At 58.7% G+C, this 56,470-nt stretch carries 54 protein-coding genes and 2 pseudogenes (2 of these 56 running past the window's edge); 20 read left to right on the top strand and 36 right to left on the bottom strand.

The annotated features are described in order from the left end of the window. Positions 1-458, bottom strand: the 5' portion of a protein-coding gene (locus BSF40_RS21175) for a GMC family oxidoreductase (protein WP_095966589.1). Its footprint begins 1,129 nt before the window's first position; the window shows 458 of its 1,587 coding nt (coding positions 1-458); it begins with the start codon at positions 456-458; its stop codon lies off the left edge, out of view. Between the two features lie 132 nt (positions 459-590). Between BSF40_RS21175 and BSF40_RS21170 the strand changes: the two genes are divergently transcribed. Further along, positions 591-1,595: an AraC family transcriptional regulator gene (locus BSF40_RS21170; RefSeq protein ID WP_095966604.1), complete on the top strand. Its 1,005-nt coding sequence runs from the start codon at positions 591-593 to the stop codon at positions 1,593-1,595. 4 nt (positions 1,596-1,599) lie between these two features. Here the strand turns inward: BSF40_RS21170 and BSF40_RS21165 are convergent, their stop codons facing one another. Further along, positions 1,600-2,565, bottom strand: a complete 966-nt coding sequence (locus BSF40_RS21165; RefSeq protein ID WP_095966588.1) for a LysR substrate-binding domain-containing protein — start codon at positions 2,563-2,565, stop codon at positions 1,600-1,602. A 138-nt stretch (positions 2,566-2,703) separates the two neighbouring features. Between BSF40_RS21165 and BSF40_RS21160 the strand changes: the two genes are divergently transcribed. The 4 genes from BSF40_RS21160 to BSF40_RS21145 all read left to right on the top strand — a co-directional run bounded on the left by BSF40_RS21160 (position 2,704) and on the right by BSF40_RS21145 (position 7,980). After that, entirely contained in the window at positions 2,704-5,079 is a 2,376-nt protein-coding gene (locus BSF40_RS21160; RefSeq protein ID WP_095966587.1) for a crotonase/enoyl-CoA hydratase family protein, read from the top strand. 108 nt (positions 5,080-5,187) lie between these two features. After that, positions 5,188-6,645: a coniferyl aldehyde dehydrogenase gene (locus tag BSF40_RS21155; RefSeq protein ID WP_095966586.1), complete on the top strand. Its 1,458-nt coding sequence runs from the start codon at positions 5,188-5,190 to the stop codon at positions 6,643-6,645. A gap of 47 nt (positions 6,646-6,692) precedes the next feature. Beyond that, positions 6,693-7,079, top strand: a complete 387-nt coding sequence (locus BSF40_RS21150; protein WP_095966585.1) for a tautomerase family protein — start codon at positions 6,693-6,695, stop codon at positions 7,077-7,079. Positions 7,080-7,176: 97 nt separating this feature from the next. Next, a complete protein-coding gene (locus tag BSF40_RS21145; protein ID WP_095966584.1) occupies positions 7,177-7,980 on the top strand; it encodes an enoyl-CoA hydratase/isomerase family protein in 804 nt (267 codons plus the stop codon). 329 nt (positions 7,981-8,309) lie between these two features. Here BSF40_RS21145 and BSF40_RS21140 read toward each other — a convergent pair whose 3' ends face one another. The 16 genes from BSF40_RS21140 to BSF40_RS21065 form a co-directional block, all read right to left on the bottom strand. Beyond that, on the bottom strand, positions 8,310-9,125 hold the full coding sequence (locus tag BSF40_RS21140; protein WP_095966583.1) for a CoA ester lyase: 816 nt from the start codon (positions 9,123-9,125) through the stop codon (positions 8,310-8,312). Then, entirely contained in the window at positions 9,122-9,964 is an 843-nt protein-coding gene (locus tag BSF40_RS21135; RefSeq protein ID WP_095966582.1) for a MaoC family dehydratase N-terminal domain-containing protein, read from the bottom strand. Before BSF40_RS21135 ends, BSF40_RS21140 begins: the two co-directional genes overlap by 4 nt. Positions 9,965-9,978: 14 nt before the next feature. Beyond that, positions 9,979-10,935 (bottom strand): electron transfer flavoprotein subunit alpha/FixB family protein, encoded by a 957-nt coding sequence (locus BSF40_RS21130; protein WP_095966581.1) that lies wholly within the window; start codon positions 10,933-10,935, stop codon positions 9,979-9,981. Next, on the bottom strand, positions 10,936-11,685 hold the full coding sequence (locus BSF40_RS21125) for an electron transfer flavoprotein subunit beta/FixA family protein (RefSeq protein WP_095966580.1): 750 nt from the start codon (positions 11,683-11,685) through the stop codon (positions 10,936-10,938). Between the two features lie 37 nt (positions 11,686-11,722). Further along, the gene (locus BSF40_RS21120) at positions 11,723-12,925 is read right to left on the bottom strand and encodes a CaiB/BaiF CoA-transferase family protein (protein WP_095966579.1); all 1,203 of its coding nucleotides are present in this window, start codon (positions 12,923-12,925) and stop codon (positions 11,723-11,725) included. 19 nt (positions 12,926-12,944) lie between these two features. Beyond that, a complete protein-coding gene (locus BSF40_RS21115) occupies positions 12,945-14,108 on the bottom strand; it encodes an acyl-CoA dehydrogenase family protein (RefSeq protein WP_095966578.1) in 1,164 nt (387 codons plus the stop codon). Between the two features lie 65 nt (positions 14,109-14,173). Beyond that, entirely contained in the window at positions 14,174-14,770 is a 597-nt protein-coding gene (locus BSF40_RS21110; RefSeq protein ID WP_095966577.1) for a thiamine pyrophosphate-dependent enzyme, read from the bottom strand. Further along, positions 14,758-15,297 (bottom strand): thiamine pyrophosphate-binding protein, encoded by a 540-nt coding sequence (locus BSF40_RS21105; RefSeq protein WP_007896342.1) that lies wholly within the window; start codon positions 15,295-15,297, stop codon positions 14,758-14,760. The genes BSF40_RS21110 and BSF40_RS21105 overlap by 13 nt, the downstream gene beginning before the upstream one ends. Before the next feature lie 299 nt (positions 15,298-15,596). After that, positions 15,597-16,331: an amino acid ABC transporter ATP-binding protein gene (locus BSF40_RS21100; protein ID WP_095966576.1), complete on the bottom strand. Its 735-nt coding sequence runs from the start codon at positions 16,329-16,331 to the stop codon at positions 15,597-15,599. Further along, complete coding sequence (locus BSF40_RS21095; protein WP_095966575.1) at positions 16,328-16,999, bottom strand: amino acid ABC transporter permease; 672 nt, start codon at positions 16,997-16,999, stop codon at positions 16,328-16,330. The genes BSF40_RS21100 and BSF40_RS21095 overlap by 4 nt, the downstream gene beginning before the upstream one ends. Then, complete coding sequence (locus tag BSF40_RS21090) at positions 16,999-17,745, bottom strand: amino acid ABC transporter permease (RefSeq protein WP_095966574.1); 747 nt, start codon at positions 17,743-17,745, stop codon at positions 16,999-17,001. The genes BSF40_RS21095 and BSF40_RS21090 overlap by 1 nt, the downstream gene beginning before the upstream one ends. Positions 17,746-17,831: 86 nt before the next feature. Beyond that, on the bottom strand, positions 17,832-18,746 hold the full coding sequence (locus BSF40_RS21085) for a glutamate/aspartate ABC transporter substrate-binding protein (RefSeq protein ID WP_095966573.1): 915 nt from the start codon (positions 18,744-18,746) through the stop codon (positions 17,832-17,834). A gap of 476 nt (positions 18,747-19,222) precedes the next feature. Beyond that, positions 19,223-19,885: an RraA family protein gene (locus BSF40_RS21080; protein WP_095966572.1), complete on the bottom strand. Its 663-nt coding sequence runs from the start codon at positions 19,883-19,885 to the stop codon at positions 19,223-19,225. Between the two features lie 53 nt (positions 19,886-19,938). Further along, positions 19,939-20,826: a transporter substrate-binding domain-containing protein gene (locus BSF40_RS21075; protein ID WP_256589569.1), complete on the bottom strand. Its 888-nt coding sequence runs from the start codon at positions 20,824-20,826 to the stop codon at positions 19,939-19,941. Between the two features lie 190 nt (positions 20,827-21,016). Beyond that, positions 21,017-21,481 carry a RidA family protein gene (locus tag BSF40_RS21070; protein WP_095966570.1) on the bottom strand — a complete coding sequence of 155 codons (465 nt, stop codon included), beginning with the start codon at positions 21,479-21,481 and terminating at the stop codon, positions 21,017-21,019. A 65-nt stretch (positions 21,482-21,546) separates the two neighbouring features. Further along, positions 21,547-22,521, bottom strand: coding sequence for a threonine/serine dehydratase (locus tag BSF40_RS21065; RefSeq protein WP_095966569.1), 975 nt, complete (start codon positions 22,519-22,521; stop codon positions 21,547-21,549). Positions 22,522-22,788: 267 nt separating this feature from the next. On the opposite strand from BSF40_RS21065, the gene BSF40_RS21060 reads away from it, so the two are divergent. Continuing rightward, a complete protein-coding gene (locus BSF40_RS21060) occupies positions 22,789-23,712 on the top strand; it encodes a LysR family transcriptional regulator (RefSeq protein WP_095966568.1) in 924 nt (307 codons plus the stop codon). A 22-nt stretch (positions 23,713-23,734) separates the two neighbouring features. Here the strand turns inward: BSF40_RS21060 and BSF40_RS21055 are convergent. From BSF40_RS21055 to BSF40_RS21020, 8 genes and pseudogenes are all read right to left on the bottom strand, one after another. Next, positions 23,735-23,809: pseudogene (locus tag BSF40_RS21055) on the bottom strand (RraA family protein); the annotation flags it as partial. Between the two features lie 101 nt (positions 23,810-23,910). Beyond that, complete coding sequence (locus tag BSF40_RS21050) at positions 23,911-25,257, bottom strand: MFS transporter (protein ID WP_256589568.1); 1,347 nt, start codon at positions 25,255-25,257, stop codon at positions 23,911-23,913. Between the two features lie 230 nt (positions 25,258-25,487). Next, positions 25,488-26,153 carry an RraA family protein gene (locus BSF40_RS21045; RefSeq protein ID WP_095966566.1) on the bottom strand — a complete coding sequence of 222 codons (666 nt, stop codon included), beginning with the start codon at positions 26,151-26,153 and terminating at the stop codon, positions 25,488-25,490. 126 nt (positions 26,154-26,279) lie between these two features. Next, a complete protein-coding gene (locus BSF40_RS21040) occupies positions 26,280-27,176 on the bottom strand; it encodes a LysR family transcriptional regulator (protein ID WP_095966565.1) in 897 nt (298 codons plus the stop codon). A 111-nt stretch (positions 27,177-27,287) separates the two neighbouring features. After that, positions 27,288-28,502: a pyridoxal phosphate-dependent aminotransferase gene (locus tag BSF40_RS21035; protein WP_095966564.1), complete on the bottom strand. Its 1,215-nt coding sequence runs from the start codon at positions 28,500-28,502 to the stop codon at positions 27,288-27,290. After that, positions 28,499-29,137: an RraA family protein gene (locus tag BSF40_RS21030; protein WP_095966563.1), complete on the bottom strand. Its 639-nt coding sequence runs from the start codon at positions 29,135-29,137 to the stop codon at positions 28,499-28,501. Before BSF40_RS21030 ends, BSF40_RS21035 begins: the two co-directional genes overlap by 4 nt. Continuing rightward, complete coding sequence (locus tag BSF40_RS21025; protein WP_095966562.1) at positions 29,137-29,799, bottom strand: RraA family protein; 663 nt, start codon at positions 29,797-29,799, stop codon at positions 29,137-29,139. Before BSF40_RS21025 ends, BSF40_RS21030 begins: the two co-directional genes overlap by 1 nt. Further along, positions 29,799-30,464: an RraA family protein gene (locus tag BSF40_RS21020; protein WP_095966561.1), complete on the bottom strand. Its 666-nt coding sequence runs from the start codon at positions 30,462-30,464 to the stop codon at positions 29,799-29,801. Before BSF40_RS21020 ends, BSF40_RS21025 begins: the two co-directional genes overlap by 1 nt. A gap of 105 nt (positions 30,465-30,569) precedes the next feature. Between BSF40_RS21020 and BSF40_RS21015 the strand changes: the two genes are divergently transcribed. Together BSF40_RS21015 and BSF40_RS21010 are read left to right on the top strand one after the other, a co-directional pair. Next, the gene (locus tag BSF40_RS21015) at positions 30,570-31,463 is read left to right on the top strand and encodes a LysR family transcriptional regulator (protein WP_095966560.1); all 894 of its coding nucleotides are present in this window, start codon (positions 30,570-30,572) and stop codon (positions 31,461-31,463) included. A gap of 158 nt (positions 31,464-31,621) precedes the next feature. Beyond that, positions 31,622-32,437 (top strand): alpha/beta fold hydrolase, encoded by an 816-nt coding sequence (locus tag BSF40_RS21010; protein WP_095966603.1) that lies wholly within the window; start codon positions 31,622-31,624, stop codon positions 32,435-32,437. A gap of 47 nt (positions 32,438-32,484) precedes the next feature. Here the strand turns inward: BSF40_RS21010 and BSF40_RS21005 are convergent, their stop codons facing one another. After that, positions 32,485-33,861 carry an MFS family transporter gene (locus BSF40_RS21005; RefSeq protein ID WP_095966602.1) on the bottom strand — a complete coding sequence of 459 codons (1,377 nt, stop codon included), beginning with the start codon at positions 33,859-33,861 and terminating at the stop codon, positions 32,485-32,487. Between the two features lie 488 nt (positions 33,862-34,349). On the opposite strand from BSF40_RS21005, the gene BSF40_RS21000 reads away from it, so the two are divergent. Further along, entirely contained in the window at positions 34,350-35,291 is a 942-nt protein-coding gene (locus BSF40_RS21000; RefSeq protein ID WP_172435732.1) for a LysR substrate-binding domain-containing protein, read from the top strand. A gap of 111 nt (positions 35,292-35,402) precedes the next feature. Next, positions 35,403-36,512: an MFS transporter gene (locus BSF40_RS20995; RefSeq protein ID WP_095966559.1), complete on the top strand. Its 1,110-nt coding sequence runs from the start codon at positions 35,403-35,405 to the stop codon at positions 36,510-36,512. 28 nt (positions 36,513-36,540) lie between these two features. Here the strand turns inward: BSF40_RS20995 and BSF40_RS20990 are convergent, their stop codons facing one another. Next, positions 36,541-37,443 (bottom strand): LysR family transcriptional regulator, encoded by a 903-nt coding sequence (locus BSF40_RS20990; RefSeq protein ID WP_095966558.1) that lies wholly within the window; start codon positions 37,441-37,443, stop codon positions 36,541-36,543. A 117-nt stretch (positions 37,444-37,560) separates the two neighbouring features. On the opposite strand from BSF40_RS20990, the gene BSF40_RS20985 reads away from it, so the two are divergent. From BSF40_RS20985 to BSF40_RS20960, 6 genes are all read left to right on the top strand, one after another. Beyond that, on the top strand, positions 37,561-38,751 hold the full coding sequence (locus BSF40_RS20985; RefSeq protein ID WP_095966557.1) for a CaiB/BaiF CoA-transferase family protein: 1,191 nt from the start codon (positions 37,561-37,563) through the stop codon (positions 38,749-38,751). 14 nt (positions 38,752-38,765) lie between these two features. Further along, the gene (locus BSF40_RS20980; RefSeq protein WP_095966556.1) at positions 38,766-39,734 is read left to right on the top strand and encodes a hydroxymethylglutaryl-CoA lyase; all 969 of its coding nucleotides are present in this window, start codon (positions 38,766-38,768) and stop codon (positions 39,732-39,734) included. Next, positions 39,731-40,126, top strand: coding sequence for a VOC family protein (locus tag BSF40_RS20975; RefSeq protein ID WP_007995886.1), 396 nt, complete (start codon positions 39,731-39,733; stop codon positions 40,124-40,126). Before BSF40_RS20980 ends, BSF40_RS20975 begins: the two co-directional genes overlap by 4 nt. Next, the gene (locus BSF40_RS20970; protein ID WP_095966555.1) at positions 40,123-41,064 is read left to right on the top strand and encodes a D-2-hydroxyacid dehydrogenase; all 942 of its coding nucleotides are present in this window, start codon (positions 40,123-40,125) and stop codon (positions 41,062-41,064) included. The genes BSF40_RS20975 and BSF40_RS20970 overlap by 4 nt, the downstream gene beginning before the upstream one ends. Before the next feature lie 166 nt (positions 41,065-41,230). Then, positions 41,231-41,614 carry a VOC family protein gene (locus BSF40_RS20965; RefSeq protein WP_095966600.1) on the top strand — a complete coding sequence of 128 codons (384 nt, stop codon included), beginning with the start codon at positions 41,231-41,233 and terminating at the stop codon, positions 41,612-41,614. A gap of 97 nt (positions 41,615-41,711) precedes the next feature. Further along, complete coding sequence (locus BSF40_RS20960; protein ID WP_095966554.1) at positions 41,712-43,043, top strand: dicarboxylate/amino acid:cation symporter; 1,332 nt, start codon at positions 41,712-41,714, stop codon at positions 43,041-43,043. Positions 43,044-43,478: 435 nt separating this feature from the next. Here the strand turns inward: BSF40_RS20960 and BSF40_RS20950 are convergent, their stop codons facing one another. The 3 genes and pseudogenes from BSF40_RS20950 to BSF40_RS20945 all read right to left on the bottom strand — a co-directional run. After that, a complete protein-coding gene (locus BSF40_RS20950) occupies positions 43,479-44,030 on the bottom strand; it encodes an aminotransferase class I/II-fold pyridoxal phosphate-dependent enzyme (protein ID WP_256589567.1) in 552 nt (183 codons plus the stop codon). A gap of 186 nt (positions 44,031-44,216) precedes the next feature. Further along, positions 44,217-44,411, bottom strand: a complete 195-nt coding sequence (locus tag BSF40_RS33590; RefSeq protein WP_371918111.1) for a hypothetical protein — start codon at positions 44,409-44,411, stop codon at positions 44,217-44,219. Positions 44,412-44,613: 202 nt separating this feature from the next. Continuing rightward, positions 44,614-45,264: pseudogene (locus tag BSF40_RS20945) on the bottom strand (DUF3422 family protein); the annotation flags it as partial. Positions 45,265-45,556: 292 nt separating this feature from the next. Between BSF40_RS20945 and BSF40_RS20940 the strand changes: the two are divergent. Continuing rightward, positions 45,557-47,596 (top strand): FAD-dependent oxidoreductase, encoded by a 2,040-nt coding sequence (locus tag BSF40_RS20940; RefSeq protein ID WP_095966551.1) that lies wholly within the window; start codon positions 45,557-45,559, stop codon positions 47,594-47,596. A gap of 186 nt (positions 47,597-47,782) precedes the next feature. Next, entirely contained in the window at positions 47,783-48,709 is a 927-nt protein-coding gene (locus BSF40_RS20935) for a 1-aminocyclopropane-1-carboxylate deaminase/D-cysteine desulfhydrase (protein ID WP_095966550.1), read from the top strand. A gap of 137 nt (positions 48,710-48,846) precedes the next feature. Here the strand turns inward: BSF40_RS20935 and BSF40_RS20930 are convergent, their stop codons facing one another. The 3 genes from BSF40_RS20930 to BSF40_RS20920 form a co-directional block, all read right to left on the bottom strand. After that, positions 48,847-49,407, bottom strand: coding sequence for a cytochrome b (locus BSF40_RS20930; RefSeq protein ID WP_095966549.1), 561 nt, complete (start codon positions 49,405-49,407; stop codon positions 48,847-48,849). 236 nt (positions 49,408-49,643) lie between these two features. Next, entirely contained in the window at positions 49,644-50,471 is an 828-nt protein-coding gene (gene phnX, locus BSF40_RS20925; RefSeq protein ID WP_095966548.1) for a phosphonoacetaldehyde hydrolase, read from the bottom strand. A 151-nt stretch (positions 50,472-50,622) separates the two neighbouring features. After that, complete coding sequence (locus BSF40_RS20920; protein ID WP_095966547.1) at positions 50,623-51,732, bottom strand: 2-aminoethylphosphonate--pyruvate transaminase; 1,110 nt, start codon at positions 51,730-51,732, stop codon at positions 50,623-50,625. A gap of 109 nt (positions 51,733-51,841) precedes the next feature. On the opposite strand from BSF40_RS20920, the gene BSF40_RS20915 reads away from it, so the two are divergent. Beyond that, on the top strand, positions 51,842-52,705 hold the full coding sequence (locus tag BSF40_RS20915; protein WP_095966546.1) for a LysR substrate-binding domain-containing protein: 864 nt from the start codon (positions 51,842-51,844) through the stop codon (positions 52,703-52,705). A 94-nt stretch (positions 52,706-52,799) separates the two neighbouring features. On the opposite strand, the gene BSF40_RS20910 is transcribed toward BSF40_RS20915, so the two are convergent. Continuing rightward, positions 52,800-53,672, bottom strand: a complete 873-nt coding sequence (locus BSF40_RS20910) for a LysR family transcriptional regulator (RefSeq protein WP_015094338.1) — start codon at positions 53,670-53,672, stop codon at positions 52,800-52,802. Positions 53,673-53,939: 267 nt separating this feature from the next. Here BSF40_RS20910 and BSF40_RS20905 point away from each other — a divergent pair, with 267 nt between their 5' ends. After that, positions 53,940-55,265: an MFS transporter gene (locus BSF40_RS20905; protein WP_095966545.1), complete on the top strand. Its 1,326-nt coding sequence runs from the start codon at positions 53,940-53,942 to the stop codon at positions 55,263-55,265. 70 nt (positions 55,266-55,335) lie between these two features. Here BSF40_RS20905 and BSF40_RS20900 read toward each other — a convergent pair whose 3' ends face one another. After that, a protein-coding gene (locus BSF40_RS20900; protein ID WP_095966544.1) for a type VI secretion system Vgr family protein crosses the window boundary here: on the bottom strand, positions 55,336-56,470 show its 3' portion. 278 nt of this gene lie beyond the right edge of the window; 1,135 of the gene's 1,413 nt are visible here — the last part of the coding sequence; its start codon lies beyond the right edge, outside the window; it ends in the stop codon at positions 55,336-55,338.

Here is a 56,470-nt window from a genome sequence, read left to right as displayed (position 1 = left end):
GTGACGGGATGCATCGGGTTCCTGCCGACATAAAGTTCGCCTTGCGCCCCGTGGTAGTCGCATGCGCCGCGGTGACTCATTTCACTCTTGCGAAAGTACGGCAGTACATCGGCGAACGACCAGCCGGGATTGCCCAGCGCCTGCCAATCGTCGAAGTCACCATGGTGGCCACGGATGTACACCATGCCGTTGATCGAACTGCTTCCGCCCAGCACCTTGCCGCGTGGCTGGTAGCCGCGACGGCCGTTCAAGCCGGGCTGCGGTACCGTGTGAAATGCCCAGTTGACGTGTCGGCTCGGCAGGATCGCCGCGACGCCCACCGGGGCATGGATCAATGGCGAGCGGTCTTCCGGACCGGCCTCCAGCAAACATACCGTGATCTCGGGATTTGCACTCAAGCGGTTGGCCAGGACACAGCCGGCTGAACCGGCACCAATGATTACGTAGTCGAATTCCATCACACAATGATCCCGAGCGAGCGAACAGGGGCTGCTTCACCAGGAAGCAACAAAGGTACCTGGGACCGATTGTTGGCTGAAGGCGTTAGAAAATTATTGACCTCTCATGCCAATTATTTGATCTTTGACGACATGACTACATTGATCAGAACAAGCTCGTTGACCGGATTCCGTGAGGTGGCAAGCCAGCTTGGCGGGCAAGCCGACCTCATGCTCGAGCGCTTCCGCATCCATCCGGACGTGCTGATGGACGAGGAAGCACGGGTACCGTTGCGTTCGCTGGTCGGGTTGCTGGAGTTTGCCGCACGAGAGCTCGATTGCCCTGATTTTGGCCTGCGCATGGCCGAGTACCAGGACTTGCACGTCTTGGGGCCGATTGCGGTCATCGCTCGAACGTGCGCAACGGCAGGGGAGGCGTTGGAGCAAATCATCCGTTTTATCGGCTACCACAGCCCGGGCATCCAGCTTGATCTGGACCTCAGCGAGAACCACGCGCCGCGCCTGTTGATCGACATTCGCCTGTCCGGACCGACCCCGCGACGGCAAATGGTGGAGTTGGCAATGGGGGTGGCGCATAACGGTATGAAGTTACTGTATGGCGACAACTTCGTTGCCCAGGCGGTTCTGTTTTCCGCCAATCACTCAGTGGCTCAAGCACGGTACCGGCGCTATTTCAAAACCGCGGTGTGCACCGGTCAATCCTGCAACGCCCTGGTACTTCGTGACGAACAACTCAATCAGCGGATTGAACAGCAGGCTCCCTACCTGCATCGCGCACTGGAGCAGTATTTCCAGCAGTTCGACTTGCAAGCGACGTCGGATGTTGTCAGTCAGGTCGAGCGCCTGGTGTTGCGCATGATGCCGATACAGCGTTGCCGTTTGCCATTGATTGCCGAGCAACTGGGCATGCACGTGCGTATGTTGCAGCGAAGGCTGGCCGAGCAGGGGCGAAGCTTCGATGAAATGGTCGAGAGCCTGCGGCGTGACCGTGCCGATCACTATCTGGCGGAGCGGCACATGCCGATGTCCCAGGTTGCCGGTCTGCTCGGCTATAGCGAACAGAGCGTGTTCAATCGCGCTTGCCAGCGCTGGTTTTCCATGTCGCCGGGAGCCAGGCGCCGTCAGTTGTTCGAATGAAAGGTTATCGATCTTCGCGCGGGACCTGATGGCTGGCGACATCGAGACCGTCGGCGAAATGGCCGCTGTTGCGAATCACAGCCTTCAGCCAGCGCCGCAGCCGCAAGACTTTGGGAGACATCTCATTGCCATTGAGACACAGCAAGCGGTAAGCCGACACTCGCTCCAGCTTCTCCTTGAAAGGCAGGACCAATTGGCCATTCTTCAGGTGCTTTTCGATAAGCCCCAGCGGAGCCATCATCAATCCGTGACCGTCAATGGCCGCCTGCAGGCCATCACTCAGGCTTTCAAAAAGCAGCTCACGCTGTGGCGGGATATCCATGCGTCCGGCGGCTTGATTCCAAAGCGTCCAGACGCCAGGTGCCTGGGCTAGCGTAATGCGAGGGATACTCTCGATACGCTCCCCGGCAACAAGTCTTGCCGCTATTTGCGGTGCACAGACAGGCGCACCGGATACATCCGCCAGCTTTTCCGAAAATACGTTGAATCGGGTTTGCGTGGTGTGGCGAATGGCGATGTCCAGCTCGCGGGCTTCCAGATCGGCCACTCTGGATGAAAACTCCATATGCACTGTGATATCCGGGTTCTCATGCTCGAACTGCGCCATGCCCGCACTCAGGTAGGTCGCCGCGAAACTGGGCGCCACACTGATGCGTAAAGGGCTGGTGTCACTGGCTTGTTTGACTGCTTGAAGCCCGATAGAGATCTCGGCCAGCCCCCGGCTGACGTGAAGCTGCAGCTTGCGGCCGCTTTCGGTCAATTCGATTTGCCGATTGCGTCGAACAAAAAGCGCCACACCCAATACGCCTTCCAGCCTTCGTACCTGGTGACTGATTGCCGAAGGCGTCAGGTGCAGGAACGTCGCGGCCTCTTGAAAGGAGCCCAGCCGCGCAGCGGCTTCAAAAGCATTGAGCGCGGGTAGTTGTCGCACGCTTTCCGCAGGGATGAGGATCTTCTTTTCGCGTGACATTTTGTCATCCAAGTAAAACCAATGTCGTTTGTCGAGCTCACGACCCCGCTCGTACTGTTGTTCACGAGATCGATGATCCGAGGCGCACTCATGCGTCTCGGAACACGCCATGACCAATACCACGAGCGGGGTAAAAACATGAATTCATTTCTGTTGCAAAGGCCATTGGAAGTGCCAGTCGGGTCCTTCGCCGGGCTATTCCTGGAGCGAATCCAACGCTACGCAGACAACCCGGCGCTGATCGACGGGCTGAGCGGTGAGCAACTGACCTATGCCGAACTGTCCCGGCATGTGCGTGTACTGGCCGGCAACCTGATCGAGCGCGGTCTGGAGCCTGGGGAGGTCACCGCCATCATCGCGCCGAACAGCGTCTGGTTCCCGGTGGCTCTGTACGGTATAGCCTTCGCCGGCGGCGTGTACTCCACACTCAATCCCATGTCCTCACCAGAGGACGTGCGAGAACTCCTCAAGCTGGTGGGGGCCACGCGTGTGATCGTCACCCCGCAAGTCTTCGAAAGGCTACGTGACACCCTGTCCACATTGCAGCTCAAAGAAATTTTCGTGCTGGGTGAGTCCGCGGGCCTCACGCCGTTTGCCTCGTTGCTGGTGGGCAAGCCTCTGGCCGAAGAGCGCTGCCGTGATCTGCAAAAGGACCTGTTGGCCCTGATGTTTTCCAGTGGCACCAGCGGCTTCCCCAAGGCGGTGATGCTCAGCAATCGCAACTACGTTGCGGCGACCGAGCAGGTGACCGCCGCCCAGGTTTTCCGCCGGTCCGACACCATCCTGGCGGCGCTGCCGTTCTTCCATATCTATGGACAGACCAGCTTCATAGGCTCGGCGCTTTCTCAGGGCGCGCGCTTGATCGTATTGCCAGCTCTCGACCTGGAAGTGACTTTGCGCGTGATTCAGGACTACAAAATCACTGTCGCTCCGGTCGTTGCTCCCGTTGTGTTGCAGTTTGCCAAGCATCCTTTGGTCGATCACTTCGACCTGTCGAGCCTGCGCCTGGCCATCTCCGGTGCCTCACCCATCAGTGCCGACCTGCTGAAGAGCGCCGCCGATCGATTGAAAGTACCGGTGCTCAACGGCTGGGGCCTTACCGAATCCACCACCACCGGCGCTGTTTCCGAGCCAGGCATGCCGAAAGAGGCCGAAGGTTCGGTCGGCCGGGTAATGCATGGCATTGAGGTGCGGGTCGTGGAAATCGGCGGCAGCCAGGACGTGGCGCCAGGTGCCGATGGCGAGCTGCTGATACGCGGTCCCAACGTGATGCTCGGCTACTTCAACAATCCGGCGGCAACCGCCGAAACGATCGATGCGCAGGGCTGGCTCCGAACCGGAGATGTCGGCCGGTTCGATGAGCACGGCAATCTGCGAATCATCGACCGCGCCAAAGAGTTCATCAAGTTCAAGGGCTTCCAGATCAGCCCGGTCGAACTCGAAAGTGTGTTGTTGATGCACCCTGCGGTGGCCGATGCCGGCGTCGTGCCCAGCCCTGACACCGAATCCGGTGAGGTGCCCAAAGCCTTCGTTGTGCTGCGCTCACCTGTGACCGAAGCCGAACTGATCGACTTCGTCGCACAGCGTGTAACCCCCTACAAGAAACTGCGCGACATCGAGTTCATCGACGCCATTCCGAAGAACCCGGCAGGGAAAATCCTGCGGCGGATCCTGGTACTGCGCGAGCGCGAAAAACGCGAAACCCATGCCGCGTCCGGCGACCGTCTTGAAGATCGGGTGGTTATCACACGCCACGGTAATGTGCTGTCGATCTGCCTGGACCGTCCGCGCAAGATGAATGCCTTCGACCGCGACATGTTCATCGGCCTGGCCAAGGCCATGGCGATCTACGAAGACGATCCAAGCCTGCGTTGTGCGGTGTTGCATGCCAATGGCCTGGTCTTCACCTCGGGCATGGACATCGTCAGTACTGCGCCTCTCGCCGCGCGGGGAGAGTTGCGTATCGGCGATCCATCGCTGGTGGATATGCTCGAAATCGACCCGGCCGTTCGCCGCCGGAGCAAACCGGTGGTCCTTGCCGTTCATGGCAAGTGCATGAACCTGGGGGTGGAGCTGGCGGCAGCGGCGGATATCGTTATCGCCGCGCAAGATGTCACGTTCATTCAACGCGAGGTGGCAGTCGGGTTGTTCCCGTTCGGGGGTGCCACCGTGTTCTTGCCGGCAAAAATCGGTCTCGGAAACGCGCTTCGCTACATCCTGACTGCGGAGGAGTTCGATGCTCAGTCCGCTTGCCGGATGGGGCTGGTGCAAGAAGTCGTACCGCAGAGCCAGCTGATGACGCGCGCTTTCGAATTCGCACGGCTGATTGCGCAGAACTCACCGTCCGGGGTTAAAGCAGCGCTTGCGTCGGTGCGCCTGGCTCGTGAAAAAGGCCCCGAGGCGGCGCTTGCAACACTGCTAAGTGAAGTCGCCCGGTTGACCGGTGCAGAAGACTTCAAGGAAGGCGCTGCGGCCTTCCTGGAAAAACGAGCGCCGAACTTCAAGGACGCGTGAGCGCCACACCGGATGCATTGAATCCTTTGCAATAGAAGGGGGGCGGCTGCGCGACAAGCGTAGCCAAACCCATTTGCCGCCTTTCAATCACTACACAAGGAACTCGGCATGAGTGCCCTGAATATTGCCCAGCCCATCGTTCCCCCCGCCATGCAATCCTGCTTCGAGCACCAACGCGCCGCCTACCTCGCCACGCCCGAGCGCAGCTATGCCCAGCGCGTGGAAGACCTCAAGAAGTTGGCGCGGATGCTGAAAGACAACCGCCAGGCACTGATCGAAGCGATCAACCAGGACTACGGCAACCGCTCCACCTTCGAGACGCTGTTCGCCGAGTTTTTCGTCGTGCTGGGAGATATCAAGTCCACCATCAAGCACCTGAAGAAGTGGATGAAACCGCAGAAGCGTCACATCGATCTGATGGTTTACCCCACCTCCAGCAACCGTGTCATTCCCCAGCCGTTGGGCGTGGTCGGCGTGATCGTACCCTGGAACTTTCCGCTGCTGCTGTCGTTCGGGCCACTCACCGCCATCTTCGCCGCCGGCAACCGGGCGATGGTCAAGATGTCGGAAAACTCGAACTATCTGACGCGTCTTCTGATGTCCATCACACCGAAATACTTCCCGCCGCAACAGCTTCAGTTCTTCGAAGACAGCGGCGCCAATGGCTCGGTGGGCCCGGCGTTTTCCTCGATCTCCTTCGACCATCTCTTCTTCACGGGTTCGGGTCAGACCGGCCGCGCCGTGATGGCGAATGCTGCGCGCAACCTGACCCCGGTGACGCTGGAGTTGGGCGGAAAATCACCCGCCGTGGTCGCGCCGGATTTCCCGATGACCCTGGCCGTCGATCGCATCATGTGGAGCAAGGCCTTCAACGCGGGCCAGATCTGCACCAACGTCGACTATGTCTTCATTCCCGCCGGCTCCGAGGCGGACTTTGAACGCGAAGCCCAGCGGGTCATAGCCGAGCGCTACCCCGATATCAATCATGCCGATTACACGTCCATGATTGACCAGCGCGCCTATGACCGCATGCAGGCCACGCTGGATGATGCTGTGGCGAAGGGCGCGCGCGTGGTCAATCTTTTCCCCGGCCAGACGCCGGACAAGACCCAGCGAAAATTCCCGCTGACCCTGGTATTCAACGTCAGCGACGACATGGTCATCATGCAGCGCGAGATATTCGGCCCGCTGCTGCCGCTCAAGACCTATACCACTCGCGACGAAGTGGCCGGTTATGTCAACCAGCACGACAGGCCACTGGCGCTGTATCCCTTCACCAGGGACCGCGCCCTGCAGGACTACTACGTGACCCACATCATGTCGGGCGGCGTATGCATCAACACCGCGCTGCTGCACGTGTCTCAGCACGACATGCCCTTCGGCGGCGTGGGCGCCAGCGGTATGGGCCATTACCACGGTTACGAAGGCTTTCAGACCTTTTCCAAAATGCGCCCCGTCTATCGTCAGGGCTTCTTCGCGGCCACCAGGATGATGCTGCCGCCCTACGACAAAGGACCGCTCAAGCCCAACAAGCTGATCGAACTGATCATCAAGTTGAAGGGCTGAAGCCCTGTTTACCTGACTGTTGCATAACGTCTTCAAAGGAGTTTTCCATGCCCCTCTATGAATGCCAGACCGTCAAAGGAACGCTCAGCGAGCGTCAACGCCAATCGCTGGCCGAGTCCATCACATCCATTCACACCAGGGAGACGGGCGCGCCGGCCAGCTACGTGCACGTGCTGTTCAAGGAGCTTGAAGCGGGAAGCGCATTCACCGCCGGCCAAGTCGCGACCCCCGCGATAATTCGCGGCCAGATACGTGCGGGACGACCACAAGCGACGCGCCACGCCATCCTGCGCGCAATCACCGACGTTTACATGGCAGTCACCGGGGCCGATGCGAATGCAGTGGTGGTGGCAGTGGTCGACATTCCCGCTTCATGGGCCATGGAAGGCGGTCATATTTTCCCGGAGCCGGAACAGCCCCCTGAAGTGGCCTGACACGCTTCGCTGCGACGAAAACATTTGCGCATTTTTTGACGGCCGACAACTTTGCGATCGCCGTACGCACCCCTTACAAAAAAAGGAATCACCCATCATGTCCAACGAAAACCCCCTGTTGATCACGCGTCACGGCGCCGTTATGTCCATCAGCATCAATGACGCACCGATCAACCGAATGAGCTTCGCTTTCATCGACGCTCTGGAAGCGGCGGTGGAAGAGGCCGCCACCGATCCAAGTGTGCGTGCCCTGCTTTTCACGGGTGAAGGTGAGGCCAATTTCTCCGTTGGCATGGACCTCAAGGAGGCGATGCGCGAGGTTCCAGCCCGCGGTGGTTGGGACACCGTGCTTGACCAGCGCCTACGTGTTCTGGCGCGCATCGAGTCCCTGGGCAAGCCGTCGGTTGCCACTCTGTTCGGATACTGCCTGGGCGGCGGGCTCGAATTACCCCTGGCCTGCCATTTCCGTCTTGCCGCCGATACTGGCACTCAGATAGGTCTGCCCGAGATGGATCTGGGAACCGTGCCGGCATGGGGCGGTTCGGTGCGCCTGACTCGCTGCATTGGTCGTGACAACGCGCTCGATATGGTGTTGCGTGCCCGCAGGATTGACGGTCACGAAGCCTTGCGCATGGGGCTGGTGCGTTCTGTTCATCCAGTCGCCGAACTCAAGGCAGCAGCGATGGCGCTGGCGCAGGAACTGGCTGAGAAGGCGCCACTGGCCGTGGACGGTGTACTGCGCTGTATCGTAGGCGCCGACGAGAGGACACTGGACGAAGGACTGCGTGTAGAGCGCAAGGCATTCCTGCACTGCGCGGCGAGCAAGGATCAGGCTGAAGGTGCACGCGCCTTCTTCGAAAAGCGCAAGCCGGTATTTACGGGTAACATGGCTAATCAATAAGTATGGGGACGAGGCTACGGTAGATCAAGGTGTTAGAAATGGATTTTTCACTCATGCTAAAAAATGTTGATCGCCTAAAATTGAATAAATGATCGCGTCTGTTGGCGCTGATGCGATTTTGACCCAGGCTGCCAGAAGTCATTGACCTACCCGAGTACTCAACAAAAGATGGCCTTGCGGGTGATTTCAGAGGCAGCATTTGGGTCAGTCAAAATCAGCAGCCTGGATCAAAATCGCATCAGCGCCAACAGCTGGAGACGTTAGTCATGACACTGTCCTGCGAAATGTGAATGAAAGTGCAGCTTCAGAACAAAAGTCTCGCCGTTTAGTCAAGTCGCGCGCGCCAGGATGGAATGCGCGCGACCGATGACCGGTGCATCGACCATTTGCCCGTCCAGCACGAACACGCCTTCACCTGAATGGGCTGCGTCGACAATGCGTTGCGCCCAGAGAAGCTCTTCAGGGCTGGGTTTTAACGCCTGATGGATGATTGCCACTTGGCTCGGATGAATGCACAACGCGCCGCCAAAGCCCATGTCGCGGGCAAATTGAACGGTGTTGTGCAGGCCAGCGGTGTCCTGGATTGAGGGGAAGACACCGTCCAGAGCCGGGGCCAGTCCGGCAACCCGTGTGCAGAGCAACACGGCGTAGCGGGCGTGGCTGAGAATCTCTTCGGCAGCACGGCTGCCGGCGGTCAGGTTCAGATCCAGGCCCAGGTCGAGGCTGCCGAACGACAAGCGTTCAGTGCCTTTCGCACCAGCAATCGAGCTGAGTGCCGCCAAGCCTTTGGCGCTCTCGATGATCGGCCAGATCGGTTTACCGGTGCTAAAGGCGGTGGACACCTGCGCCGCGCTTTCTGCTTTGGGCAGCAGAATGGCGGTCACGCCGGCATGCCGACGGCAAAGATCCAGGTCCGCAGTGTGCGCCCAGTGCTCCGGGGCATTCACCCGAACCAACACCTGAGCTTCGGGGTGTTCACTCAAGAAACGTTCAAGGTTATCCCGGGCCTCCTCTTTGAGGTTTTCCTGCACGGCATCTTCCAGGTCGACAATGACTCGGTCCGCGCCGCTGGCGATGGCTTTGGGGATGCGCTCTGGACGGGTGGCCGGCACAAACAGGGCGGAGCGAACAATCGATGGACTCATGGTGTTTCTCCCTGGCTGAACTCGACTTCACCGATCTGCGCGGTGCCGTCCTGATTGCCTGCCCAAACCTCAGCCTTGCCTGGCTCGATCACCCGGCCGCCGACTTCGAACGGCTGAGGCGAAATCAGTGGCCGCACACCACGGAAACTGAAGCGCTTGAGGGTTACCCCAGGGTGTGCGCGCAAGAACGCGCGCAGGTTCAAGGTGGCGATCAGCGGGCCGTGCACCACCAGGTCCGGATACCCTTCGGTCTCGGTCACGTACGGCCAGTCATAGTGAATCCGGTGGCCATTGAAGGTCACCGCGGAATAACGAAACAGTAATGTTGCACTGGGAACTACCGGCTCGCGCCACTGACCGGCCGCCAGTGGTTCGGTGCCGCCAAGCTTGGGTGGGGTGGGTTCGCGGTAGACGATGTCCTGCTCGTCGACCAATGCGCACTCACCCTCCTGGAAAAACTCATGGCGCACGGTGACGAACAGCAGCGAGCCGGTGCGTCCGTGTTTCTCCTCGACCTTGAGTATCGTTGAGAGGCGATCGACCTGGGCTTCGACGCGCAAGGGGCGGTTGAACGTTAGCCGGCTGCCTGCCCACATGCGGTTGCGGTTGTCCGCCGGCGGCAGGAAACCACCGCGCGCCGGATGGCCGTCCTGGCCAAGTCCGTCCTCGGCAACCGGCTCCTGGAAGAATGCCCAATGCCACAGGGGCGGCAGCGTTTCACCAGGTTGCGGTGCAGCTTCGCCGAGTGTCGCGGCAATGCGCTTGACCAAGTTGTAGCTAATCTGGTCGTGGCTTTCTTCGACTCGGCCGATCCAAGCAGAAATATCAAGGTTGCTCATGGCGTTTACTCCTTTCAGACCACCGAGGTGAATTCTGGAATGGCTTCAAACAGATCTACTACCAGGCCGTAATCGGCCACCTGGAAGATCGGCGCTTCTTCGTCCTTGTTGATCGCAACGATCACCTTGGAGTCTTTCATGCCGGCCAGGTGCTGGATCGCGCCGGAGATACCGACGGCGATGTACAGCTGTGGAGCAACGATCTTGCCGGTCTGACCGACCTGCATGTCGTTGGGTACGAAACCGGCGTCGACGGCAGCGCGGGAAGCACCGACGGCAGCGCCCAGCTTGTCGGCCAGGGCGTACAGGTGTTTGAAGTTGTCGCCGTTCTGCATGCCACGGCCGCCGGAAACGACGATCTTGGCGGCGGTCAGTTCCGGACGATCGGACTTGGCCAGTTCTTCGCCGACGAAGCTGGAAGTGCCAGTGTCGTGTGCAGCGGCAACGGCTTCAACAGCCGCCGAACCACCTTCAGCTGCCACCGGGTCGAAACCGGTGGCGCGAACGGTGATCACTTTGACCGCAGCGTTGGACTGTACGGTAGCAATGGCGTTACCGGCGTAGATCGGGCGCTTGAAGGTATCAGCGCTTTCGACCGAGATGATCTCGGAGATCTGGTCAACGTCCAGCTGAGCGGCAACGCGCGGCAGGATGTTTTTGCCGTTGGACGTGGCCGAGGCCAGGACATGGCTGTAAATCGAGTGTTGTTCGATCACCAGACTGACCACTAACGGTGCAACATTTTCGGGGAGTTGATGCGCGTAGGCGGCGTTGTCGGCTGCCAGTACTTTGGATACGCCAGCAATTTTTGCAGCGGCTTCAGCTACAGCGCCAACACCTGCACCGGCAACCAGTACATGAATATCACCACCGATTTTCGCGGCAGCCGCAACGGTGTTCAGCGTGGCCGGGGCCAGTACTTTGTTGTCCTGCTGGTCAGTTGAATAGTCAGCAATCACCAGGATAGTCATTCAGATCACCTTCGCTTCGTTTTTCAGTTTCTCGACCAGTTCAGCCACCGACTTGACCTTGATACCCGCGCTGCGTGCAGCTGGCGCTTCGACTTTCAGGGTTGTGTTGGTGGAGGCGGTGGAAACGCCCAAAGCGTCCGGAGTCAGCACTTCGAGAGGCTTCTTCTTGGCTTTCATGATGTTTGGCAGAGACGCGTAGCGCGGCTCGTTCAAACGCAGGTCGGTGGTGACGATGGCCGGCAGTTTCAGGGAAACCGTCTGCGCGCCGCCGTCGACTTCGCGAGTCACGGCCACGCAGTCGCCGCTGATTTCGACTTGGGACGCGAACGTGCCCTGACCGTAGCCGCTCAAGGCAGCGAGCATCTGGCCAGTCTGGTTGTTGTCGCTGTCGATGGCCTGTTTGCCAAGGATCACCAACTGAGGCTGTTCCTTGTCGACAACAGCTTTCAACAACTTGGCAACGGCCAGGGAAGTCAGGTCTTCGGCGGATTCGACGAGGATGGCGCGGTCGGCCCCCAGAGCCAGCGCGGTGCGCAGTTGCTCTTGAGCGGTGGACGGGCCGATGGAGACGACGACGATTTCAGTCGCAATACCGTTCTCTTTCAGGCGTACGGCTTCTTCCACGGCGATTTCGCAGAACGGGTTCATCGACATCTTGACGTTGGCGAGGTCGACGCCGGAATTGTCCGCCTTGACGCGAACTTTCACGTTGTAATCGACCACGCGTTTCACAGCTACCAGGATCTTCATTGGGCAGTGTTCACTCGAAAATAGTTGATCGTTGCTGTCAGATAGCCCCGGCTGCGCGCATTTGTTCGATGCGGTCCGTTCCCAGCCCCAGTTCCCTGAGCAGCTGTTCGGTGTGTTGACCAAGGCCGGGCACAGCATCCATACGCGGTTCAAAAGCGCTGTTGCTGCCGGGCGGTAGCAGACTCGGGATGCTGCCCGCAGAGGTCTCGACTTCCCGCCAGCGATCACGTGCCTGGAGTTGTGGATGATCCCAAACCCCTTGCATGTCATTGACCCGGGCGTTGGCGATCTGCGCATGCTCCAGCCGATCAAACACGGCATCGAAGTTGAGCGTGGAGAACGCTTCGACGATGAGTTGTCGTAGCGCGTGACGGTTTTCGACCCGCTTGAAGTTGGCCGAGAAGCGCTCGTCTTTGGCTAGTTCAGGTGTAAGGAGCACCTTCTCGCAAAACAACTGCCATTCACGCTCGTTCTGCAAACCCAGCATCACGGTGGTGCCGTCGCCGATAGGGAAGGGACCATAGGGATAAATAGTGGCGTGCGCGGCGCCGGCGCGAGGTGGCGGAGGGGCGCCGTCGTAGGCGTAGTACATCGGGTAGTTCATCCACTCGACCAGGCTTTCCAGCATCGACACATCGAGGTGGCTGCCTTCGCCGGTACGTTCACGCAACAACAGCGCAGACAGAATCCCGGTGTAGGCGTACATGCCAGCCGCAATGTCGGCGATCGAACATCCGGCCTTGGCCATTTCTTCCTCGCCCGGGCCGCCGGTCACCGACAGAAAACCTCCTTCGCTCTGAATCAACAGGTCGTAGGCTTTCTTCTTTTCATAGGGGCCACCGACGCCATAGCCGGAAATGTCGCAGACAATCAGCCGCGGAAAGCGCTGATGCAAAGCCTCGAATGACAGCCCTATTCGCGCGGCCGCACCGGGTGCCAGGTTCTGCACGAGCACATCGGCGGTGGCCAGCAAACTGTCCAGTACCTCGGTGGCAGGGTCTTGCTTCAAGTCCAGAGTCAGGCTTTCTTTCGAGCGGTTGGTCCAGACGAAGTGCGAGGCCAAGCCGTTGACGCGTTGGTCGTAACCCCGGGCGAAATCACCTGTTCCGGGACGTTCGACCTTGATCACACGGGCGCCAAGGTCGGCCAGTTGTCGGGTGCAGAAGGGCGCTGCAATGGCATGCTCAAGGCTGACGACGGTAATGCCATCGAGCGGGCGGAGGCCTTTGGGCTGGCTCATGGTGTTATCTCTCTTGTTATTAGAAAGAGCGCGGCAGCTCGAGCAGGTGTTCGGCCACGTAGGACATGATCAGGTTGGTGGAGATGGGCGCGACCTGGTACAGGCGGGTTTCACGGAATTTGCGCTCGACGTCGTACTCGCAGGCGAAGCCAAAACCGCCGTGGGTCTGCAAGCAGGCGTTGGCGGCTTCCCAGGAGGCTTTCGCCGCCAGGTACTTGGCCATGTTGGCGCTGGCCCCGGCGTTGATGCCGCTGTCGTATTCCTCGCAGGCACGCCAGCGCATCAGGTCGGCCGCCTCGATTTCGATGTGCGCTTCGGCAATCGGAAACTGCACACCCTGGTTCTGCCCGATCGGGCGCCCAAACACCACACGGTCGCGGGCATAAGCGCTGGCCTTTTCGATGAACCAGCGACCGTCACCAATGCATTCGGCGGCAATCAGGGTCCGCTCGGCATTCAGGCCGTCGAGGATGTACCTGAAGCCTTTGCCTTCCTCGCCGATCAGGCTGTCGGCAGGGATTTCCAGGTTGTCGAAGAACAACTCGTTGGTTTCGTGGTTGACCATGTTAGCGATCGGCTGCACGGTCATGCCATTGCCGATGGCCTCGCGCAGGTCGACGAGGAAGATCGACATGCCTTCGGATTTTTTCTTTACGTCGGCCAACGGCGTGGTGCGCGCCAGCAGGATCATCAGGTCGGAATGCTGGATCCGCGAGATCCACACCTTCTGACCGTTGATTACGTACTTGTCGCCTTTGCGTACGGCGGTGGTCTTGATCTTGGTGGTGTCGGTGCCGGTGGTGGGCTCGGTCACGCCCATCGATTGCAGGCGTAATTCCCCGTTGGCTAGTTTTGGCAGGTAGTAGCTTTTCTGCGCTTCGCTGCCGTGTCGCAGCAGGGTGAACATGTTGTACATCTGCCCGTGAACAGTGCCGGAGTTACCGCCGCAGCGGTTCACTTCTTCAAGGATCACCGAAGCTTCGGCCAACCCCAGACCGGAGCCGCCATATTCGACAGGGATCATCGCGGCCAGCCAGCCAGCATCAGTCAGGGCCTTGACGAAGGTTTCCGGAAAGCCTTTTTCTTCGTCGACTTTGCGCCAGTAGGCGGCATCGAATTCAGTGCAAAGAGCGCGTACGCCTTCGCGGATGGCATTGAGTTCTTCAGCGTTGCGGTCGGTCATTATTATTCTCCTCAGTGCGTCACGCACGGCTTTTGCCCTGCGTGACCGGGTCCGGCATAGAGCAATCAGATCGGGTTGAAGCCCAAGGCAGCGCGAAAGCGATTCTTGATGTAGTGACCATCGCGCGGTGGCAGCACCCGTGGCGGGTTTTCCGCTTTGATCTTGATCGTTGCGAGCTTGACGCCATCGCGGGTTGCAAAGTGCTCGCGCAAGTTGTGTACGCCTTCCATGTCGCGGATTTCATCAGTCCAGCTGAAGCCGCAGGTTTTCGCCACCTGGTCCAGGGAAATGCCAAAACCCGCGTGGCTGACCTGCATGCCGGTTTCGCCAAAGTGACCGTTGTCCAACACTGCGATGGTCAAGTTGGCGGGCTTTTGCAGCGCGACGGTCGCCAGTGCGCCGAAGCCCATGAGCAACTCACCGTCACCCGTGACGACCACCACCGATTTGTCCGGCTGGGCATTGGCCAGGCCCAGGCCCACCGTGATCGCACTGCCCATGGCGGCCCAGAGGTAGTAATTCAGATCATTGTCACCGGCCGCCATGACGTCATAGGACGCCGATCCCAGGCCGGTCACGACCAGCACGTCTTTGCGGTCGGCCAGCAAAGCCTTGACCACTTCACGGCGGCACAGGGTGTGGTTTGCGCTTACTTGACCCATTTCTTTTCTCCAATCAGGCGCTGGCCGAGCAGCAAGGCAGTGGCGGAATCACCGTTGAAGGCCATGGTCGCGGCACCGTGCAGCAACGGGGCGACGTCTTCCGGGACGTCCGCGCGCCAGGTCATCACTTTCATCAGGTTCAGGGAGGCTTCTGTGGCCTGGCCCATGGGGTTCTGCCACGCATTGAATTCGGCCCAGTCACCGCGCATGGTGACCACCATCAACAGCGGAAAACCGGCACAGACTTGAAGGGCCAGGGTGTTGATGCAGTTACCGACACCACTGGATTGCATCAAGAGGGCGCCGCGCTCACCGCCCAACCAGGCGCCGGCGAGGTAGCCGATGCCTTCTTCCTCAGTGGTGAGGACAACGGCCTTGATGTCCGGGTCTGCGTACGACATGCGGATCGCCGCCGAATGGCCTGCATCCGGTACGAAGACCACGTGTTTGACGTCGTGGGCCTTGAGCACGCGGAATACGTCCTCCTGCCAATCCTGTCCCACGGTTTGTTCAGCTTCTGTTGACATGCCTATCTCCCAAGCAGTGCTGCCTTTGTGTTTTCACTCATTCTGGGAGCGCTGGGGGAGAACTACGACTACCGTTTTTGTCTTTGAGATATGCCCATTGAGCATAGGTTGGGGGGATGGGAAGACTGGGCGAGGATGAAGATTACCGACGTTGGCCGGCACGTGCTGATTCACGCGACGCGAATCATGGAAGAGATGGCGTCTATCCGCGGTACGGTGGTCGGCAGGTGATCATCGGCCGCGAACCGGCGCTCAAAACGACGGCCTGCGCCCGACAAGTCGGACGCAGGATCACTCGTTTAATGTTGCAGAATTTTGCCCAAAAACTGCTGCGCTCGTTCGGAGCGGGCGCTGATGTCGCCGAAGAATTGCTCTTTGGGGCAGTCTTCGATGATCTGGCCCTGGTCCATGAAAATCACCCGGTTCGCCACTTTTCGGGCGAAGCCCATTTCGTGGGTCACGCACATCATGGTCATGCCTTCGTGGGCCAGTTGCACCATCACGTCGAGTACTTCGTTGACCATTTCCGGGTCCAGTGCCGAGGTCGGTTCGTCGAACAGCATGACGATCGGGTCCATCGCCAGCGCACGGGCAATCGCCACACGCTGCTGCTGACCGCCGGAGAGTTGGCCGGGGTGCTTGTGGGCATGGGCGGAGAGGCCGACGCGCTCGAGCAGTTGCAGGCCTTTCCTGTTGGCTTCTTCCTTGCTGCGGCCCAGCACCTTGATCTGCGCGATGGTCAGGTTTTCGGTGATGGTCAGGTGCGGGAACAGTTCGAAATGCTGGAACACCATGCCCACGCGCGAACGCAGTTTCGGCAGGTTGGTCTTCGGGTTGGCGATGGACGTGCCATCGACGATCACGTCGCCTTTCTGGAACGGTTCCAAGGCGTTCACGCATTTGATCAGGGTGGATTTGCCGGAACCGGACGGCCCGCACACCACGATCACTTCGCCTTTTTTGACCTCAGCGCTGCAATTCGTAAGCACCTGGAAGTTTCCATACCATTTGTCGACGTTCTTGATAGAAATCATACAGCGAACCTTCTTTGTAGACGCTTGACCACCCGCGAGGCGGCAAAGCTGATAGTGAAATACACCAGGCCCGCAACGATCAGGAATTCATTGGCGCGACCGATGATGTCGCCACTCGAACGAGAGGCGTTGAGGAAGTCCACCAAGCCAACGGTGTAAACCAGCGAGGTGTCCTGAAACAGAATGATGCTTTGTTGAAGCAGCAGTGGGGTCATCTTGCGAAACGCTTGCGGCAGGATGATCAGGCGCATCATCTGGCCGTAAGTCATGCCCAGTGCCTGGGCAGCGCCCATCTGGCCCTTCGGAATCGACTGCACGCCAGCCCGGACGATCTCGCAGAAATACGCTGCTTCGAACATCATGAAGGCCACGACACACGAGGTGAACGCGCCGATCGGCGTGTCTTCGCCAGTGATCCAGCGCAGCGCGAACGGGACCGCCAGGTAAAACCAAGTGATGACCAGCAGCAGTGGGATGGAACGGAAGTAGTCCACGTAGGTGCCGGCAATGCGCGACAACACGTTGCTGTGGGACAGGCGCATCAATGCCAGGATCGTGCCGAGGATGATCCCTCCGACGACGCCCATCGCCATCAGTCGCAAGGTCATGACCATGCCGTTCAACAAGCCGGGAAGGGCAGAAGTGATGTCGCTGAAATCGAATTCCATCATTTACCACCTATGGAAATCAGGCCGGGTACGGCGACTTTCTTCTCGACTTTGCGCATGAGCAGCATCAGGCCCATGTTCAAGGTGAAGTAGATCAGCGTGGCCAGGGTGAAGGCTTCGAACAGGTTGGCGGTGAATTCAGCTGTTTGTTTGGCTTGCGCCAGCAGTTCCATCAGGCCGATCAGCGAAGCCACCGATGAGTTTTTGAACACGGCCAGAAACTCGGTGGTAAGCGGCGGAATGATGATCCGGTAAGCCTGGGGCAGCAGCACGTTCCAGTAGATTTGCGGCAGCTTGAAACCCATGGCGCGGGCCGCGGATTCCTGGCCTTTTGGCAGCGCCTGAATGCCTGTACGGACTTGTTCACAGACACGAGCGGCCGTGAAAAGACCGAGGCATACGACGACGCTCAAGTAGGCCGAGGTGGTCGGGTTCAGGTCCTGCTTGTACCACTCCTGCAGGTGCTCAGGCAGCAGATCAGGTGCCAGGAAATACCAGATAAATAGTTGTACTAAAAGTGGGACATTTCGGAACACCTCCACATACAGGCTGGCAATGCCCGACACGATACGATTTGGCACGGTTCGCATGACACCGAGCACTGAGCCCAACAGCAACGCTATCATCCAGGCTACTACTGCAATCGCAATGGTCCAGCCCAGACCTGAAATAAACCAATTGAAATAAGTTTCATGTCCCACTCCAGTGGATTTTAAGAATACGCCCCAATCCCAGTTGTAATTCATAGAAAACACCTTCCAAACATATATTTTTGTGCATGCAACATGCCTCATGTCCACGTTTGGCGGACATGAGCAGATCAATGAGGTAGTTAAAGAGTTGCGGCAGGTGCAGGCTTGTCGACAGGGTTGGCAATGAGCTCTTTGAGTTCAAGACTCATGGGGAAGTTAAGGTTCAGGCCTTTCGGGGGGATGGGCTGATTAAACCATTTATCATAAATAGCGTTGATGTCACCCGAGGAGAAGATGGCTTTAATCGTGTCATCCACCACTTTTTTGAAAGGTTCGTCCCCCTTGCGCATCATACAGCCGTACATGTCCTGTGATTGCGCGGTGCCTGTGACTGCCCATTCACCGGGATTCCTGGCTTTGGCTCTTTCACCTGCCAACAGGGCATCGTCCTGCATGAATGCAGCGGCACGACCGGTCTCCAACATTTGGAATGACTCGCCGATGTCTTTCCCCGAGATGATGTTCATACCCATCTGCTTCTCAGCGTTCATCGCCCTAAGCAGGCGCTCGGATGTACCCCCGGCGGTGGTGACCACGTTCTTGCCTTTCAGGTTGTCAAAGTCTTGGTAGACGGAGTCTTTCTTGGACAACAGACGAGTGCTTACTTCAAATATGCCTACTGAGAAGTCAACCTGTTGTGCGCGTTCTGCATTGTTTGTCGTCGAACCACACTCCAGGTCTACGGTGCCATTCTGAACCAGGGGGATGCGGTTCTGGGCGGTAATCAGGTTGTATTTCACTTTCAGGTTGGGAATGCCTAACTCTTTCTTGATGGACTCGATAATTTTAAGTTGGATGTCTTGGGAATAGCCGATCGGCATCCCGGAGGCGTCCGCGATGTAGGAAAAGGGGATCGATGAGTCGCGGTGGCCGACCGTAATGGTGCCCGACTCTTTGATTTTTTTAAGCGTGCCGGTGAGTTCAGCCGCCATTAATGATGGGCTGATGATGGCTGCTGCAATCGCGGCGCTCAACAGTTTAGTGAACATACGCATCAGGAAATCCTCAAATTAGCTTAACAGGTTCTTCTAGACCCATGCGCCAGCTAATACGGCAATTGGACACGCCGAGTTTGCCAGCATCGATTCTACTTAATTTTTGGCAGGCTTTAATGATGTGAGTGAAATGCTATTTTTTGGCGCGAGGCTTATAGGAGAGTGCCCAGTATTGTTGGCAATACTTATCTGACTCTGGTTTTACTTTGGTGGCCAGCGTGGTGTCTTTTTTTAGCAATAGAAGGTGTTTGCTGGTAGCTGTGATCATTGCCGTATCCTGTTGTTGTTATTTTGACATATGACGGATTCAAACTACCATTGCCACGCAGCGCGTGGTATGGCTCGTGATGAATAGCAGCTATGCCAAGGCGCTCTAGCTGGCGCATTGAAGGTAAATGCCAGAGATACACGTCAAGTATAACTTTATTGTATCGAGGGGCCGATGGTGACTGCCTCCTGTTACCGACCTTTCGTGTTTAAGCAAGATTGGCCTTGATCAAGACACTTTCAATCCACGACTGGTTGAATGCCCCCGTTGCGATTTCTGCCTTTACGCGATCCTCGGCGGCTTGATGCGTGCGGGCCATGGCAAGCAGGTGGTCTGCGGCCGACGCGGGAAAGCCGACAATTCCATCCTCATCGCCGACGATGATGTCTCCCGGGTTTACGATCATCCCGCCAATGGATACCGGAACGTTGACTGCCCCTGGACCCGTTTTATAGGGACCACAATGCACCACATCACGGGCATAACACGGGGTGTCTTCAAAGCTTGCGACATCGCGAATTGCACCGTTTACGACAAAACCTACACAGCCCCGCTGTAACGCGTAGAGTTTGATGAGTTCGCCAATCACGGCGTTGGTGGTGTCACCCTGAGCATCCACAACAAGCACGTGGCCAGGCTCGAGCAACGTCAATGCCTTGTAGATGTAGAGATTGTCACCTGGGCGGGTCTTAACAGTCAGCGCGCTCCCGACCATTTTTCCCGTTTTATTGTAGCGATTAAGACCTCGAACCCCAATGTAACGCCCCATGTTATCGCTGATATGTGGGGTTACCACCGAGCGAAATGCAGTGTGGATGTCGCGAGTCTCTGGAGTGATCGCCTGAACAGTATTAATGCTTGAAGAATTCATGTTGACTCCTGAATAGCTGTTTTAGTCGTTACCTGAGTCTCTGCAACGGAGACTTACGGCATTGTTGCAGGCGCGGGCTGATCTGTAGGGTTGGCATAAAGTTCCTTGACCTCATTGGGCATGGGATAATCCAGGCTCAAGCCTTTAGGCGGTATGGGGTGCTGAAACCATTTGCTGTAGATGTCGTTGATTTCACCTGATGCATAAAGAGCCTTGATAGCACCGTCCACTGCTTGCTTGAACGCATCGTCACCCTTGCGCAACATACATCCGTAGATCTCACGAGATTGCGCAACACCGGATATAGCCCATCGATCGGGATTCCTCGATTTTGCGCGTTCACCCGCCAGCAGCGCGTCGTCCTGCAGCCAAGCAACTGCACGGCCAGTTTCCAACAGTTGGAATGATTCGCCGTGGTCCTTGGCTGAGATAATGTTCATGCCTAACTGTTTTTCAACATTCATTGAGCGCAGCAGTCGCTCAGCGGTTGTACCCGCAGTGGTTACTACATTGCGTCCTTTAAGGTCATCAATATCTTTATAAGAAGATTGCTTGGCTGTCAGTAGTCGGGTGCTGATTTCAAATATGCCAACAGAAAAGCTGACCTGCTGCTGACGTTCGGCATTGTTTGTCGTTGAACCACATTCAATGTCGACGGTGCCATTTTGAATCAACGGTATTCGGGTTTGTGAAGTGACAAGGTTGTACTGTATTTTCAAGTTGGGTAAGCCGAGGTCTTTCTTCAATACTTCGATAACTTTGGATTGAATGTCCTGGGAGTAGCCAACCGGTATGCCAGAGGCGTCGGCGAGGTAGGAAAAAGGAATCGCCGCATCACGGTAGGCTAGTGTGATCGTGCCTGATTCTTTCACTTTTTGTAGTGTGCCGGATAGCTCTGCACTCATCCCTTCGTGGGACAGAAATGCAACAGACAAAGCCATCAATTTGGCAACATTGCGAGTACGCATAAAACCTCCAGAAATGAAGCCCGAGCCAAGATGAGCTCAATGGCAACTGCATGATTTTCTATTTGTTGTACATCAACGGCAGATGTCTAGAACTGCAGGGTGTTTTTATTATGTCAGCCAGCTTTCATAGCCGGATCGTATTGAGATGCTTCGTCCGCTGTGATCAGTCGATCGCAAAGATAGCTTCAACTTCTACAGGCGCCCCTCGCGGGATGGCCGCAACGCCTACAGCTGCCCGGGCATGGCCGCCGCGCTCTTGGCCGAAAAGCTCTACAAAAAGAGTTGAGGCCCCATCTATCACCTTCGCTTGCTGCTCGAAGCTAGGAAGGCACTTAACATAACCATTAACCTTCAAAACACGTATGCGGTCGAGTTGGCCATCGCTCGCTTCATTGGCAATGGAAAGAAGATTTAGTGCGCAGACTCGCGCCGCGGCCTGGGCCGTCTCGATATCAATTTCCGTTCCCACGGTTCCTTTGTATAGCAAGACGTCGTCTTGCAGGCATACTTGACCCGCGGTATAGATCAGGTTCCCAAAACGGGTGTACAACTGGTAGTTGCCGCCCCGCGTATTGAACTTAGGCAACTCCAAACCCAATGCAGTCAGTTTTTCCAGAACACTATTCATGATCAAAGTCTCCAATGGTTTTCTTCACGCCTCTGGCGATGCCAAACGCTTCAAAAATGAATGAATCAGTGAGTCCAGGCTTGTAGGAATACTTCTGGGTCAACGTTCCCGCCAGAGCAAACCACCACGACAGTTTTGCCCTCATAGCGCTGCTTCTCCCGTATCAGCGTTCCGAGGGCGGCTGCACCGCCCGGCTCAAGGACGAGCTTGAGGTACTGAAATGCTGCACGCATGCCTTGGAAGGCATCTTCCAGATAGGCGACTTCAGTACGCGGTTGAACAGGTTTCAATACTTCGAAGGGGAGTGCACCGACAGCGGGACCGGCAATCCCGTCGAGCAGCGTTTTTGGCAACAGCTGGAGTTTCACCGGTTCCCCCTTTTGCAGGGCTGTTTGCCATTTCGTATAGCCTTCTGCCTCGACAAGAACGCTCTCGAAATGGCCACACTTGGCGCGCATTGCGGTCAATGTTCCGGATGCCAAGCCGCCGCCGCTGCAACCCAACCACACAGAGTCGGGAGTTGCCCCCACTTCAGCCAACTGCTCAGCGATTTCGAGACCGATGGTGCCTTGGCCCGCCATGATGAGGGGGTCATCGAAAGGCGAGACGAAGGTCAGGCCGCGGCTTTCAATCAGCCGCTGGGTAACGTCCTCACGGTCCTCGACGTCTTTGTTGTAAAGGACAACCTCTGCTCCCCACCAGCGGCAGTTGTCCTGCTTGATTTTTGGCGCATGCTCGGGCATCACGACTACTGACGGGCAGCCCCACTGGTGAGCGGCCGCAGCCACTGCTTGGCCATGGTTGCCCGCCGAATAAGTGATAACTCCCTTGTTTCTGTCACTGGGTGCCAGTTCGGCCAATTTGAACATGGCACCGCGAAACTTGAACGCCCCGGTCTTTTGCAGGCATTCAGCCTTCACGTAAACATCCGCGCCGACGATATCATTCAGCATCGCAGAGCTCAGAAGTGGGGTGCGCACTACTTGTCCTTGAAGTCGGCGTTGTGCCTTCAGAATCAGGTCCAAATCAAACTTTTGCACGGCGAAGTTCCTTGTGGTGAGTAACTGGGGTGACTGCCGGGGGCATGCTCACGAGCTCTTGCTCTGCAGGCTGTGAAACCCTGTGTTGACGATGGGCCCAAGTATTTACGGCCATGATCCACAGGTACATTACGAATATGCTAACGTCCCGATACGCCAGTCGTATCGGGAGTGCCTGCGCAACGTTGGGGCATGGTCGCCTGGCTTTCCAACCCGCCGAACGCGCTACCGCTCATACCCGCTTTGCGAGTCTGATTCAGGATTTCTATGATCAACTTTCGACTTATCCGGCATCTCTGGCTGTTCCTTGCAGTCGCCGAAGAGCAGCATTTTGGTCGTGCAGCCAAAAGGCTGGGCATGTCACAGCCACCTTTGACTGAACAGATCAAGGTTCTGGAAACTTCCCTACGGGTAAAGCTGTTTGAGCGCACCAGCAAGGGCGCGATCCTCACCCCAACGGGTATGGCGATCATGCCGGCAGTACGAAAATTTGCAGAGCAGTTGGAGCGCCTGGAGCTTGCAGTACATGAAGCCGTTGCAGGGCAAACGGGAGTCCTGACGATAGGCGCTATCAACGCAGCCTTGCTTGAGGTGCTCCCTGATCTCATCGAGCAGCTCAAGGAGAGGTTCCCGAATATTTCAGTATTTATTCGGGAAATAGATAGCGGGGAGGCCATCCCGTCACTGGAGTCTGGCGACATCGATGTGGCTTTCGCACGAATTGAAGGCGGCTACTATGAGCCCATCCGCTCGATTGCTCTTGTCCAAGACCAGCTTGCGGTAGCGCTTTCCAGAAATCATCCACTAGCTAATGAAGCGTCTGTGGATCTGCGAGACTTGGCGGGAGAGGTACAGATCATGTTCGCCCGCAGCGGCAGTCCTGTTTTTTTTGACTATATCGTTAGCTGCTGTCAGCAATGCGGTTTCCGCCCAAAAATCATGCATGAGGTCCGCTCGATCGGCTCGCAGATAGCCTTTGTAAGTTGCGGTCAAGGTATTGCACTGGTGCCGTATGCGCTCGAAAAGCTGGCGCCCAAAAACGTCGTGATTCGACCCCTGCAGCAAAAATTTCGGCTGGTAACCAGTGCTTTGGCCTGGAATGCAGCCCGCAGTAATCCTTTGGTCGACGCGCTTGTCGATATCGTGCGCGAACAGTTCCCTGCTCCCATCGAATCAACTGTGCATTTGTGAACAATGCCTGGGAGCCAAAGGCTCCCAGGCATTGTTCAGGCAGACCCAGTTTGTCTAAGGCGTCGGACACGCCCGGTATATCCAGGCCTTCAAACAGGGCTGTCTTGGGGGGACATGTCTAAACACCTCGTAGCGATGACAGAATCGTTCAGACAGAAGCCGCTCAAACGAGCGGCGCGGCTTTATTCAGGGTGCGGTTCAATCAACGTTGCTCGATCTCTCCCGTGGCTCTGAAATGGTCAGTAAGAGGATGAAACTCATAAATGATCCCACCGCTAGCCAGGCAAACACGTAGTTCCAGCCATAGTTGTCCAGCAACAGCCCGGTGATGAAGGGTGTGGCCGCCGCGCCCAACTGACCGACCATGTTCACGACGGCGTTGGAGATAGGGAACGTTTTTTTGGTAGTCAGCCCCATCGGATAAACCATGTAGGAAGAGAACCCCAGGCTGAGAACGGCACCGGTCAACAACAGCAGCAAGCCGTAGGGAATCGGTTCGGCGGGCGAATTGATCAGCAGGTACATCATCAGTGAAGTGCCGAGTGCTGACAGCAGCATGCCGGGCTTGCGTCGCCCACCCATCAGTCGATCCGAGCAGAAACCACCCAGCAGGTTGCCGAGCACGGCGCCCACCCATGGCGCAGCCGACACCAGGCCCATGTTCATGATCGAGAACTGTTTGACGGTCATCAGGTAGGTCGGAATCCACGCCAGCAGTACGCTCGACACGCCCAGTTGGAAGCAATAACTGGTGGCACATCCCCAGATATTCCAGGACTTGAACACCTGCCGATTGGTCTCGAGGGGCGTTTCGTGGCGGGCACGTATGACTCGATCGAGTTTGCTCACCCAGGCTGGAGTCTTTTTGGGGCGGGTTTGCTGAGTCGCTTTAGTACTGCCGCTTTCCTCGATGATGTAGCTGAGCTCGGCCGCGTTGACGAACCGGCTTCGGGAGGGATGGTCGGTGACCATGAAATACCAGACGACTGCCAGTGCGATGCCGGGCACGGCAAAGAAGTAGAAGATCTCTCGCCAGCCCCATACCGAAATGATCACGGCACAGAGTGGTGGCACGATCACCGGCCCGAACTTGACCGCAGACAGAAAGATCCCTGACGCAGTGCCTTTTTCCCGCGCTGGAAACCAGTTGTTGATGGTCGTGGTCATGCTGATCGGCAGCGGCCCTTCAGCGAGGCCAAGACCCAGGCGATACAGCTTCAATGCCAACAGTGAGCCGGCGGTTCCTACCAGGCCGGTCAGCAATGAGGTCAGCACCATGGCGCCCGGCAGGATCTTGCTGACACCGAAACGGCCAAAGGCAAAACCGGAAGGGATCTGTGCCAATGCATAGGCCAGCAGAAATAAACTCATCAACCCGCCGGCCTCGGCATTACTCATTTCAAACTCTTTACGAATGAACGGTAGCGCGACACCCAGGTTGGCTCGGTCGGCGGCAGCAATGGTGTAAATTAGAAAAATCAGGGCCGCAACCACCCAACGGTATTTGCTGCGCACGGCTGGTTTTATGACTTCAGGCATAGACATGGGGCGGACCTTGTTTTTGTCGGTGTTGTCCGGCCAAAGTAATAATTATGAAACCGTAAAAAAAGCGACAAATACTCCTGTCAAAAGATCGCTTTTATTGATGAAACTGTGAGGCCTGATTCGCGCTGTATAAAATGTGCGCGCAAAAAAAAAACCGGGCTGAAAGCCCGGCAAAAATAGCGCAGTCAATAACGTGCTGAAGGGAATTCAGGATCGCTTCATCGCAGAACTCAGTTTGCCAGACCGGCCTTTTCCAGCACCTTGTCCAGCCATGACTGATCGATGGCGCCAGTGGCGATTTCGGCTTTGACCTGCTGTTCATGCGCGTCATGCTCTCGCGCCTTGACCAACACCTGCTCGGCATGGTCGGGCGAGAAGGCAACCAGCCCATCCTCGTCACCGACAATGATGTCGCCCGGATTGATGATCATCCCGCCGATTGACACCGGGACGTTGATTTCCCCTGGGCCGCTTTTGTAGGGGCCGCAATGCACCACGCTGCGTGCATAGCAAGGCGTGTCTTCAAAACTGGCGACATCGCGGATGGCACCGTCGACGACAAAACCGACACAGCCACGTTGCTGCGCATAGAGCTTGATCAGCTCACCGATGACCGCATTGGTCGCGTCACCCTGGGCGTCGATCACCAGCACATGCCCCGGTTCGATCAGCGTCAGGGCCTTGTAAATGTAGAGGTTGTCGCCGGGGCGCGTCTTTACCGTCAGGGCGGTGCCCACCAGTTTGCCGGTGTGGTTATAGCGCGTCAGCCCCCGGGCACCGATGTGACGCCCGAGGTTGTCGCTGATATGCGGCGTGACGACACTCTGAAAAGCGTCCAGCAGCGAGCGTGGCGCCTGGGGCGGAGAAGGGTAGATGCGTGAACCGGGCAATGACATAGCGACCTCCATGAACGACTGAACCCTTGTGGGCTATGCGTTCATAGTAAGAAAGGTCGCTCGGCACTATTAGCGATATTTATCTATGCAAAAGCATCGCTTTTTTTCTCGTATTCAGCGCCCGTGTTACCACACCATGCGGCTGAAATCACAACAACGTGCTGCCAGACGTGCAACCTCGACACTGAGGCCCTGAAGACGATCGGCGCGGTGCACCGCGATGTAGTGGATGGGAGGCAGCGCGGGCTCGGTTTCGATGACCTGCAGACGGCCCTGGTTCACCAGCGGCGAGAGACACTGGCGTGGCAGGTAGCTGATGCCGACACCGGACAGGGTCAGGCCCAACTGGGCGATCAGGTAGTTGCTTTTGATCGTACGGTTGACCCGGACGTCATTCTGGGCAAACCAGCGTTCATAGATTAACCCGGTGCCGGAGCCACCGCCCTGAGTCAGGACGGTGAACGAGGAGATGGCCTGCATGTCCATGACCTGGTTCCCCTGATGCAGCGAGGGTGCACACATCCAGGCGTTCTCCACTGCACTCAACGGCGTGCTGGCGAAGCGTGCGTCGGCAAAAATGTCGGGAACGATGATCAGGTCCAGCTGATCGTTCTCCAGTTTGGCCACCAGTTCGGTGCTGAGTTCGACCGAGGGCTCCAGTACTACTTTGGGATAAGCACTGCGAATACCCTCTACCAGCGCCGGCAGCCAAGTCATGGCGGTCAGCTCGGTGACGCCGATGCGAAAACGCCTGACCAGCACTTCCTTGGAGCTGATGCGTTCAAGCAGGTAATCGCGCTGGCGCAGAATCTCCGTGGCCTGCTCGAACAATTCCGTGCCTTTTTCCGTCAGGCGCGCACTGCGTTTGGAGCGATCAAAAATCGGCATGTCGAAGGCATCTTCCAGCTCCTGAATACGCTTGGAGATGGCTGACTGGGACATGTTCAGTTTCATGGCTGCGGATTCGAAGCTACCCAGTTCCACAATCCAGTAGATGGCTTCCAGTTGCTTGAACGTGATCATGGCTCAGGCTCGATTGAAGAACGTGATCGATTGTTTGCCAGAAGCATCGAGTCAACGCCGCTGATAAACAGCAAAACCCGGCCATGACCGGGTTGGTTTTTCAGCGGCGGATTAACGCAGGCTGGTACAGAACGAGCGGATGGCCTCGCAGGCTTTGCGCAATGAAGCGTCATCCAGGGCGTAGGCAATGCGAATGTAGGGGCCGAGGCCAAAAGCGCTGCCATGCACCACCGCCACATTCGCTTCGTCGAGCAGTGCATGGGCGACATCTTCGTCAGAGTGCAGCACTCGACCGCCCGCCGAGGTACGACCGATCAGCCCCGCACAGGAAGCGAACGCGTAAAACGCCCCCGCTGGGCTGACGCATTCAAGACCTGGTGTGGCGTTCAAAAGCTCCACCATCAAATCGCGACGCCCCTGGAACGCGGCACGGCTTTCGCGGATGAAGTCCTTGGGCCCTTCCAGCGCGGCGAGTGCGGCCTGTTGCGAAATCGAGCTTGCCCCTGAGGTTTGCTGACCTTGCAGTTTTTCCATGGCCTCCAGCAGCCAGCGTGGCCCTGTGGCAAAACCGATGCGCCAGCCGGTCATGGCGTAGGCCTTGGAAACGCCGTTCATGGTCAGGGTACGCGCCACCAGCCGTGGTTCAACCTGGACCAGGGTATGGAACGCTTGATCGTCGAAGATCAGGTGTTCGTAGATGTCATCGGCAAGGATCAACACGTGAGGGTGAGCCAACAACACCTCAGCCAGTGCGTGCAATTCTTCCCGGCTGTACACCGCGCCCGTCGGGTTGGACGGCGAGTTGAGGATCAACCAGCGGGTCTGCGGGGTGATCGCTGCGGCCAGCGCCGCGGACGTCAGCTTGAAACCGGTAGAGGCATCGCAAGTGACGATTTTGCTTTCACCGCCGCACAGTTGCACCATCTCCGGGTAACTGACCCAGTACGGCGCCGGCACGATGACTTCGTCACCCTCATTGAGGGTCGCGGCCAAGGCGTTGTAGATCACTTGCTTTCCACCGTTACAGACAAGGGTGTCTTGCCAGGTAACGTCCAGGCCGTTCTCACGGCGGAACTTGGCGGCCACCGCTTCTCGCAGTGAACGTACACCGGCGACCTGGGTGTAGCGGGTGTGGCCATGCTCGATGGCGTGAATGGCGGCCTCCCGTACGTGTTTGGGCGTATCGAAATCAGGCTCGCCGGCGCACAGCGAAATGATCTGCGCACCTTGCGCGCGGCGCTCTGCAACGCGGTCCATGATTCGGTAAGTCGCAGACGGCTGTGCGCTGGCCAGGCGCTGATTCAGCCGTTGAATATCGGCGCTCATGCGCGGGTTCTCCACTCAGTCAGGTTCATCAGTTCCAGGGTCGAGCGGCCTTCGGTCAACGCCTGCATCATCTGCGCTTCCTTGCTCGCGCGCGCTTCGCCTTCGGCCAGGGTACGTGCCGCATCCGCCTTGGGAATGATGATCACGCCGTCATCGTCGGCCACCACCCAGTCACCCTGAGCCACCAAAGCACCGTTGAAATTGAATGGTTGCCCCACCGAAGGCGCACTGGCCTTGACCGTACCTTTCACCGAGATGCCGCGAGCAAACACCGGGAACTGGCGTTTCTTCAGCGCAGCGATGTCGCGTACGCCACCATCGATCACCAGTCCGACCACGCCAGCCGCTTCGGCCGCCACGGTCAGCACTTCGCCCCAGTAACCGGCGATGAAGCCACCCGTACCCACGACCAGCACGCTGCCACGGGGAACACGTTCCATCGCCAGGTGCAGGGCGAGGTTGTCGCCGGGCGAGCATTCCAGTGGGTAGGCGGGGGCGCAGATGAAGGCACCATCCCAGATTGGGCGGATCGCACTGTCGACCGCGCAAGGTAGATGGGATGCTTCATACAGCGTCGAACTGCCCAGCAATTTTGCCCGTGCGTGAAAATCCAGAGGGAGCGGGAGCGCGGTCATCAGACTTTCCTCTGCAGGCTGTGGTAACCCAGTGCGGCCCGGGCTTCTTTAAGGGTTTTGCCTTGAGTGATCAGGGCGCGAATGTCGGCTTCGATCGATTCGATCTGACGGGCACACGCCGCCACTTCAGCCGCACGAGCGCGGGGGACAATCACCACGCCGTTGGCGTCGGCGACCACAATGTCGCGGGCACACACTCGGGCGGTACCGATGGACACCGGCTGGTTGACTGACTGAACCTGTACGCGGTCTTTGCCGGTGCGCATGAAACGGCCTTTGCTGAAGATCGGGTAGCCATCGCCCAGTGCTTTGTTCACGTCACGGCAAACACCGTCGATGACCGTGGCAGCAATCTGCCGAGTACCGGCGTACTGGGTCATGATGTCACCCCAGACGGTGCAGTCGGTGCGGCCGCCGTTGTCGATCACCACCACATCGCCAGGCGCCACGTCTTCGATGAAATCGCCCACGGTGCCCGGAGGTACGCTGGCCGAGACGTATTGCACGGTAAACGCCGGACCGACGATGACCTTGCTGTAATTGTCCAACGGTGCCACGCCGAGGCATTGACCGGGCAGGCCGAGTTTGTCCATTGCGTCAGACACGCCCGGGGTGTCCAGGCCTTCAAACAAGGCGACCAGTTCTTTGTCTTCGATATTCATCAGGCGTGCTCCACGTGGATCGCTTCAAATTGGGTGTCATGCATCACTTCGGCGACCGAGCGACCGCTGCGGACAGCCTCGACCATGCCGTCCTGGCGGCGGGCGATGCGCTCACCAAGGTCGACCACTTTCTCGATATAGGCGGTGGGCACGAACACGGTGCCGCAGGTATCGGCGATGACATAATCGTTCTCGCTGACATCGACGCCGGCCACTTTGACGGTCACGGCAGCGTCGATCTGCACCACCCGATTGCGTGCGCTGATCATGGTCACGCCGCGGCCATAAACCGGGTACCCAATTGACTCACTGCCATCGATGTCGCGGCTGAAGCCGTCGATTACCGTGCCGCGCACTTTCTTGCTGGCTGCTGCATTGGCGAGGATGTCGCCCCAGCAGGAGATGCCTTCGATGCCGCCGGCGATCACCAGCACACGATCGTCACTGTCGATCTGTTCCACCACAGGGGTAATCAGGTGCACAGTGGGGACGTTGTCGGATTTAGGAGCCAGCAACACGGTACTGGCGCGACCGACAATCTTTGGGCAGTTCCACAACGGGCGGAGCCCAACGGTGGCACCCGGCAGGCCGAGGAAGTCGAGCGCATCGGAAACCGTATTGGTATCCAGCGCTGCCAAGCGATCCAGCAAACTCTTATGGGTCATGGGGAAGCCTCTGTGGTGACGGAGGCGCCCAGTGTCGGCGAGGTAATTTGATAGGTATATTACGAATCACAGAAGCATTAGATACGCTAAACCTATGGATTAATCATGATCAATTTTCGTCTGATTCGTCATCTCTGGTTGTTCCTGGCGGTGGCCGAAGAACAGAATTTCGGCCGCGCGGCCAAGCGTTTGGGCATGTCCCAGCCACCGCTGAGCGAGCAGATCCAGGTGCTGGAGCAAGCGCTCAAGGTCAAGCTGTTTGATCGCTCACGACGCGGTGCGAAGCTGACTCCGGTGGGGGCGGCGATTCTGCCGGCGGTGCGCAAGTTCGCTGACCAACTGGAACGCCTGGAACTCGCCGTGGAGGAGGCGGTGGCGGGGCAGTCGGGGATGTTGACCATTGGCGCAATTTCCACGGCCATGTTTGATGTCTTGCCGGGTTTGATCGAGCAATTGAAAAGTGATTACCCGCACCTCACTGTGTCTGTGCGGGAGATTGACAGCGTCGAAGCCGTGCCGGCGCTGGAAGCAGGGGACATCGATCTGGCCTTCGCCCGGCTGGACGGCGATTTGGGGGCCTCGATCAAATCACTGCCGCTGACTCAGGACCGCCTGGTTGTGGCCCTGCCCAGCGATCACCCCTTGGCTGCGCGCACGCGAATCAGCCTGTCCAGCCTGGCCACTGAACCCTTGGTGATGTTTTCCCGAAAGGTCAGTCCGGTCTACTTTGACAATCTGATCGCAACCTGCCGCGCCAGCGGTTTTTCCCCGCGCGTGCTGCATGAAGTGCGCTCGGTCGCCTCGCAAATTGCCTTTGTCAGCTGCGGCCAGGGCATCGCGCTGGTACCGGCGTCGCTGAAAAAACTGGCGCCCGACAACGTGGTGTTTCGAGCGCTGAGCCAGAAGCTCAATGTCGTGACCACAGCGGTGGCCTGGAATGCAGAGCGGTCCAACCCGCTGGTGGAGGAGCTGGTCACCCGGCTCCAATCCCGGGCGTGAGTTGACCAAGGCCCTTGCGTGAATACGAGTGATAGGTTTGGCGTATGTAAGCCTTCCCGTATTAGGAATTTACAGAAGGCTCGATTCCCTTGAAATTGGGAACCTGGCTGCCGGCGACCCAGGTTCGGCCCAACCTTTTCGCTCAAGGAGTCAACAAGTTGCCCTCACCAGAAACGTTCACTCACGTGCAACTCCCCCTGACGGTGGAGGGTGTCCAACTGAACGTGGCCGCCCTCCATCGCGACGGCGTCCTGGCGCCGATCGTGTTCCTGCATGGTTTTGGTTCGACCAAAGAAGACTATGCCGACATCGTGCAGCGGCCCGCATTCGCAGGTCACCCTTTCGTGGCATACGACGCACCGGGTTGCGGCGAAAGCCAGTGCAGTGACCTGTCCAGGATATCGATTCCCTTTCTGCTGCAGACGGCGCTGCAGGTGCTCGAGCATTTTGGCATCGAACGCTTCCATCTGGTCGGCCATTCCATGGGGGGGCTGACCGCGCTGATGCTGGCCTTTCAGTTCCCGTGTCGGGTGCTCAGCTTCGTCGATATCGAGGGCAATATCGCCCCGGAAGACTGCTTCCTCAGCCGGCAGATCGTCGACTATCCGAGCAACGATCCCGAGGCGTTTTTTGCGGCCTTCATTGAGCGTGCCCGGCACGCCCCGGCCTATGCCAGTGCGCTTTATTCCGCGAGCTTGCGGCAAAAGGTGCGTGCTGGTGCGGTGCGAGGGATTTTCCAGTCGATGGTCGATCTCTCCGATAACGCCGATCTGATGGGCAAATTCCTCGGGTTGAATTGCCCAAGGATGTTCATGTACGGCGAACAGAACGCTTCATTGTCCTATCTCTCGCATATCCAGGCCGAGGGTGTGCGGTTGGCGCAAATTCCTGATTGCGGGCATTTCCCGATGTACTCCAACCCGATTGTGATGTGGCAGCAAATTGCCGATTTTCAGAAAAGTACTGCGCAATGATGCCAAAAGGGCCCAACGGGCCCTTCTTAATCGTGCCGCTGTAATGGTCAGACTCTGGCAGCGCTCGGTTTTGAACAACCCTTGAGCCCCGTGCGCTCCTCGATTTCACCGGAGCCGCTGATGTACCCGTAGCGAGACAGGTTCGGCATCAACATCGCAGCGATGAAGGTGATGGTCACTACCGCCGCGACATAGAAGAAAAAATACGCCTCGACACCCTGTGATCGGAGTGACAGGGCCACGTATTCGGCAGTGCCACCGAATGCGGCGTTGCCGACGGCGTACGGAAAGCCTACGCCCAGCGCACGCACCGCAGGCGGGAACAGTTCAGCTTTGACGATCCCGGCAATCGGTGTGTAGAGCGACGCAATGACCAGACCGCCGAACACCAGCAGGAACGCTGTAAACGGGCTGCTAACTGACTGCAGCGAATAGAGCAGGGGGATCACCAGCAGCATGGCCAATCCGGAAAACATCAGCATGTGTGCCTTGATCCCGATACGGTCGGCGAGCAAACCAAAGAGCGGTTGGCAGAACATGAAGCCGACCAGGGCCGCGGTCATGATGAAGCTGACCGTTTCCGGGCTGAAACCGGCGGAGATCACCAGGAACTTCTGCATGTAGGTGGTGAAGGTATAGAAATACAGCGAACCGCCGATGGTGAACGCCACCACGAGGGCGACTGCACGTTTGTGTTTGAGCATACCGCGCAATGAGCCGGCGTCTTTGCGGTTCATGTCTTTCTTGGTGGCGGTTTCATGCATGGCGCGGCGCAGATACACCACCACGATCGAGCTCAGCGCGCCGATGAAGAACGGGATCCTCCAGCCCCATTCGCGCAACTCTTCGCCGGTCAGGGTTTGCTGGAGAATGACTACGGTCATCAAGGCCAGCAACTGACCGGCAATGATGGTGAAGTACTGAAACGAGCCATAGAAACAGCGCCGGCCCGGTGTCGCTATTTCGCTGATGTAGGTGGCGCCAGTGCCGTATTCCGCACCGACCGACAGGCCCTGGATCAGCCTGGCCACCACGAGCAGGATCGGCGCCGCGACCCCTATGGTTGCGTAGGTCGGCATGACGGCGATCAGCAGCGAGCCGGCGCACATCATGAACACCGAGATAATCATTGAGACCTTGCGGCCGCGAGTGTCAGCGATCCAGCCAAAAATCCAGCCACCGAGCGGGCGCATGAAAAAGCCGACGGCGAAGACGCCGGCGGTTGCGAGCAACTGACTGGTGGTGTCGCCTTTGGGGAAAAACGAAGCCGCAAAGTAGATGGCGGTATAGGCGTAAATGAAAAAGTCGTACCACTCCACCAGATTGCCCGAGCAGGCACCCATGATGGCTCTGACGCGATTCGGACTTTTCACCGGATCAGTCTTGGCAGTGTGGATGGTTGAGTCGCTGGTTGATGCGGACATGTTGTTCACCCTTTTTTCAAGGCGAGACGATACGAGGCGCACGCTGATGCGTGTCCGACGTTGCTAGCTCGATGGGTTGATGTGCTTAACGCAGTTGTTGTGAGCCTTTGACGACCAAGGCACATGAAGAGGAGGGATGTATACGAGAGGTCAGCAGTTCGCTGACTGTGTAAGACGGGTCGGTCAGGTAGCGAGAAAGGTTGTAAATCATGGCACAAGCCCTCGAATCTTATTCTTGTAGTGAGTCGAGCGCTCTTTGGCGCCGACGTTGATTGCACGCTACCGCAGAGTCAGGTGGGTAATAAGCCGTCAGGCAGGCCTAACTGATATACCTAAATTCTATAGCTTGGCATGCAGCCCCAGCGGGCCGGGGGATACAGCCGGCTCGAAAGCCTTGAAACCTCACGACACACGGTTTGCGGGGCACTCCAGGGTTCGAAAATGCGATTACACTCACAACACTTTCGACGCATATCGCGCCGAGCCCGATGCTGACTGGCCTGGTAATGGATGTCGTTCAACTCAAAACCCTGATTCATGTGGCCGAACTGGGCAGTCTCAGCAAGGCCTCCGACCGGCTACACATCGCACAACCGGCACTCAGCCGACAAATTCGATTGTTGGAAAAAGAGCTTGGCACCTACCTGTTTGATCGACATGGGCGAGGCATGGAGATTACCGATGCCGGTCGCGAAGTGCTGGCGCATGCCACCCGCATCATGGAAGAAATGGAGTCCATTCGAAGTTCTGTTGTAGGCGGAAAGACCTCTTTTCGGGGAGCGGTCGTTATCGGTACGACGCCGACGGTAGCGGAAATTGTCACCGTCCCTCTGGTGCGCAAGATCAAAGAAGCGCATCCGAATCTCGCTGTCAGGTTTTCCTCGGCCTTCAGCGGCTATCTGCTGGATTGGGTGCAGCGAGGCGAATTGGAGCTGGCGATTTCTTACGATCCCCAGCCCCTGCATACGCTGCGTATCGTGCCGGTGATGATGGAGAATCTGCTGTTGGTCGGTCCCGCCAGCGCCAACCTGCGTCTTGATACGCCGGTGTCGTTCGAGTCTTTGGCTGAGCAGCAATTGGTATTACCAAGTGCTCGACATAGCCTTCGCGTGATTCTGGATGATTGTGCGCGTGAAGTCGGCATCAAGCTGAAGACCAGCGTTGAAGCCGACTCCTTTGGCGCGATGATTGCCTTGGTCTGCAATGGCTTCGGTTTGACCGCTCTGCCTTTGGCATCGATTTACACGCAAATCGAAGCTGGCGTGCTCAGTGCCGCACCCTTGGTCGACCCCGTTCCAATGCGCAAATTGGTTCAGGTCTTTCCTGCAGACAGACGGGTGAGTCCGGCTGCCAAATTCGTCGGAGATGTCTTCATCGAAATTGCTGCAGACCTGGTCAATCGCAAGATTTGGGCCGGGCACATGCTTTGAATTCTCGTTCGATCTGTTAGCCCCGCCGTGTAATAGCTTCTCACCACTGATGACACTGCCTTGAACCATCAAACGCGACTGCCTGGCGTATTCGGCATTTTTATATTGGGGATGCTGCAAGTTCTGGTCTGGGGAGGCTCGTTCTTCCTGATGGCCGTGATGGCCGATCCGATCATGAAAGAGACCGGCTGGGCTAGCCAATGGGTGTATGGCGCGCTGTCTCTGAGCATTCTGGTTTCTGCGATGCTGGCGCCATTGACCAGTCGACTTATTGCCCACTACGGCGGTCGCCCCATCCTGGCCAGTAGCGGCCTGGGCGTCGCCATCGGATTGTTTCTGATGGCCAGTTCGACCTCGTTGCCGATGTTTCTTTTGTCCTGGGCAGTGATTGGCGTCGGTATGGCACTGGGGCTGTACGAAGCGCTATTCGCCGCCTTAGGCTCCCTATACGGGGAGCGTGCGGGCAGCGCGATTACCGGGATCACGCTTATTTCAGGGTTTGCGACAACGCTGTCATGGCCCGCGGTTGCGCTGGTCATCGAGCACGTTGGCTGGCGCACCACGTGCGTGGCTTATGGGGCGTTGTTGGTCATTGCCGTGGCACCGCTTTATCTCTGGGTGCTGGCGCGGGGTGCGGGGCCACTCGCGAAAAGCCAGGCAATGAGTGATGAAAACCTTTCAATCGACCGGCGGATCTACCTGTTGCTCACACTGATCTTTGCGTTAGGTGCAGTGATCATGACGGCGATTTCTGTCCAGCTGATTTCATTGTTGCAGGGGCAGGGCTACTCGCTTGCCGCCGCCATCGGGCTGAGCTCCTTGCTGGGCCCGAGCCAGGTCGGCTCGCGTGTTCTACAAGTGTTTTCGCGAAAGCGACATCCCATTTGGACGACGTTGATCTCGGTGGTATTCGTGGCAATCGGTCTGCTGTTTGTGACGGTCTCGCCGACAATGTCCGCGCTGGGCCTGGTGATCTACGGCGCGGGTAATGGTTTGCGCGCGATCGTTCGAGGCCTGCTGCCACTGACCCTGATGTCGCCCATCCATTATGTTTTGCTGATGGGGCGCATGGCTCGGCCTTCGCTCATTGGACAAGCCTTGACCCCCCTTGCTGGCGGATACCTGTTGCAGACCTGGGGCGCTGGCGGTGTGCTGGCGGGCCTGACTTCTCTGGCCGTATTGAATGTGCTGTTGGTCTTGTTGCTCATTCGGCTGGTGTGAAAAGAACAGCGCTGAACCAGCGACAGGGTCAGCCACGCACGCCGCTCAGATACTCAAACAACTTGGCCGCTTCTGGCGCCAGTTGCGTCTGAGTGCTGACTCCCACGAACAAGGTGCGATGAGCCCAGTCATCACTCAAGTCGACAGCAATCAGGCGGGTACCGAGCAGTTCGGCACGTACGGATGACAACGGCAAAATCCCGATACCCAAGCCTGCTTCGATCATGCGACAGATGCCGTCGAAGCTGCTGACCTGAATCCGGACCTTGAGAATCTTACCCGCACTCACGGCGGCATCGGTGATTCTGCGCAGCAACGAGCTGCCTTGGTTGAGCCCCACATAATCGAAGCCAAGCGTATCGGCGAAGGAAACGCGGCGCTCATTGGCCAGTTCATGGCCGACGGGCACAAGTAGCACGAGTCGGTCATCACGATAGGGCAGTTTGTACAGACCCTCAGCCGGTACGTTATCGGCAAAAATGCCGATGTCGGCACGGCCGTTTTCCACGGCTTGAATAATCGGTTCGCTGAGTGCTTCTTCCAGTCCGATACGTACATTCGGGTTCGCCCGCAGGAACGACGCCAGGTCATCCGGCAGGAACTGGACGACGGCGGACGTGTTGGCGAACAACCGCACATGCCCGCGCACCCCGACCGCGTAATCACTGGCGTCGCACGCCATCCGGTTCACGCCTTCCAGAATCGTTCTGGCATGTTCAACGATCCCTTGTCCCGCCGCGGTCAATTCGAGCCCCCTTGGCAGACGCACGAACAGCGGGCACTGGGTCGTTCGTTCCAGCTCGGCCAGACGTTTGCTGGCCGCCGAGACCGTCATGTTGGCCTTTTCGGCGGCGCGGGTCAGGTTGCCGGATTCGGCGGCGAAGATCAGCAGGCGTAACGACAGCAGATCGAAATGCAGGGGATTGATCATCAAGAGGATCCAAGGTTTTCCATTCTGGAAAGGGTAGTGGCGGAATATGAAATTTTCATCTGCCCGGTTTGTGTCGATTATCCATGCCACAAGCACTCAACAAGAACGGGAAACGTCATGAGGTTACCTCTGCAAGGTGTCAAGGTCGTGGAGCTCGGTCAACTGATTGCCGGGCCATTTGCGGCGAAAATGCTCGGTGAATTTGGCGCCGACGTGATCAAGATCGAACCTCCGGTCACCGGTGACCCATTGCGCAAATGGCGCCTGCTGCATGACGGTACTTCCGTCTGGTGGGCCGCGCAGTCTCGTAACAAGCGCTCGCTGACCCTCGACTTGCGCCAGGGTGAAGCCCAACAGGTTGTGCGCCAGTTGCTGGCCGATGCGGATGTGCTGATCGAGAACTTTCGCCCAGGCACCCTGGAAAGCTGGGGGCTGGGCTGGGACACACTGCACGCGCTGAATCCGAAACTGATCATGCTCCGGGTCTCCGGTTACGGCCAGACCGGGCCTTACCGTGACCGCCCCGGATTTGGCGTGATCGGTGAAGCGATGGGCGGGTTGCGGCATCTTTCCGGCGAGCCCGGTCGGACCCCGGTCAGGGTTGGCGTGTCCATTGGCGACTCGTTGTCGGCCTTGCACGGAGTGATCGGCATTTTGCTTGCCCTGCGTCATCGCGAGCAAAACGGCGGTGACGGCCAGCAAATCGATGTGGCTTTGTACGAGTCGGTGTTCAACATGATGGAAAGCCTGTTGCCCGAATACTCGGTGTTCAACGCCGTTCGTGAGCCCGCCGGCAGCAGTTTGCCGGGTATCGCCCCGACCAATGCCTATCGCTGCCGTGACGGTGGTTTTGCCTTGATTGCCGGCAATGGCGACAGCATCTATCAGCGCCTAATGGAAGTGATTGGTCGCCGTGATCTGGGAGCCGATCCCGATCTTGCGCAGAACCACGGCCGAGTGCTGCAGGTCGAGCGAATCGATGCTGCGATCTCCGAATGGACCGCACAACTGAGCCTCGACGAAGTCTTGTCGATCCTGACCGAGGCGCGCATTCCGGCCGGCAGGATTTACAACGCCGCCGACATTGCCCAGGACCCGCATTACCAGGCTCGCGAGATGTTGCTCGACAGCCAGCTGGATGATGGCACACCGGTGACCTTGCCCGGCATCGTTCCCAAGCTCGGCGCCACGCCTGGCAGCGTGACGCGCTCGGCGCCGTCCCTGGGCCAGCACACCGCCGAGATTCTTGGCGAGCTCGGTATCGACGCTGCACAGCAAGCCGACTGGCGCCAACGCGGCATCATTTGAACCGGAGAATGAATATGCAACGCTTTTTCTTGCAGGAAGTCGCCACCCGTGACGGCTTCCAGAATGAAGCGCGGTTTATCGAAACCGTCGACAAGATCGCCATGATCGACGCCCTCAGTCAGTGTGGTTTCGCCAAGATCGAGGTCACCTCGTTCACCTCGCCCAAAGCCATTACCGCGCTGCGAGATGCCGAGGCGGTGATGCAGGGTATCCGCCGCAATCCGGCGGTGGAATACACCGTGCTGGTGCCCAATGTGCGCGGCGCCGAACGGGCGCTGGCGTGCAACATCGATGAAGCCAACTTGGTGATGTCGGTCAGCGAACCGCATAACCGTTCCAATCTGCGCATGAGCCGCGAGCAGTCGTTTGCCCAGCTCAGCGAAGTGGTCAGTGTCATCGGTCAGGGCCCGGTGGCGATCAATGTGTCGTTGTCGACAGTGTTCGGCTGCCCGATGCAGGGCGATGTGCCGGTGGGGGAGGTGTTGCACTGGGTAGAGCGCTTCGCCGACCTGGGTGCTCGCGGCGTGACCTTGTGCGACACCACGGGCATGGCGTACCCGAGTCAGGTCGAGGCGCTGTCCCGGGCAGTCCGTGAGCGTTTTCCGGCGCTGCAACTGACCCTGCATTTCCACAATACCCGCGGCATGGCCCTGGCCAATGCGCTGGCGGCCATCGAGGCCGGGGTCGATCGTTTCGATTCGTCCCTCGGCGGCCTGGGCGGTTGCCCTTATGCGCCGGGGGCCAGCGGCAATGTGTGCACCGAAGACCTGTTGCACATGCTGCATTTGATGGGCTTCAACACCGGGGTTGATCTGGACCGGGTGCTGGCAGTTGCCGCGCAGTTGCCGGGTTTGGTCGGCCACGACATTCCCAGCCAGATCCTCAAGGCCGGCAAACGCCTGGACTTGCACCCGATACCCGCCCACGTCGCCAGCCTGGAAAAACAGGTGCCGTCGGCCCGAACCCAGGAGCTGCACCCATGATCGACCATCTCGACCATTTGGTGCTGACCACCATCGACCCTGTGGCTGCCGAGGACTTTTACGTGCGAGTCATGGGTATGCAGGTGCAAACCTTCGCCGGTGGGCGCAAGGCGTTCGCTTTCGGTCAGCAGAAAATCAACTTGCACGTGCGTGGCCACGAGTTCGAGCCCAAGGCGCACCTGCCGGTGCCGGGAGCGCTGGACCTGTGCTTTATCGCCTCGATCCCTCTGGATCAAGTGATTGCGCACCTGGCCCGTGTCGACTGGCCAATCATCGAAGGTCCGGTGTTGCGCACTGGTGCCACCGGGCCGATCCGTTCGGTGTATGTGCGTGATCCGGACCTGAACCTGATCGAGATTTCTGAACCCGTCCAGCCGGAGCGTGCAGCATGAAAGTAGTGTTTCTCGACAGCGACAGCCTGCCCGTGAGCATTGCTCGCCCGGCCTGGGTCACGGACTGGCAGGACCGCCCCGACACGACACCGGACCAAGTGGTGGACGCCGCCCGGGATGCCGATGCCGTGATCACTAACAAGGTGCGCATTGGCCGGTCCGAACTTGAGCAACTGCCGAACCTGCGATTCATTTGCGTCGCGGCCACCGGTTACGACTGCATCGACCTGGCGGCTTGCCGCGATTTTGCCGTGACGGTGTGTAATGTCCCGGCCTACTCGGCGCAAAGCGTCGCCGAGTCGGTGATCGCGTCAATCTTCGCCCTGCGTCGACAGTTGTTCGTCTATCAGGCTGCCGCGCTGCGGGACTGGCCGGGTTCGCGACATTTTTGCGTGCATCGCGCGCCGATTCAGGATGTTCAAGGCAGCGTGCTGGGCATCATCGGCCGGGGCGGCATCGGCCTGGCCACTGCGCGTCTGGCGAGCGCCCTGGGCATGCAATTGCTGTTTGCCGAACACCGTGGCGTGGTCCCGGTGCGAAAGGGTTACCAGTCTTTTGAAACGGTGCTGGCGCAAAGCGATGTGATTTCTCTGCACTGTCCGCTGACCGAGCACACCCGACACCTGATCGGAGCGCCGGAACTGGCACAGATGAAACCCGGCACCTTGCTGATCAATACGGCTCGCGGACCGTTGGTAGATGAGGCCGCAGTGCTCGATGCACTGGACAGCGGCCGCCTCGGTGGCGCGGCCCTCGATGTGCTGTGCCAGGAACCACCTCCGGCCGACCACCCCTTGCTCAACAGCCATCACACCAACCTGATCGTCACTCCCCATGTGGCCTGGGCCAGCCAGAGCAGCCTGCAACGGCTGGCCGACGGCATCCTTGGAAACCTGCAGGGCTACCACTCGGGGAACCTGATCAACCTCGTGTCGTAAATGCTTCACCACCTAACAAGAAGGTCCACTTATGAAAACAATAACAATCACACCGGTCCGTCAGCTTGTCTCGTTGTTCATTGCCGCACTGTCCCTGGGCGCATTGTTGCAGGTAACGCCTACCGTGGCCGCGGCCATCGCACCGCCAGGCGCCCCGGTGGCGGGGATGATTGATCACGTCGACCACATCGTCGTGACCGCTTCTGACCCGCAAGCGACCATTCATTTCTACACCGAAGTGATGGGCATGCACCTGGAAAAATTCGGCGAAGGCCGGGTGGCCTTCACCTTCGGCAACCAGAAAATCAACATGCATGTGCGCGGTCATGAAATCGAACCCAAGGCCCACCTGCCGGTGCCGGGTTCCCTGGACCTGTGCGTTATTGCCAGCGTGCCACTGGATCAGGTCATCGCCCACCTCAATGCGGTGAACTGGCCTCTGGTCGACGGCCCGGTAGCTCGGACCGGGGCCAGGGGACCGATTCGCTCGGTATACCTGCGGGATCCCGATCTCAACCTGATCGAAATTTCCGAGTACGTCCAGAAGTAACCATCCCCCCGAAACACTCTTTCCCAGGCGATCGGTCGTGCACCGATGGGGTGGTCCGCTGCCTGGGGAAATGCATCACGCCTGCGAGGAAGCCATCATGACAACAACAATTACACCCTCGATTGCCGAAAAAAAGCCGAACCATTCACGGATGCGCCGCGTGTTCCGCCATCTGTATGTGCAGGTGCTACTGGCGATTGTGCTCGGCATCATCTTCGGTCATTTCTACCCCAGCCTCGGCGAAGAAATGAAGCCCCTGGGCGATACGTTCATCAAGCTGATCAAGATGCTGATTGCACCGATCATCTTCTGCACCGTGGTCAGCGGCATTGCCAGCATGCAGAGCCTCAAGCGCATCGGCCGGGTCGGCTTCAAGTCGTTGCTGTACTTCGAAGTGCTGACCACCCTGGCGCTGGTGATCGGGTTGATCGGGGTCAACCTGATGCAGCCTGGTACGGGCATGCACATCAATCCGGCGACCCTCGATGGCCATGCCATCGACAGCTACAGCAAGTTGGCCCATGAACAGAGTGTGGTGGGCTTTCTCACCCATATCGTGCCCAGTACCGTGTTTGGCGCGTTTGCCGAAGGCGATATTCTCCAGGTGCTGTTCATTTCCATCCTGTTTGCCTTCGCCTTGCAGATGCTCGGTGCTGCCGGCAAGCCACTGCTGAACCTGATCGATCTGGTGGCCCAGGCGTTCTTCCGCATGGTCAAGATCGTGATGTATGTCTCGCCGCTCGGGGCCTTCGGCGGTATGGCCTTTACCATCGGCAAGTACGGCGTCGGCTCCCTGGGGGCGTATGGCAACTTGCTGATCTGCTACTACGTGACAGCGCTGTTTTTTGTGTTCGTGATTCTTAATCTGGTCGCGCGCCTGGCCGGTTTCAGCCTGTGGCAGTTTCTCAAGTACATCCGCGATGAGCTGTTTCTGGTGTTGGGTACCTCATCCTCGGAGTCGGCCTTGCCTCGGTTGATGGGCAAGCTTGAGCGCCTGGGGTGTGAGAAGTCGGTGGTGGGGCTGGTGGTACCTTCGGGTTACTGCTTCAACCTCGATGGCAGTTGTATCAACATGACGGTATTGGCGATTTTCATCGCCCAGGCGCTGGATATCCCCCTCGACCTCTGGCACCAGGTCACGTTGTTGTTGATTCTGCTGCTGACCTCGAAGGGGGCGGCCAGTGTCACCGGTGGTGCGTTCATTACCCTCGCGGCCACCCTTGGCAGCCTGGATGTGATTCCGGCGGCCGGGTTGGTGTTGGTGCTTGGGGTCTACCGGTTTATTTCCGAGGGTGGGGCGTTGATCAACGTCATCGGCAATGGTGTCGCCACGCTGTTCATTGCCAAGTGGGAAGGGGCGCTGGACGAACAGAAGTTAGCGTCAGAGTTGCGCAATGGCTGTGCCCGGGAGGTTGAGGCACAGTCCTGAACGAGTTGTCGCAAGACAGCCCCAAGACCGCTCAGTCCACGAAAGCTGGGCGGTTTTGGGTTATTAAAACGGGTTAATTCGATGTTTTGTTAAACATCAGAAATTGGCAACGTGGCAAGCAATACCGTTTCAGAGAGCGCTAACGCCTCGTGGTGAGTTTTCTCGCATCGCGGGTCACAAGATCAAAACCGCCCCTGAAACGCAACAGATAAGCACAGCGCTACTGCGCAGCACCGACTACCACCACGGCCCGTGCCAAAGCTGTCTCTGTACTGACGAGCATGACCATGGGTTCGGTAGCGAGCCAGATCGAATCGATTCGATCATCGCAACAGGCGAGTATCCATGTCCGTCTCGCAGCTTGTACAGCGACAGGGGTTTTGTTGAATATAATATCGGGGCAAATGCCCCCTCGAAGCAGTCCATCGCTATGGTTTAAATCAATGCTTCACAGGCTTGGCGAATCCTGGCGCAGCCTTCTTCGATCATTTTCTCTCCGCTGGCAAAGGAGAGGCGAACGTACGGACTGATCCCGTATGCTTCGCCCAAGACAGTGGCCACACCAGCCTGTTCCAGCCAGTAGCGAACGACGTCCCCGTCGCTATCCAAAGTGACGCCAGTAGGAGTCTTCTTGCCGAGCAGGCCTTGAACGTTCACGAACACGTAGAAAGTGCCCTCAGGCACTGTGTACGTCAGACTAGGGATACCTGTTAGCAAATTGATCATCAGATCTCGGCGCGCTTTATAGAGCCTCGCCATGGCCTTGACTGGCGTCTGGTCACCATCAAATGCCGCTACAGCGGCCGCTTGGCTGATCGAGCTCGGGCACGTAGTGCTTTGCGAGAGCAATTTTCCGATGGCAGTTATCAACCATTTAGGGCCAGCGCCGAAGCCCAGACGCCAACCCGTCATTGCATAACCTTTCGAGGCACCATTGATGATCAACGTGCGATCTTTTAAGTCGGGTGCGGCTGCTGGGAAAGACACGTCAGCGATGCCTTGAGCATTTCACATCGCGGTTCAGGCGAACTGTATAGCCGTTGCGTTGAAGTGTGAGGAGGCGGCTATGGAATGGTTCAGGAATCTTAGTGAGAGGGGTTTTCCGAAAATCCGCCTGGCGATTTAGATCGCTCACCATCGCGGCGTTCACGTAAACGGGGGCCAGGAGTCCGCTTACGGCCTTACCAAATTGCGGCATGACTGCTCGAAGCGAAAGCCCCAAGTCGACATCTGTGCCGCCTTTTGGCATTCCCCATGTTGCTTCAAGCTTGCGACATCCCTGAGCGCGATGTCGGTCGTACCGCCACCTATGTCGACCACCACAGTGCGATGCGCGACAGGTGATTGGTAGTGGTAGTGGTAGGTTATCGCTGCCGCCGATGGTTCGGTTAAAAGGCGACAGACCGGAATCCCGCCTTCATGCCGGCTTCCTGGAGTAATTTTATGGCTTGGTCGCTACCCGCGGCCTCCATGGAGCTTCGGAACGTGACAGGTCGACCGATTCAATAACCCTAAGGGTGAAAAGGCCCTTCTGCTGTCAATCCAGAAATAGAGTCAGTCTGTCACCAGTTCAGTGCTGTTTTACCGTTCTTATCCGTATCAATATTTGCAGCAGTATGAGTGCTGCGACGGGCGCCACTACTATTACGGCTGATCGTGGCGACCAGTTCACACCCAGCACGTGGATGCCCGAATACAGCAGTTTCAACAAGCTCAACACGTAGTATGTGATGGCGATAATTGAGAGTCCTTCAACCGCTCGCTGAATCTTGATTTGCGCATCGGCCCGGGTGTTCAGACTCTTGAGGATTTCGGCGTTCTGCTCCTCCATTTCGACCTGGACGCGGGCCTGTAAAAGTTCACCCAGGTTAGCCACGCTCTTGGCCAGCACGTCTAGTCGTTGTTCCGTCACGGCACAGTACCTGACCGTCGGTTTGAAGCGCCGCTCGATAAAGATGTCCAGGCGCTGGAAGTCACCCGCGCGATGTTCCCGCAGTTCTGCCAGTCGTTCGAATACGAGCTGTGCGTAGGCTTGGGTGGCACTGAAGCGGTGACGGTGCCTGGCGGAGAGACTGACGACTTGTGCCGACAACGCTGCAATTTCTGAAAGCAGTACCTTTGCATTGCTCGTGTCGGGAGCGGCGTTGCGCTCCGACAGTTCGGCCAGGGTTCCATCGAAAGTATCGAGTTGCGAACTCAATTGTTTTGCTGCTGGAAGCGATTTCATATACGGCGCCCATGCCGGTCTTTAACGTTCCCGCGCGACGGTTGGCTATATTTGGCCGATTCCATTCTTAATGAAAAGAATTCCAATCGAAGTGAAAAGTCATGGGGGAATTGAACCTATGAGGGGTGGCCACTCCCGGTCACCCCCTGTTGCTGCACATTTCGATCATTAAGTTGTCAGTTACGGTCATTGAGCGACGGCGTCGCGACTCTTAGTCTGTCGAACATGACTGACGGGGGCCACAGAGCTCCTGCACTTTCCGTGATCGATCGATGTGGAGTTACCGATGACCGCCGCTCAATACCCGCACCTGTTGGCTCCGCTGGACCTGGGTTTCACCACGCTGCGCAATCGCACCCTGATGGGCTCGATGCACACGGGCCTTGAGGAGAAACCGGGTGGTTTCGAACGCATGGCGGCGTACTTTGCCGAACGTGCCCGTGGCGGTGTCGGCCTGATGGTCACCGGCGGTATCGGCCCGAACGACGAAGGTGGCGTGTATTCCGGTGCGGCCAAGCTGACGACCGAAGAAGAGGCGCTCAAGCACCGTATCGTCACCCGTGCCGTTCATGATGCGGGCGGCAAGATCTGCATGCAGATCCTCCACGCCGGTCGTTATGCCTACAGCCCGAAACAGGTTGCACCCAGCGCCATTCAAGCGCCGATCAATCCGTTCAAACCCAAGGAACTGGACGAGGAAGGCATCGAGAAGCAGATCAGTGATTTCGTCACCTGCTCGGTACTGGCGCAAACCGCCGAGTACGACGGTGTGGAAATCATGGGCTCCGAAGGTTATTTCATTAACCAGTTCCTCGCCGCCCACACCAACCACCGTACCGACCGCTGGGGTGGCAGCTATGAAAACCGCATGCGCCTGCCGGTGGAAATCGTTCGCCGCGTGCGTGAAGCGGTCGGCCCGAACTTCATCATCATTTTCCGTCTGTCGATGCTCGACCTGGTCGAAGGCGGCAGCACCTGGGAAGAGATCGTTCAACTGGCCAAGGCCATCGAGCAGGCCGGCGCGACCATCATCAACACCGGTATCGGCTGGCACGAAGCGCGGATTCCGACCATCGCCACCAAAGTGCCGCGTGCGGCGTTCAGCAAGGTCACGGCCAAGCTGCGGGGTTCGGTGAATATTCCGCTGATCACCACCAATCGCATCAACACGCCGGAAGTCGCCGAGCAGATCCTCGCCGAGGGCGATGCCGACATGGTGTCCATGGCGCGGCCCTTCCTCGCCGACCCGGATTTCGTCAACAAGGCCGCTGAAGGTCGCGCCGATGAGATCAACACCTGCATCGGCTGCAACCAGGCCTGCCTCGACCACACTTTTGGCGGCAAGCTGACCAGCTGCCTGGTCAACCCGCGTGCCTGCCACGAAACCGAACTCAATTACCTGCCCGTGCAGCAACTGAAGAAAATCGCCGTGGTCGGTGCCGGGCCTGCCGGTTTGTCCGCCGCGACCGTGGCGGCCGAGCGTGGCCATCAGGTGACGCTGTTCGATTCGGCCAGCGAAATCGGCGGTCAGTTCAACATCGCCAAGCGCGTTCCGGGCAAGGAAGAGTTCTTTGAGACCCTTCGCTACTTCAACCGCAAGCTGCAGACCACCAACGTCGAGGTGTGCCTGAACACCCGCGTCGACGTGGCACAGCTGGTCGAAGGCGGCTACGACGAGATCATTCTGGCCACCGGCATTGCGCCGCGCGTGCCGGCGATTCCTGGCGTGGAAAACGCCAAGGTGCTGAGCTACCTGGATGTGATCCTGGAGCGCAAACCGGTCGGCAAGCGTGTCGCGGTGATTGGTGCCGGTGGTATTGGTTTCGACGTCTCCGAGTTCCTCGTTCATGAAGGTGTCGCTACCAGTCAGGATCGCGCCGCGTTCTGGAAGGAATGGGGCATCGATACGCACCTTGAGGCACGCGGTGGTGTTGCCGGTATCAAGGCCGCACCCCATGCGCCGGCCCGCGAGGTGTTCCTGCTGCAACGCAAGAAGTCCAAGGTCGGCGACGGCCTGGGCAAGACCACTGGCTGGATCCATCGCACGGGGCTGAAGAACAAGCAGGTGCAGATGCTCAACAGCGTTGAATACCTGAAGATCGACGACCAAGGCCTGCACATCCGCATCGGCGAAACCGGCGAGCCGCAGGTGCTGCCAGTGGACAACATCGTGATTTGCGCCGGGCAGGACCCGCTGCGTGAATTGCATGAAAGCCTGGTGGCGGCGGGGCAGAGCGTGCACCTGATCGGTGGCGCGGATGTTGCGGCAGAGCTGGATGCCAAGCGGGCGATCAATCAGGGTTCGCGGTTGGCGGCGCAGTTGTAACAGACTGGTCTGTGGCGAGGGAGCTTGCTCCCGCTGGGCCGCGAAGCGGCCCCAAATCGGTAGCTCCGATACACCAGAAGTATCGAGTGTTCCGGGTTTGCGCCTGCTGCGCAGCCGAGCGGGAGCAAGCTCCCTCGCCACAAGTCAGCTGTTAAGATGCCGGCTCTTCATCCAGAGCCGGCATTGATGCTTCTTCCTCCAGAAACCTGGTTAACCCAGGCTCCCCTCGAACCGCTCCACCTCGACTGGCTCACAGATGCCGGCGTCGAAGTCGCCATCCTGCGTCTGGACCTGATCGACCCGCTGATCAGCGGCAACAAATGGTTCAAGCTCATCGAACACCTGAAGGCCGCCGACCACGCGGGGGCCGAAGGCATCATCAGTCTCGGTGGCGCGCACTCCAATCACCTCCACGCGTTGGCGGCGGCGGGCAAGCGTTTCGGCTTTTCCACCGTCGGCTTGTTGCGCGGGCATCCTCAGGAAACACCGACCGTGAGGGATTTGCAGGCATTTGGCATGCAGTTGCACTGGCTGGGTTACGGCGGCTATCGGGCGAGGCATGAAGCCGGTTTCTGGCAACCCTGGCAAACCCGCTACCCGACCTTGCACCCGGTGCCTGAAGGGGGAGGTGGTTTGCCAGGTGCCCTGGGTTGCATGCCATTGCGGGCTGCTGTTTGCGCGCAATTGCAGGGCTTGGGCTGGAACGACTACGACGGCTGGTGGTTGGCCTGTGGAACCGGCACGACGCTGGCTGGCCTGGTGCTCGCCGAAGCGGGGGATCACCCGGTGTACGGTGCCCTGGCGGTGCCTGACGATCATGGGGTGGTGCAGCAGGTCGAGATGATCGTACAGGAAGCGGGAGCGGTTGATGCCGTGTATGAGTTAGTCGATGCGAGTCGTGGTGGGTTTGCCAAGGTTGACCCACTGTTACTCGACTTTATCGATCAGACAGAGCAGGCGGGAAATTTTCCACTGGAACCGCTGTACACCGGCAAGGCACTGCTGGCACTCAAGCAACAAGTCGAAGCGGGACGATTCGCCCAAGGTACGCGACTGATCTTCATCCACACCGGCGGCTTGCAGGGACGGCGGGGATTGAAATCAAAAAACTGAGCGGCGCTGCGATCCAGTGTGGGAGCGGCGGTGCGGCGATCCGACTTGCTCGCGAAGGCGGAGTATCAGGCGAAGTTGTATTGCATGACCCACCGATTTCGCGAGCAAGCCCGCTCCCACATTGATGTGTGCTGGCGTCAGGTATCGCGGGTTCCGCCTTTGGGCATCATCCGCAGCAAGGTGTTATCGCCCACCACATAGTGGTGATACAGCGCGGCCACGGCATGCAGGCCGATCAACCAATAGCCGATAGTGCCGCCAAGCTCGTGCCAGTCCTGGAGTTGTTTGCCCAGCTCCTTGTTTTCCGCAATGGGCATCGGCAGGTCGAAACCGTAGAACATCACCTGGTTGCCTTTGGCGCTGGTGACCAGCCAGCCGAGAATCGGCGTGACGATCATGAAAATGTACAGCGCCCAGTGCATCAGCCTGGCCAGCGTCGTTTGCCACGGCGGCGAAGCGGGGAAGACCTGCGGCGCCGGGCCGAGACTGCGTGCGAACAATCGCAGCCAGACCAGGACGAATACGGTCAGGCCGAGCATGAAGTGTGATTCGACGATCAGCGTGCGTCCGCCACTGCCCTTGGGAAAGAGCCCGCGAAACTCGATACAGGCATAAACCAGCGCCAGCAGGACCAGCATCAACCAATGCAGCGTGATCGATACGGTGCTGTAGCGCGACTCGGAGTTTTTCCACGGCATACGGTGTTCCTCAGAGGTCCGGTTTAAAGCCACCGCTCTTGTCCGACGGTGTGCCTTAACTGTAATCCTGTTTCACCGGGTTTGCCTGAGGTGATCGATCGCTCGATGCTCTGGATCGGGGCAATAGAAAAAAACATTGTAGGAGCGAGCTTGCTCGCGATGGTGTGTCAGCCGACATCAACGTATCTGACACTCCATCGCGAGCAAGCTCGCTCCTACAGGGGGCGTTGTGGTTTTTAGCTCGATTGCGGCATTTCGCCGTTGGCCAGACGCTTGTTGATGTCGGCGATCACCTGCGGCAGATCGGTGATGGTGTCGATCATGTAGTGCGGGCGCGAACCTTCGAACAGCGCATGGATGCGCTTGCGCTCGCTGTCCAGTTGGTCGCTGCCCAGCGCGCGATAACCTTCGTAATCCAGACCCAGGGCGTTGCCCGAGCAGATCAGCGCCACGGTCCACATGCCGGCGCGGCGACCTTCGAGAATGCCTGGCACGGTGTCATCGATCTTCACGCAGGCGGCGACATCGTCGATGCCCAGGGCAATGACGTTGGCCAGCGCCTGGGCGGGCCACGGGCGGCCATTCGGGACTTCGTCGGTGGCCACCACGTGATCGGCCACATAGCCGTTGGTGGCAGCCAGTTCGACCACTTTGTCCATGACCTGTTTCGGATAACCGGAGCAGGAGCCGATCTTGATCCCTTGCTGGCGCAGGTTGGCGATGGTCTCCAGTGCGCCCGGAATCAGCGCCGAGTGTTCGGCGATTTTCTCGATCTGCAGCGGCATGAAACGCTGGTAAATCGCGGTGACGTCGTCGTCGGTCGGCGTGCGGCCGAAGACTTTGCGATAACGCTCGGCAACTTCCGGCAGATTGCACAGGGTGCGGATGTGGTCCCACTTGCCCATGCCCATCGGGCCACGGGCTTCTTCGATGGACACCTGGACGTCGAACTCGGCGAACGCCTCGACGAAAATCTGCGTCGGGGCGAAGGAGCCGAAGTCGACCACGGTGCCGGCCCAGTCGAGGATGGCGGCCTGGAGTTTGCCTGGGTTGGAGTAGTTCATGGTGATCAAATTCCTTGGAAACTGGCGGATGAAGAGCAGCTTTGGGTGGGAGCGGGCTTGCTCGCGAAAGCGGTGTGTCAGCCGACATCCATGTTGAGTGTCAGTCCGTCTTCGCGAGCAAGCCCGCTCCCACAGGGGAATGCGGTGTGGGTTAGATCTCCAGCACTTCCATCTCGCGCAACACCTCGCCAATCGCGGCCACGGCTTCGCGCATCTCGGCCGGTTGCACATGCCCGATGCAGCCGACGCGGAAGGTTTCGACCTGGGTCAGTTTGCCGGGGTAGAGGATGTAACCCTTGGCCTTGACCCGCTCGTAGAATTCCTTGAACTGGTAGCGTGGATCTTTCGGGGCGTGGAAGGTGGCGATGATGGGCGCCTGAATGGCCGCCGGCAGGAAGCTGCGCAACCCCAGGTTACCCATCTCTTCCATCAGTGCCTGGCAGTTGGCGGCGTAGCGTGCGTGCCGGGCCGGCAAGCCGCCTTCTTCGTTGTATTGCAGCAGGGCTTCGTGCAGCGCCGCGACCACGTGGGTCGGCGGGGTGAAGCGCCACTGGCCGGTCTTGGCCATGTAGGCGTGCTGGTCCTGCAGGTCCATCGCCAGCGAATGCGAGTTGCCGGCGGCGCTGGCCAGGGATTCTTTGCGAGCGAAGACAAAACCCATGCCTGGCACGCCTTCCAGGCATTTGCCCGAGGCGGCGATCAGGGCGTCGAACGGCACTTGTTGCGCGTCCACCGGCAAGGCACCGAAGGAACTCATGGCGTCGATGATCAGGCGCTTGCCGTGTTGTGCCACGACCTGGGCGATCTCCGGCAGCGGATTGAGGATGCCGGTGCTGGTTTCGCAGTGAATCAGGGCAACGTGGGTGATGCCGTTGTCGGCGCGCAGCAGGCGGTCGACGTCGGCGGCGGTGGTCGGTTCGTCTTCGGCGGTCTCGAAGGTGCTGAAGGAACGGCCCAGCACTTCGCAGATTTTCGCCAGGCGTTTGCCGTAGGCGCCGTTGATCAGTACCAGAACCTTGCCATCGCGAGGCACCAGGGTGCCAATCGCTGCCTCGACGGCGAAGGTGCCACTGCCTTGCAAGGGCACGCAGTGGTGGGTGGCGGCGCCGTTGACGATCGCCAGCAATTGCTCGCAGAGGCTGGCGGTCAGTTGATTGAAGCGCTCATCCCATGAACCCCAGTCGATCATCATCGCCTGACGGGTGCGGGCCGAAGTGGTCAACGGGCCGGGGGTGAGCAGGATGGGTTCGGCAGCACTCATTTTCGTGTCCTCGCAATCGATGGGATCAAGCTACGGGGCTTAAATTGCAATTTGCCGTGCTATCAATCAAATTGTTTGTTGTTATGCCAGCCATCAGTGAGGGTTATTCATGAACCTGTTTCAGCTCCGCGCCTTCGATGCCGTGGCCCGGGAAGGCAGCTTTACCCGGGCGGCGGCGCGACTGTTCATCAGCCAGCCGGCGGTCACCGGGCACATCAAGGCGCTGGAGGAGCACTACCAGATCACCCTGTTGCGCCGCACCGCCCGACGCGTGGAACTGACGGAGGAGGGCACCAAGCTGGCGGCGATCACCCGGGCGATGTTCGGCCTGGCCGAGGAGGCGCAGGCGATGCTCGAAGCCAACCGGCAATTGCTGACCGGGCGCCTGGAGGTGGCGGCGGACGGTCCGCACATGGTCATGCCGATGCTCGCCAGCCTGCGCGCGCGCTATCCGGGGATCACGGTGAACCTGCGCCTGGGCAACGCCCAGGAAACCCTGGCGGCGCTGCTGTCCGAACATGCCGACGTGGCGGTGCTGACCGAAGTCGAGCCGCGCAAGGGCTTGCATCTGCAGGCACTGAGCGAATCACGGATTTGTGCGCTGGTGCCCGACGGGCACCCTTGGGCGCAGAAGACCCAAGGCGTGCAGCTCAAGGAGCTGGATCAGGTAATCATGGTGCTGCGCGAGCCGAGTTCGATTACCCGGCGCACCTTCGATGAGGCTTGCGCTCAGGCCAGGGTCAATCCGCGGGTGCTGCTGGAACTGGACAGCCGCGAAGCGGTGACCGAGGCGGTGGCTGCCGAACTGGGGGTGGGGGTGGTGTCGTCGGTGGAAGTCAGCCACGACCCGCGAGTGGCGGCGGTGCCGATCATTGGCGAGGGGTTGGTGAACCGGCACATGATCGGGTGCATGGAGCGGCGGCGGGATTTGCGGTTGATTCAGGCTTTTTTGGGGTTGGCGTCAGTCAGGTAGACCGAGTCGCCTGCATTCGCGAGCAAGCCCGCTCCCACATTTGGAATGCATTCCCCTGTGGGGGCGGGCTTGCTCGCGAAGGGGCCGGTCCTGCCTACACAAGACTCTCGCGAACCATCTCAAGAAACGTCGCCACGATTCGCCGCGAACTCTGCTCGCGCAAGCACACCAGGGTTTCCGTCAGGCGGCGTTTGCAATCGGTAATCGGCAACGCGCATACCCGTGAGTCGGCGCCGAACTCGGCCGCCGACACCACGCCGATGCCAATCCCGACCACCACCGCTTCACGAGCGGCTTCCCGGCCTTCAACCTGGATCGCCGGACGAATGCGCAGCCCGGCGCCGGCCATTTCCTCCTCCAGGGTCTGGCGCGTCACCGAACCGATTTCCCGCAGTACCAGCGGTGTGTCATCAAGGTCGGCGAGGGTGATGGATTCACGGTCGGCCCACGGATGATTGCGCGACACGAACGCTACCATCGGGTCATTGCGCAGGGGCAGGGAGATCAGGCGTTCGTCACTGACGTCCCGGCCCAGCAACGCCAGGTCGGCCTGATAGTTGAACAGTCGAAACAGCGACTCATCAGTGTTGCCGGTTTCGATCTTCACGCTGATCCCCGGGTAGCGTTCGCAGAATCGGGCAATCTGCGGCAGCACGTGCACCGGCGCATCCACCGCCAGAATCAGGCTGCCGGTCTGCAGGGCCTGGGAATCCTGCAGCAGTTCCTGGGCTTCGGCCTCAATCACAAAAAGCCGCTGGGTAACGCTCAGCAGGCGTTCGCCCAGATCGGTCAGGCGTACCGAACGCTTGTTGCGGTGAAACAGCAAAACGCCGTAGCGCTCTTCAAGTTTGCGCACTTGGTCGGAAATCGCCGGCTGCGTCAGAAATAGCCGCTCGGCGGCTTTGGTAAAGCTTCCATATACCGCAACGGCATGGAACGCTTTGAGTTGGGCGTGGGAAACCGACATCGATATCTCCAGTAACAAGCAAAGCTTATTTTGGAAATACGATAAATCGATTTCACTTATTAAACAGTAATTGTTTTTATCACACTCAGCCCCGCTGACCGGTCAGTCGAACCGCAGCGGGTGCCATGAGCCTGGGCGTGCAAAACAGGACTCATCTGACCGGTATCCGCCGTAGGGACAGGGCGATATCGCAGTGCTCAACAATAAAAAAACAGGCGTTTGCTTCCAATTCTGCCGGCACACTCACACCCTGAGGTCAGAATCACAATGAACAAGCACATCGGCACCATCAAGCGTTGGCGCGTGCAGATCTTCGCGATCACCTGGCTTGCCTACGCCGCGTTCTACTTCACCCGCAAAGCCTTCTCGGTGGCCAAACTCGGCATCGCCGAAGACCCGACCTTCATGCTCGACAAAATGGCCATGGCCAACCTCGATGCCATCTACCTGACGGCCTACGCCGTCGGCCAGTTCACCTGGGGCATCCTGGCCGACCGCTTCGGGCCGCGGGTGGTGGTGCTCGGCGGGTTGCTGATTTCCGCTGGTGCGGCGCTGGTGATGGGCAACTTTGCGACGTTACCGATTTTTGCTACCTGCATGCTGGTACAAGGTCTGGCGCAGTCCACCGGCTGGTCGGGATTGTGCAAGAACCTGGGCAGTTTCTTTCCCTCCGAACAGCGCGGGCGGGTTTTGGGCCTGTGGAGTTCCTGCTACGCCTTTGGCGGGCTCGTGGCCTCGCCGTTTGCCGGCTGGTGGGCGTATACGCTCATCGGCACCTGGCATGCGGCATTTGTTTCCAGTGCGGTGGTGGTTGGGCTGGTCGCCGTGCTGTTTTTTATTTTCCAGCGCAACAAACCTGAAGACGTCGGCTTGCCGGCTGTGGAACCGGAGCCAGAACAGACCGCTGAAGAAACCCTTGCCCAAAGCAAAATCAGTATCTGGGTGCCACTCAAGGAAATCCTGCGCAACCGCACGGTACTGGTGCTGGGGCTGGCGTACTTCATGCTGAAACCGGCGCGCTACGCGATTCTGCTGTGGGGACCGGTGATCGTCTTCGAACAGATGCCTTCGGTGGGCAAGGTCGGTGCGGCGATCATTCCGACCTCGTTCGAGCTGGCCGGGTTGCTCGGGCCGATCATGATCGGCCTGGCCTCGGACAAACTGTTCGGCGCCCGGCGCATGCCGGCTTGCGTTCTCAGTCTGTTGGCACTCACCGTGACCCTGGCATTGTTCATGGGCGCCCTGCATACCGGCAGTGTGGTCCTGGTGGTGGCGCTCTTGTTCGTCATGGGCCTGACCCTCTACGGGCCGGACTCGATGATCAGCGGCGCGGCGGCGATCGATTTCGGCACGGCCAAGGCCGGTGCGACGGCGGCCGGGTTCGTCAACGGTTGCGGTTCCGTCGGAGCGGTGCTCGGCGGATTGCTGCCGGGTTACTTCGACTCGGTCACGGTGTTCATTGTCTTCGCCGGTTGTGCGATGTTCTCGGCGCTGGTGCTGATCCCGCACTGGAACAGTCGCCCCGGCGGCCTTAAAACCAACCATCCCTCCGTGCCCGATCGGGCGATAAACATCAAACCCCTGCGTACCTGAATCCTGTTCCTCGTCGCCGATGTGTGCATCGTCGGCGGCGGTTACACCGGCTTGTGGACCTCGGTCATGCTCAAGGACGGTGGAGCAGCCAGTCGAACAGCAGGCGGGTATCGCCACGGGGTTCACGGGGCCGTGGGCGCAGAGGTTGTGGCCGAGGGCCCAGCGCCGTACAGAGCACCGGGCGATCCGGGTCACTGTCGAGGAAGATCACTTGTACCTCACTGCCGGCCACGGGCAAGCGGGAGGGATCGATCCAGTCCTCGGCGGTGGTCAGCGCCAAGGGTAGCCACAGGCCGCTGGACAACGACTCTGTGGCTGAATCTGTGGCGGGCCAGAGGTTCACCCGAATCCGGCCATCCTCGTCCACTGTCGGTGGTTGTCCGACCGGGCCGCACACCTGGCCTGGTTGATACCCGGGGATACTCGGCCTGGGTTGTTTAAGCGCGGGCCTGAACACCGTCGACCAGGGGATGGCGCTGAATTGATTGCGGTAACCCAGGGCCATACCCGCTGAATCGTCGAGCAGAATCGATGACTGGCCTCCCTGATGGCTTGTTTCGGTCACCAGCCATTGATCATTGAAACTCGCCAAGGGATGCCCGGCCACCTGCACGATCCGGCCGCTGCGTAATGCTCCCAGGTTGCTTTGACCGTGGATCTGCAGGTGCCGGCACCGCAGGCGTTCCAGTTGTCGCCGGCTGAGCTGGTCGCGATGCTGCTGTTCGCCAGCGAGAACCTGTCTGGCCGTGGTGAACGAGTGATTGGCTGCACCGTCGCTGATGTCCGCTGCACCAGGATTGCTCGCACCCGGGCGCACAGGGGGGAGCGAAGCATCATGGCGCTGGAACAATTCGCTGATCACGGGTTGGTGATGATCGTCGACTGCGTCGCTGCGCAGCGACATGAGCAGCGGCTCCTGGGGGAAACTCAGGCTGTCATCGGCCAGTACCAGTACATGGCCGTCGCGTTGATGCTCGAAGTGGTAATGGATGCCTTCTTCCTCGCACAGTCGTTGCAACAATGCGAGGTCGGTTTCTTCGTACTGAATGCAAAAAGCTCGCACGGGATAGTGCCCGGTGGCCAGTTCAAAGCGATAGCTGCTGGCGGGCAGCCCATGTTCCTCGAGCAACTGGCGCAGGATCATGGGCACGCTGGCGCGCTGGAAAACCCGTCGGCAGCGTTGCTGCTCCAGTTTCTGGATACCG

The organism is Pseudomonas sp. ACN5 (genome assembly GCF_002303975.1).
Classification (GTDB): domain Bacteria; phylum Pseudomonadota; class Gammaproteobacteria; order Pseudomonadales; family Pseudomonadaceae; genus Aquipseudomonas; species Aquipseudomonas laurylsulfatiphila.
This window is presented reverse-complemented; position numbering and strand designations above follow the sequence as displayed.

What these genes read in the sequence shown, in the direction of transcription:
- BSF40_RS21160 (WP_095966587.1), top strand. Translation starts at nt 2,704, where the DNA reads ATGAATTCATTTCTGTTGCAAAGGCCATTGGAAGTGCCAGTCGGGTCC.
- BSF40_RS21075 (WP_256589569.1), bottom strand. Translation starts at nt 20,826, where the DNA reads ATGGCTTTGTCTGTTGCATTTCTGTCCCACGAAGGGATGAGTGCAGAG.
- BSF40_RS21005 (WP_095966602.1), bottom strand. Translation starts at nt 33,861, where the DNA reads ATGTCCGCATCAACCAGCGACTCAACCATCCACACTGCCAAGACTGAT.
- BSF40_RS21145 (WP_095966584.1), top strand. Translation starts at nt 7,177, where the DNA reads ATGTCCAACGAAAACCCCCTGTTGATCACGCGTCACGGCGCCGTTATG.
- BSF40_RS21090 (WP_095966574.1), bottom strand. Translation starts at nt 17,745, where the DNA reads ATGAATTACAACTGGGATTGGGGCGTATTCTTAAAATCCACTGGAGTG.
- BSF40_RS20940 (WP_095966551.1), top strand. Translation starts at nt 45,557, where the DNA reads ATGACCGCCGCTCAATACCCGCACCTGTTGGCTCCGCTGGACCTGGGT.
- BSF40_RS20920 (WP_095966547.1), bottom strand. Translation starts at nt 51,732, where the DNA reads ATGAGTGCTGCCGAACCCATCCTGCTCACCCCCGGCCCGTTGACCACT.
- BSF40_RS21135 (WP_095966582.1), bottom strand. Translation starts at nt 9,964, where the DNA reads ATGAGCAACCTTGATATTTCTGCTTGGATCGGCCGAGTCGAAGAAAGC.
- BSF40_RS21080 (WP_095966572.1), bottom strand. Translation starts at nt 19,885, where the DNA reads ATGAATTCTTCAAGCATTAATACTGTTCAGGCGATCACTCCAGAGACT.
- BSF40_RS20985 (WP_095966557.1), top strand. Translation starts at nt 37,561, where the DNA reads ATGAGGTTACCTCTGCAAGGTGTCAAGGTCGTGGAGCTCGGTCAACTG.
- BSF40_RS20980 (WP_095966556.1), top strand. Translation starts at nt 38,766, where the DNA reads ATGCAACGCTTTTTCTTGCAGGAAGTCGCCACCCGTGACGGCTTCCAG.
- BSF40_RS21100 (WP_095966576.1), bottom strand. Translation starts at nt 16,331, where the DNA reads ATGATTTCTATCAAGAACGTCGACAAATGGTATGGAAACTTCCAGGTG.
- BSF40_RS21030 (WP_095966563.1), bottom strand. Translation starts at nt 29,137, where the DNA reads ATGACCGCGCTCCCGCTCCCTCTGGATTTTCACGCACGGGCAAAATTG.
- BSF40_RS21070 (WP_095966570.1), bottom strand. Translation starts at nt 21,481, where the DNA reads ATGAATAGTGTTCTGGAAAAACTGACTGCATTGGGTTTGGAGTTGCCT.
- BSF40_RS20930 (WP_095966549.1), bottom strand. Translation starts at nt 49,407, where the DNA reads ATGCCGTGGAAAAACTCCGAGTCGCGCTACAGCACCGTATCGATCACG.
- BSF40_RS21155 (WP_095966586.1), top strand. Translation starts at nt 5,188, where the DNA reads ATGAGTGCCCTGAATATTGCCCAGCCCATCGTTCCCCCCGCCATGCAA.
- phnX (WP_095966548.1), bottom strand. Translation starts at nt 50,471, where the DNA reads ATGAACTACTCCAACCCAGGCAAACTCCAGGCCGCCATCCTCGACTGG.
- BSF40_RS21130 (WP_095966581.1), bottom strand. Translation starts at nt 10,935, where the DNA reads ATGACTATCCTGGTGATTGCTGACTATTCAACTGACCAGCAGGACAAC.
- BSF40_RS21035 (WP_095966564.1), bottom strand. Translation starts at nt 28,502, where the DNA reads ATGAGCGCCGATATTCAACGGCTGAATCAGCGCCTGGCCAGCGCACAG.
- BSF40_RS21060 (WP_095966568.1), top strand. Translation starts at nt 22,789, where the DNA reads ATGATCAACTTTCGACTTATCCGGCATCTCTGGCTGTTCCTTGCAGTC.
- BSF40_RS21050 (WP_256589568.1), bottom strand. Translation starts at nt 25,257, where the DNA reads ATGTCTATGCCTGAAGTCATAAAACCAGCCGTGCGCAGCAAATACCGT.
- BSF40_RS21140 (WP_095966583.1), bottom strand. Translation starts at nt 9,125, where the DNA reads ATGAGTCCATCGATTGTTCGCTCCGCCCTGTTTGTGCCGGCCACCCGT.
- BSF40_RS20910 (WP_015094338.1), bottom strand. Translation starts at nt 53,672, where the DNA reads ATGTCGGTTTCCCACGCCCAACTCAAAGCGTTCCATGCCGTTGCGGTA.
- BSF40_RS20935 (WP_095966550.1), top strand. Translation starts at nt 47,783, where the DNA reads ATGCTTCTTCCTCCAGAAACCTGGTTAACCCAGGCTCCCCTCGAACCG.
- BSF40_RS21095 (WP_095966575.1), bottom strand. Translation starts at nt 16,999, where the DNA reads ATGGAATTCGATTTCAGCGACATCACTTCTGCCCTTCCCGGCTTGTTG.
- BSF40_RS20960 (WP_095966554.1), top strand. Translation starts at nt 41,712, where the DNA reads ATGACAACAACAATTACACCCTCGATTGCCGAAAAAAAGCCGAACCAT.
- BSF40_RS21040 (WP_095966565.1), bottom strand. Translation starts at nt 27,176, where the DNA reads ATGATCACGTTCAAGCAACTGGAAGCCATCTACTGGATTGTGGAACTG.
- BSF40_RS21150 (WP_095966585.1), top strand. Translation starts at nt 6,693, where the DNA reads ATGCCCCTCTATGAATGCCAGACCGTCAAAGGAACGCTCAGCGAGCGT.
- BSF40_RS21110 (WP_095966577.1), bottom strand. Translation starts at nt 14,770, where the DNA reads ATGGGTCAAGTAAGCGCAAACCACACCCTGTGCCGCCGTGAAGTGGTC.
- BSF40_RS21045 (WP_095966566.1), bottom strand. Translation starts at nt 26,153, where the DNA reads ATGTCATTGCCCGGTTCACGCATCTACCCTTCTCCGCCCCAGGCGCCA.
- BSF40_RS21025 (WP_095966562.1), bottom strand. Translation starts at nt 29,799, where the DNA reads ATGAATATCGAAGACAAAGAACTGGTCGCCTTGTTTGAAGGCCTGGAC.
- BSF40_RS21085 (WP_095966573.1), bottom strand. Translation starts at nt 18,746, where the DNA reads ATGCGTATGTTCACTAAACTGTTGAGCGCCGCGATTGCAGCAGCCATC.
- BSF40_RS21115 (WP_095966578.1), bottom strand. Translation starts at nt 14,108, where the DNA reads ATGACCGACCGCAACGCTGAAGAACTCAATGCCATCCGCGAAGGCGTA.
- BSF40_RS21105 (WP_007896342.1), bottom strand. Translation starts at nt 15,297, where the DNA reads ATGTCAACAGAAGCTGAACAAACCGTGGGACAGGATTGGCAGGAGGAC.
- BSF40_RS21125 (WP_095966580.1), bottom strand. Translation starts at nt 11,685, where the DNA reads ATGAAGATCCTGGTAGCTGTGAAACGCGTGGTCGATTACAACGTGAAA.
- BSF40_RS21170 (WP_095966604.1), top strand. Translation starts at nt 591, where the DNA reads ATGACTACATTGATCAGAACAAGCTCGTTGACCGGATTCCGTGAGGTG.
- BSF40_RS20975 (WP_007995886.1), top strand. Translation starts at nt 39,731, where the DNA reads ATGATCGACCATCTCGACCATTTGGTGCTGACCACCATCGACCCTGTG.
- BSF40_RS21165 (WP_095966588.1), bottom strand. Translation starts at nt 2,565, where the DNA reads ATGTCACGCGAAAAGAAGATCCTCATCCCTGCGGAAAGCGTGCGACAA.
- BSF40_RS20970 (WP_095966555.1), top strand. Translation starts at nt 40,123, where the DNA reads ATGAAAGTAGTGTTTCTCGACAGCGACAGCCTGCCCGTGAGCATTGCT.
- BSF40_RS21015 (WP_095966560.1), top strand. Translation starts at nt 30,570, where the DNA reads ATGATCAATTTTCGTCTGATTCGTCATCTCTGGTTGTTCCTGGCGGTG.
- BSF40_RS21020 (WP_095966561.1), bottom strand. Translation starts at nt 30,464, where the DNA reads ATGACCCATAAGAGTTTGCTGGATCGCTTGGCAGCGCTGGATACCAAT.
- BSF40_RS20995 (WP_095966559.1), top strand. Translation starts at nt 35,403, where the DNA reads ATGCTGCAAGTTCTGGTCTGGGGAGGCTCGTTCTTCCTGATGGCCGTG.
- BSF40_RS21000 (WP_172435732.1), top strand. Translation starts at nt 34,350, where the DNA reads ATGCTGACTGGCCTGGTAATGGATGTCGTTCAACTCAAAACCCTGATT.
- BSF40_RS20965 (WP_095966600.1), top strand. Translation starts at nt 41,231, where the DNA reads ATGATTGATCACGTCGACCACATCGTCGTGACCGCTTCTGACCCGCAA.
- BSF40_RS20905 (WP_095966545.1), top strand. Translation starts at nt 53,940, where the DNA reads ATGAACAAGCACATCGGCACCATCAAGCGTTGGCGCGTGCAGATCTTC.
- BSF40_RS20990 (WP_095966558.1), bottom strand. Translation starts at nt 37,443, where the DNA reads ATGATCAATCCCCTGCATTTCGATCTGCTGTCGTTACGCCTGCTGATC.
- BSF40_RS20915 (WP_095966546.1), top strand. Translation starts at nt 51,842, where the DNA reads ATGAACCTGTTTCAGCTCCGCGCCTTCGATGCCGTGGCCCGGGAAGGC.
- BSF40_RS21120 (WP_095966579.1), bottom strand. Translation starts at nt 12,925, where the DNA reads ATGAGCCAGCCCAAAGGCCTCCGCCCGCTCGATGGCATTACCGTCGTC.